This window comes from Janthinobacterium sp. DSP2-3-3 (genome assembly GCF_049897325.1).
Classification (GTDB): domain Bacteria; phylum Pseudomonadota; class Gammaproteobacteria; order Burkholderiales; family Burkholderiaceae_D; genus Janthinobacterium.
Genome location: NZ_JAFCWA010000008.1, coordinates 56364 through 113822, shown reverse-complemented (window position 1 = coordinate 113822; position 57459 = coordinate 56364). Strand labels below are relative to the sequence as shown.

General features: G+C 63.2%; 45 protein-coding genes (2 of these 45 running past the window's edge). 23 read left to right on the top strand and 22 right to left on the bottom strand.

What is annotated here, in order from left to right:
* The 5 genes in view from ACP7DE_RS17180 to ACP7DE_RS17160 are tightly spaced (at most 60 nt apart) and all read left to right on the top strand, a layout consistent with a single transcriptional unit that may run on beyond the window.
* A protein-coding gene (locus ACP7DE_RS17180; protein WP_070257725.1) for a hypothetical protein crosses the window boundary here: on the top strand, positions 1-302 show its end. The gene continues 445 nt to the left of window position 1, outside the view; only the last 302 of its 747 coding nucleotides appear in the window; its start codon lies off the left edge, out of view; its stop codon occupies positions 300-302.
* An 8-nt stretch (positions 303-310) separates the two neighbouring features.
* Positions 311-3142: an ATP-binding protein gene (locus tag ACP7DE_RS17175; protein ID WP_426073247.1), complete on the top strand. Its 2832-nt coding sequence runs from the start codon at positions 311-313 to the stop codon at positions 3140-3142.
* Positions 3142-4146, top strand: coding sequence for a DUF4424 family protein (locus ACP7DE_RS17170; RefSeq protein WP_426073246.1), 1005 nt, complete (start codon positions 3142-3144; stop codon positions 4144-4146). The genes ACP7DE_RS17175 and ACP7DE_RS17170 overlap by 1 nt, the downstream gene beginning before the upstream one ends.
* Positions 4147-4170: 24 nt before the next feature.
* A complete protein-coding gene (locus ACP7DE_RS17165; RefSeq protein WP_426073245.1) occupies positions 4171-4773 on the top strand; it encodes a nucleotidyltransferase family protein in 603 nt (200 codons plus the stop codon).
* A 60-nt stretch (positions 4774-4833) separates the two neighbouring features.
* Positions 4834-5643, top strand: coding sequence for a hypothetical protein (locus ACP7DE_RS17160; protein ID WP_426073244.1), 810 nt, complete (start codon positions 4834-4836; stop codon positions 5641-5643).
* A 9-nt stretch (positions 5644-5652) separates the two neighbouring features.
* Here ACP7DE_RS17160 and ACP7DE_RS17155 read toward each other — a convergent pair whose 3' ends face one another.
* Positions 5653-6171: a hypothetical protein gene (locus ACP7DE_RS17155; protein WP_426073243.1), complete on the bottom strand. Its 519-nt coding sequence runs from the start codon at positions 6169-6171 to the stop codon at positions 5653-5655.
* A gap of 189 nt (positions 6172-6360) precedes the next feature.
* On the opposite strand from ACP7DE_RS17155, the gene ACP7DE_RS17150 reads away from it, so the two are divergent.
* The 3 genes from ACP7DE_RS17150 to ACP7DE_RS17140 are packed head-to-tail and all read left to right on the top strand — an operon-like array spanning position 6361 to position 9329.
* A complete protein-coding gene (locus ACP7DE_RS17150; protein ID WP_426073241.1) occupies positions 6361-8856 on the top strand; it encodes a prolyl oligopeptidase family serine peptidase in 2496 nt (831 codons plus the stop codon).
* A gap of 56 nt (positions 8857-8912) precedes the next feature.
* Positions 8913-9065: a hypothetical protein gene (locus ACP7DE_RS17145; RefSeq protein WP_426073240.1), complete on the top strand. Its 153-nt coding sequence runs from the start codon at positions 8913-8915 to the stop codon at positions 9063-9065.
* 24 nt (positions 9066-9089) lie between these two features.
* A complete protein-coding gene (locus tag ACP7DE_RS17140) occupies positions 9090-9329 on the top strand; it encodes a hypothetical protein (RefSeq protein ID WP_426073239.1) in 240 nt (79 codons plus the stop codon).
* 105 nt (positions 9330-9434) lie between these two features.
* On the opposite strand, the gene ACP7DE_RS17135 is transcribed toward ACP7DE_RS17140, so the two are convergent.
* Positions 9435-13850 carry a translocation/assembly module TamB domain-containing protein gene (locus tag ACP7DE_RS17135; RefSeq protein ID WP_426073238.1) on the bottom strand — a complete coding sequence of 1472 codons (4416 nt, stop codon included), beginning with the start codon at positions 13848-13850 and terminating at the stop codon, positions 9435-9437.
* 8 nt (positions 13851-13858) lie between these two features.
* Positions 13859-15772 carry an autotransporter assembly complex protein TamA gene (locus ACP7DE_RS17130; RefSeq protein WP_426073237.1) on the bottom strand — a complete coding sequence of 638 codons (1914 nt, stop codon included), beginning with the start codon at positions 15770-15772 and terminating at the stop codon, positions 13859-13861.
* A 222-nt stretch (positions 15773-15994) separates the two neighbouring features.
* On the opposite strand from ACP7DE_RS17130, the gene queC reads away from it, so the two are divergent.
* Both queC and ACP7DE_RS17120 read left to right on the top strand, forming a co-directional pair.
* The gene (gene queC, locus ACP7DE_RS17125; protein ID WP_426073236.1) at positions 15995-16708 is read left to right on the top strand and encodes a 7-cyano-7-deazaguanine synthase QueC; all 714 of its coding nucleotides are present in this window, start codon (positions 15995-15997) and stop codon (positions 16706-16708) included.
* Between the two features lie 93 nt (positions 16709-16801).
* Positions 16802-17695, top strand: a complete 894-nt coding sequence (locus ACP7DE_RS17120) for a sterol desaturase family protein (RefSeq protein WP_426073235.1) — start codon at positions 16802-16804, stop codon at positions 17693-17695.
* Positions 17696-17703: 8 nt separating this feature from the next.
* Here ACP7DE_RS17120 and ACP7DE_RS17115 read toward each other — a convergent pair whose 3' ends face one another.
* Complete coding sequence (locus tag ACP7DE_RS17115) at positions 17704-18423, bottom strand: helix-turn-helix domain-containing protein (RefSeq protein WP_426073234.1); 720 nt, start codon at positions 18421-18423, stop codon at positions 17704-17706.
* 224 nt (positions 18424-18647) lie between these two features.
* On the opposite strand from ACP7DE_RS17115, the gene ACP7DE_RS17110 reads away from it, so the two are divergent.
* A complete protein-coding gene (locus ACP7DE_RS17110; protein ID WP_426073233.1) occupies positions 18648-21692 on the top strand; it encodes a sensor domain-containing diguanylate cyclase in 3045 nt (1014 codons plus the stop codon).
* Here ACP7DE_RS17110 and ACP7DE_RS17105 read toward each other — a convergent pair whose 3' ends face one another.
* Positions 21693-22067, bottom strand: a complete 375-nt coding sequence (locus ACP7DE_RS17105; protein ID WP_426073232.1) for a hypothetical protein — start codon at positions 22065-22067, stop codon at positions 21693-21695.
* A gap of 211 nt (positions 22068-22278) precedes the next feature.
* On the opposite strand from ACP7DE_RS17105, the gene ACP7DE_RS17100 reads away from it, so the two are divergent.
* Together ACP7DE_RS17100 and ACP7DE_RS17095 are read left to right on the top strand one after the other, a co-directional pair.
* On the top strand, positions 22279-22515 hold the full coding sequence (locus tag ACP7DE_RS17100) for a hypothetical protein (RefSeq protein WP_426073231.1): 237 nt from the start codon (positions 22279-22281) through the stop codon (positions 22513-22515).
* Positions 22516-22637: 122 nt separating this feature from the next.
* On the top strand, positions 22638-23150 hold the full coding sequence (locus tag ACP7DE_RS17095; protein WP_426073230.1) for a hypothetical protein: 513 nt from the start codon (positions 22638-22640) through the stop codon (positions 23148-23150).
* Positions 23151-23270: 120 nt separating this feature from the next.
* On the opposite strand, the gene ACP7DE_RS17090 is transcribed toward ACP7DE_RS17095, so the two are convergent.
* The 5 genes from ACP7DE_RS17090 to ACP7DE_RS17070 all read right to left on the bottom strand — a co-directional run bounded on the left by ACP7DE_RS17090 (position 23271) and on the right by ACP7DE_RS17070 (position 30981).
* Positions 23271-26447 carry an efflux RND transporter permease subunit gene (locus ACP7DE_RS17090; RefSeq protein ID WP_426073229.1) on the bottom strand — a complete coding sequence of 1059 codons (3177 nt, stop codon included), beginning with the start codon at positions 26445-26447 and terminating at the stop codon, positions 23271-23273.
* A 24-nt stretch (positions 26448-26471) separates the two neighbouring features.
* The gene (locus ACP7DE_RS17085; protein ID WP_426073228.1) at positions 26472-27677 is read right to left on the bottom strand and encodes an efflux RND transporter periplasmic adaptor subunit; all 1206 of its coding nucleotides are present in this window, start codon (positions 27675-27677) and stop codon (positions 26472-26474) included.
* 12 nt (positions 27678-27689) lie between these two features.
* On the bottom strand, positions 27690-28922 hold the full coding sequence (locus ACP7DE_RS17080; RefSeq protein WP_426073227.1) for a TolC family protein: 1233 nt from the start codon (positions 28920-28922) through the stop codon (positions 27690-27692).
* A 106-nt stretch (positions 28923-29028) separates the two neighbouring features.
* Positions 29029-29391: a cation efflux protein, CzcI family gene (gene czcI / locus ACP7DE_RS17075; protein ID WP_426073226.1), complete on the bottom strand. Its 363-nt coding sequence runs from the start codon at positions 29389-29391 to the stop codon at positions 29029-29031.
* 42 nt (positions 29392-29433) lie between these two features.
* Entirely contained in the window at positions 29434-30981 is a 1548-nt protein-coding gene (locus ACP7DE_RS17070) for a C13 family peptidase (RefSeq protein ID WP_426073225.1), read from the bottom strand.
* Positions 30982-31166: 185 nt separating this feature from the next.
* On the opposite strand from ACP7DE_RS17070, the gene ACP7DE_RS17065 reads away from it, so the two are divergent.
* Positions 31167-33110 carry a GAF domain-containing protein gene (locus tag ACP7DE_RS17065; RefSeq protein ID WP_426073224.1) on the top strand — a complete coding sequence of 648 codons (1944 nt, stop codon included), beginning with the start codon at positions 31167-31169 and terminating at the stop codon, positions 33108-33110.
* A 239-nt stretch (positions 33111-33349) separates the two neighbouring features.
* Here the strand turns inward: ACP7DE_RS17065 and ACP7DE_RS17060 are convergent, their stop codons facing one another.
* Positions 33350-34861, bottom strand: a complete 1512-nt coding sequence (locus ACP7DE_RS17060) for a DUF3369 domain-containing protein (RefSeq protein WP_426073223.1) — start codon at positions 34859-34861, stop codon at positions 33350-33352.
* Between the two features lie 434 nt (positions 34862-35295).
* On the opposite strand from ACP7DE_RS17060, the gene ACP7DE_RS17055 reads away from it, so the two are divergent.
* Positions 35296-35799, top strand: coding sequence for a DUF3016 domain-containing protein (locus ACP7DE_RS17055; protein WP_426073222.1), 504 nt, complete (start codon positions 35296-35298; stop codon positions 35797-35799).
* Between the two features lie 19 nt (positions 35800-35818).
* Here ACP7DE_RS17055 and ACP7DE_RS17050 read toward each other — a convergent pair whose 3' ends face one another.
* From ACP7DE_RS17050 to ACP7DE_RS17040, 3 genes are all read right to left on the bottom strand, one after another.
* Positions 35819-36604, bottom strand: a complete 786-nt coding sequence (locus ACP7DE_RS17050) for a substrate-binding periplasmic protein (protein WP_426073221.1) — start codon at positions 36602-36604, stop codon at positions 35819-35821.
* A gap of 71 nt (positions 36605-36675) precedes the next feature.
* On the bottom strand, positions 36676-37119 hold the full coding sequence (locus ACP7DE_RS17045) for a thioesterase family protein (protein ID WP_426073220.1): 444 nt from the start codon (positions 37117-37119) through the stop codon (positions 36676-36678).
* 130 nt (positions 37120-37249) lie between these two features.
* Positions 37250-38695 carry a PQQ-dependent sugar dehydrogenase gene (locus tag ACP7DE_RS17040; RefSeq protein WP_426073219.1) on the bottom strand — a complete coding sequence of 482 codons (1446 nt, stop codon included), beginning with the start codon at positions 38693-38695 and terminating at the stop codon, positions 37250-37252.
* Positions 38696-38977: 282 nt separating this feature from the next.
* Between ACP7DE_RS17040 and ACP7DE_RS17035 the strand changes: the two genes are divergently transcribed.
* The gene (locus ACP7DE_RS17035) at positions 38978-40084 is read left to right on the top strand and encodes an S-(hydroxymethyl)glutathione dehydrogenase/class III alcohol dehydrogenase (RefSeq protein WP_426073218.1); all 1107 of its coding nucleotides are present in this window, start codon (positions 38978-38980) and stop codon (positions 40082-40084) included.
* Between the two features lie 10 nt (positions 40085-40094).
* On the opposite strand, the gene ACP7DE_RS17030 is transcribed toward ACP7DE_RS17035, so the two are convergent.
* On the bottom strand, positions 40095-41099 hold the full coding sequence (locus tag ACP7DE_RS17030) for a GlxA family transcriptional regulator (RefSeq protein ID WP_426073217.1): 1005 nt from the start codon (positions 41097-41099) through the stop codon (positions 40095-40097).
* Between the two features lie 261 nt (positions 41100-41360).
* Here ACP7DE_RS17030 and ACP7DE_RS17025 point away from each other — a divergent pair, with 261 nt between their 5' ends.
* From ACP7DE_RS17025 to ACP7DE_RS17015, 3 genes are all read left to right on the top strand, one after another.
* A complete protein-coding gene (locus ACP7DE_RS17025) occupies positions 41361-44363 on the top strand; it encodes a DUF6701 domain-containing protein (RefSeq protein WP_426073216.1) in 3003 nt (1000 codons plus the stop codon).
* An 89-nt stretch (positions 44364-44452) separates the two neighbouring features.
* A complete protein-coding gene (locus ACP7DE_RS17020; RefSeq protein WP_426073215.1) occupies positions 44453-45151 on the top strand; it encodes a dienelactone hydrolase family protein in 699 nt (232 codons plus the stop codon).
* A gap of 152 nt (positions 45152-45303) precedes the next feature.
* Positions 45304-45720, top strand: coding sequence for an SRPBCC family protein (locus ACP7DE_RS17015; protein WP_426073214.1), 417 nt, complete (start codon positions 45304-45306; stop codon positions 45718-45720).
* A 41-nt stretch (positions 45721-45761) separates the two neighbouring features.
* Here ACP7DE_RS17015 and ACP7DE_RS17010 read toward each other — a convergent pair whose 3' ends face one another.
* Positions 45762-47387 (bottom strand): M28 family peptidase, encoded by a 1626-nt coding sequence (locus ACP7DE_RS17010; RefSeq protein ID WP_426073213.1) that lies wholly within the window; start codon positions 47385-47387, stop codon positions 45762-45764.
* A 134-nt stretch (positions 47388-47521) separates the two neighbouring features.
* On the opposite strand from ACP7DE_RS17010, the gene ACP7DE_RS17005 reads away from it, so the two are divergent.
* The 3 genes from ACP7DE_RS17005 to ACP7DE_RS16995 all read left to right on the top strand — a co-directional run bounded on the left by ACP7DE_RS17005 (position 47522) and on the right by ACP7DE_RS16995 (position 52920).
* Complete coding sequence (locus tag ACP7DE_RS17005; RefSeq protein WP_426073212.1) at positions 47522-48367, top strand: alpha/beta fold hydrolase; 846 nt, start codon at positions 47522-47524, stop codon at positions 48365-48367.
* A gap of 270 nt (positions 48368-48637) precedes the next feature.
* Entirely contained in the window at positions 48638-50812 is a 2175-nt protein-coding gene (locus ACP7DE_RS17000) for a DEAD/DEAH box helicase (protein ID WP_426073211.1), read from the top strand.
* 446 nt (positions 50813-51258) lie between these two features.
* Complete coding sequence (locus tag ACP7DE_RS16995) at positions 51259-52920, top strand: methyl-accepting chemotaxis protein (protein WP_426073210.1); 1662 nt, start codon at positions 51259-51261, stop codon at positions 52918-52920.
* A gap of 34 nt (positions 52921-52954) precedes the next feature.
* On the opposite strand, the gene bamE is transcribed toward ACP7DE_RS16995, so the two are convergent.
* From bamE to ACP7DE_RS16970, 5 genes are read right to left on the bottom strand one after another with little or no spacing between them, the layout of a single operon-like run.
* On the bottom strand, positions 52955-53263 hold the full coding sequence (gene bamE / locus ACP7DE_RS16990) for an outer membrane protein assembly factor BamE domain-containing protein (RefSeq protein ID WP_426073209.1): 309 nt from the start codon (positions 53261-53263) through the stop codon (positions 52955-52957).
* Entirely contained in the window at positions 53260-54060 is an 801-nt protein-coding gene (locus ACP7DE_RS16985; RefSeq protein WP_426073208.1) for a hypothetical protein, read from the bottom strand. The genes bamE and ACP7DE_RS16985 overlap by 4 nt, the downstream gene beginning before the upstream one ends.
* Positions 54061-54109: 49 nt before the next feature.
* A complete protein-coding gene (locus ACP7DE_RS16980) occupies positions 54110-54469 on the bottom strand; it encodes a nucleotide pyrophosphohydrolase (RefSeq protein WP_426073207.1) in 360 nt (119 codons plus the stop codon).
* Complete coding sequence (locus tag ACP7DE_RS16975; RefSeq protein ID WP_426073206.1) at positions 54466-54927, bottom strand: GNAT family N-acetyltransferase; 462 nt, start codon at positions 54925-54927, stop codon at positions 54466-54468. The genes ACP7DE_RS16980 and ACP7DE_RS16975 overlap by 4 nt, the downstream gene beginning before the upstream one ends.
* A gap of 35 nt (positions 54928-54962) precedes the next feature.
* Complete coding sequence (locus ACP7DE_RS16970; RefSeq protein WP_426073205.1) at positions 54963-56405, bottom strand: cytochrome P450; 1443 nt, start codon at positions 56403-56405, stop codon at positions 54963-54965.
* A 113-nt stretch (positions 56406-56518) separates the two neighbouring features.
* On the opposite strand from ACP7DE_RS16970, the gene ACP7DE_RS16965 reads away from it, so the two are divergent.
* Entirely contained in the window at positions 56519-57376 is an 858-nt protein-coding gene (locus ACP7DE_RS16965) for a helix-turn-helix domain-containing protein (protein ID WP_426073204.1), read from the top strand.
* A 9-nt stretch (positions 57377-57385) separates the two neighbouring features.
* On the opposite strand, the gene ilvB is transcribed toward ACP7DE_RS16965, so the two are convergent.
* On the bottom strand, positions 57386-57459 hold the final stretch of the coding sequence (gene ilvB / locus ACP7DE_RS16960; RefSeq protein ID WP_426073203.1) for a biosynthetic-type acetolactate synthase large subunit. 1687 nt of this gene lie beyond the right edge of the window; 74 of the gene's 1761 nt are visible here — the last part of the coding sequence; its start codon lies off the right edge, out of view; it ends in the stop codon at positions 57386-57388.

Here is a 57459-nt window from a genome sequence, read left to right as displayed (position 1 = left end):
AGCTGGGTAAGAAAACGCGCATGGACATGAATTTGGGCACGCTGGCCAAGCTGGGCTTCATCGAGCGGCGCGGCGATTTCATCCTGGAAGGTCCGCTGCTGGACTTGATGATGGATACGGACGTCTTGAAAGAGCGCATCATCAACGGCGCCCTGGCCGACGTCTTCAAGCGCGCGCCGGCACGCCTGGTGGCTGTCAGCGGTGATTCACTGCTCGATGCCGACCTGGCAGACGACTTGTCCGCCGACATCGGCGACTTGCCAGACGCCGGCGACGAGCCCGCGTCCGACCTCCCTCACTGAAAGCACCCATGTTTCATATCAAATCACTTGAACTGGTGCACTGGGATTACTGGCAGCGCATCAAGAATATTCCGCTCGACGCGAAGATCATCACCATCGCGGGGCAGAACGGTTCGGGCAAGACCACCTTGCTGGACGCCTTGCGCACCTTGTTCGGCCTCGATTGTTCGATGGGCCGCACGTATAAACACTATGCGCGCCACTCGGGACAGCAGACGGCTTGGCTGCGCGCCGTGGTCGACAACAAGAACGTGGGCAAGCAGTTGTCGAACCGCCCGTTCCGCAGTTCCGGCTTCTTCAGCGACGATGAAGTGACGCTGTTTTGCCAGATCCAGAAAAATGGCGGCGACTGGAAGCGCCAGTATCTGATGCGTCCTGGCAATGTGCAAATCGAGGACATCACGGATGCCAATGACTGGCTGGGCGTGGAAAACTACCGCAAGCGCCTGGCCAATGCCGGCTTGTCGCCCGCCATGTCGAAAGTGCTGGCGCTGGAGCAGGGCGAGACGGATAAATTGTGCGAATACGCGCCGCGCCAGTTGCTCGACCTGGTATTCCAAGTGTTTGGCGACAAGGAAGTGCTGGACGCCTACGACGAAGCCAAGCGCCACCAGCGCGACACGGAAGTGGAGCTGAAACGTTTCGAGACGGAACTCGAAGCGTCGAAGACCAATCTGGAAGGCTTGCGCCTGCGCGTGGCCAATTACCACCAGTGGGAAGGCTTGCATAAAGAACGCCGCAACCTGCTGGAAGAAGTACTGCCCAGCCTGCAGTACCACGAAGCGCGCGAAAAAGCCGCCATCGCCAGCCGGCAATTGCGCGATGCGCGCAAACCGATGGCGCAGGCGGACCAGCAGTTGACGGATAAACGCAATGCGCTGGCGGCGCAAGCCAAGGCCCTGTCCGACGCGCAGATGAATGAAACCCTGCTGGAGCAGGAGTCCATCGGTCTGCAGAGCCGTTTGTCGCTGATCAATGCCAAACTGAAACCGCTGGACAGCCTGCTGGAACAGAAAGACCGTTTGCACAAGCTGGCAGCGGACTCGGGCAGTGACATCGCCGAAGTGGCGGCCCAGCTGGAACAGAAGGAAGCGGAATTGCTGCGCCAGCGCCAGCAGCGCGACGCCTTGTCGGCGCGCATCGCGGGTGAGCAGGCCACCATTGCTGCGCTGCAAGGCAAGACGGCCATGCCGGAGCCGGACAATGTGCGCGCCATGCGCCGCGCGCTGCGCGACGCGGGCATTGCCCACGCGATGCTGTCGGATATCGTCGAAGTGACGGACAGCCGCTGGCAGGGCGCCGTCGAAGGCGTGCTGGGCGGTTACGCCTCGGTGGTCTTGCTGGACCAGGCCAAGGATGCGTCTAGCGCCTACCGTTTGGCGGAAAAAGAACGCTACCGCCACTTTATCGTGCCGGACTTGGTCACGGCGCCGGTGGCGAAAGACGAGAGCCTGCTGGCCGTGGTGAAATTTTCCGCGCCCGTGCCCAGCTGGCTGATCGAGCAGCTGTCGCGCATCGCCCGCGTCGATTCCGTGGAAGCGGGCTTCAAGCTGGGCAACCATGAAGAGTGGATCACGCCCGAGGCATATCACCGTGAACGCCGCGGCGGCCGATCCCTGTTCGTGGAAGCGTCGCGCTACCGCTTCGGCCAGGCAGGCCGCAGCGGCCGCCTGGAAGCGTTGCTGCGGTCCCTGCCGGGCCTGGAAGGCCAGGAAGATACCTTGACCCTGGCGATTTCGAAGCTGGCGGCCGAAGTGGGCGCGCTGAAGGCGCGCATCGCCGGCGTCGACGCGGCCAAGGAACTCAGTGCGCGTCAGGAAGAATTCGCCGAAGCGCTGCGCAATTCGAAGCCGCTCAAGGAAGAGCGCCTGGAAGTGGGCGGGCGCCTGGGTGAGTTGCAAAACCTCACCAAGAACGCCACCGTGGCGCGCACGCGTGCCGATACGGTGTGGCAAAACGCGCGCCTGGCTTTGTCGGAAGCGGAAGCCGGTTCGCGCCTCGGCTACAAGAAACAAATTGAACAGCGCGCCGAGCATGCACGCGCCTTGCTGGCCTTGCGCCATGCGTGGCGCCACTTGCCGAAAAGCTGGCGCAGGCCAGCAAGGCGCACGGCGCTTGTCGCTGAACACCAGAATGCGCACCAGGTCGACCTGCGCGTGGCCAGCCTGCAAAACAGCCTGGCGCGCGACGACTGGGAACTCGACGCCACCGTCATCGACCAGCATCACCGCCTGTCGGACCAGCTGCATGGCCGCCAGTCGGAAACGGACGAGCGCCGCTACCAGAACAACCGCGCCATCGAAGCGACGGGCAATGCCCGCGGCGCCTATATGGAACGTTTGCGCTATACCATCAAGACTTACAGCAAGAACATCAAAGAGCTGGGTGAACTGGCCGGCATCGAAGTGCATGCCGACCCCGTGCGCCTCGAAAACGACGACGTGCAACTGTCGCAGGCGGGTTTGCACGTGCGCTTCAAGTTCGATGGCAAGGGCGTCATCGGCATGAACGATGGCGAAGCGTCGGGCGGCCAGCAGGTGATGAAGTCGCTGGTGCTGCTGATCGGCTTGCTGAAATCGGAAGACGGTTCCGGCGGCTTCGTCTTCATCGACGAACCGTTTGCCCACCTCGACATCCGCAACATTCAATTGGTCGGCGAGTTCCTGAAAAACACGCAAGCGCAATACCTGATGACGACGCCGTTGACGCATAACACGGATGTCTACGATCCCTCGGAGCTGACTTTGATCACCAGCAAGAAGAAAAAGGATACGCAATGGGCGCAGCCGATTTTCGTGCTGCAGCGCCGGGTCGAGCCCGTGCCGGGCAAGGTGGCGTGATGCGCGTACGCACTTTGCTGGCCGCGACTGCGCTGGCGCTGGCGTGTTCGGCGCCGGCCATGGCCAACGATGGCATCGCTTCCGTCAGCGCCGGCGGCATCCTGTTCGGCAAGACCGACGCCGTGGCCATGAAAAAGGAAGTGCTCAGCGTGAGCACGGACTTGATCAAGGTCGAGTACGAATTTCTCAATGAATCGGCGAAGGATGTGGAAGAGACGATTTTCTTCCCTTTGCCCGAATACGCGGCCGGCTACCATGGCTCGCCCACGTATTATGGCCAGCCGCAGCAGTTTACTGTCGAGGTGGATGGCAAGCGCAAGGATTATCAAACCACTTTCGTTGCCAAGCTCGACACCGAGGACGTGACGGCCCGCTTGCGCCAGCTGGGCCTGTCGGACGCGCAAATTGCTTATTTCCCTTCGCATACGCCGTTCGACAAGAAGGTGGCGCCGCTGACGGCCGCGCAGAGCAAGATCATGATACGCGAAGGCTTGCTGGCCCAGCTGTATGACGAAGAATGGGTGCCGGCCTGGACTGTGAAAGTCATCTACTTGTGGCAGCAGAAATTCCCCACTGGCAAAGTCGTGCGCGTGCGCCATCAATATGCGCCATTCGTCGCGGCCGGCCCCGGAGCTTCTTACTTGGGCGATGGCAATGCATTTGAAAAGAGATACTGCGGCGACAAGGCCTTCTACAAGACGTGGAACCGCCTGGCGGCCAAGCAGGGCGAAAGCGGCTTCGTCAATGCTGTCTGGGTCTCGTACATTTTGACGACGGGCAACACCTGGAAGAATGGCATCGAAGACTTTACCTTGAACCTGATCAAGGGCAAGCCGGACGAGCTGGTCAGCTTGTGCTTCCCCGGCACGTTTACCAAAATCAACCCCACCACCTTGCAAGTCAAGCTGCGCAACTTCCATCCGAAGCAAGACCTGGACGTGTACTTCGGCAATGTCGAGATCAGTGGCGCCCACGATGGCGTGGCGCCGCAGATCCGGCCATAAGCACTTGAACCCGCGCATGAGAACATGAGTGAACAGCAGGCACTGGCGGCGCGCCTGCGCGCCATCGCCGGCGCCACGCCGTGGTGCATGCAGGCCCTGCACGCCGTGGCGCAGCTGGGCTTGCCGGACTGCTGCATCGGCGCCGGCGCCGTGCGCAAGCTCGTGTGGGATGCCTTGCACGGCTACGCGCAACCGTCGGCGCTGGGCGACGTCGACGTGGCGTATTTCGATGCGCACAATTTGCAACCCGGGCGCGAGGTGGAACTGCGCCAGCGCCTGGAAACCTTGCTGCCCGGCGTGCCGTGGGACGTGTGCAACCAGGCCCGGGTGCACCTGTGGTTCGAAGCTGAGTTTGGCTACGCCGTGCCGCCCCTGCGCTCGCTGGACGATGCCATCGCTTCCTGGCCCGAGTTTGCCACGGCCGTCGGCATCTATCTGCAGCCGGATGGAGAGATCGGCATCGTTGCGCCGCATGGTCTCGATGACCTGTTCGCCATGGTGGTGCGGCGCAACCCCGCGCGCATCAGCCTGGACGGCTATGCGCAGCGCCTGGCCAGCAAGGACTATGCGGCGCGCTGGCCGCGCGTCACCATCATCCTAGGCAAGCAATATGTAAAACACAATTAAATGCACTGTGGATACAAATTGCTATAATTGCCAATTATCCAATAGTGTTCTTCTGATCCCATGTCTCTATCGATTTCCCCGCCGCTGCGCCGCCTCGGCCGCCTGTTCTGCCTTTCCTCCGCCCTCGTGGCGCCCGCCGCCTGGGCTGATAGCTATACCGATTTCCAGCAAGCCAGCGGCCAGCTCGAAGCGCTGATGGCCAAGGCAACGCCACAAAGCGGCTTGCCGCGCCTGCCGGACCCTGCCGTGGCGCAGCTGTTTGCCCACATCGCCGACGGCCCGCGCCTGTTCCAGGCGCCTGTCGCCGCGCTGCAAGACGTGGACCAGAGCGTGGCCGTCTGCGAAAAGGCCATGCGTTTGGGAAAAACATACTATGTGTTTGGCCTTGAATGGCCCTTGCCGCTGTCCGGCGCCGAGCTGCAGCAGGCGCGCAAGGAACAAGTGACGCAGAACCTGGCCAATTATGGCGATGAAATGAGTACCTTGTTTGCTTTCAGCATGCACTGCCATGGCCATTTGATTGGGCTGATGGAGCAGGAATTCAGCGCCCAGCCGGCGGATGCCGTGAGCGGCCCCGAGCGTCTGCGTGCACGCGCTTTCAGCAAGAATGCGGCCGTTGTCTACACTGGTGTAGTGCAGTTCGTGCAAGTACCGTTCTGGAACGTGGCGCAAAAGAAACGGATGCTGGAAGCGGCCGCGCAGCACGCCACGGCGAATGCCAATTTGATGGAGCCGCCCTTGCGCGAGCGCCTGCTGACCAGTCTGGCCGGCGCGGACAAGGATATCGATCCCGTCCTGGCGCCGGCGCTGGCGACGATACGCCAGGCGCTGGCGGTGACGAGCTGTGAAGGTCTGTGCCAGTACTACTGACGGGATGATTTACTCGGGCGTTTGCAGTGGCTTGTTGCGCTGGCGCCAGCGCAGCAAGCCCCAGGCGTAGATGGCGTAGTAGCCGATGACCAGGCCGTAGGCGGCCATGGTCAGCGGGCTCTGGCCGAACGGTGGCGGCGGCACGGGCACGTCCAGGCGCGTGTTCAGGTAGATTTCCATGCCGCGGTACAGCAAGCGGGCGATGAACAGCATCGTGATGGCCAGGCCCAGGTAGCGGTGTTGGGTAAAGAAGAAATCCTTGCCGACTTGTTCGAAGCGGGTCAGTTTCAAGCCCAGCACGCCCAGCCAGCCACCGGCCAGCGCAGCCGCACCCAGGCAGGACAGGGGCAGGACGTCGAATTTCGTCGTCGTTGCCAGGAACAGCAGCAGCGCGGGCAAGGCGATCGCCACGCTCCAGTGCCGCCACGGCTGCGATTTCTGGCGCGCCACCAGTTTCTTCAGGCGCGAATAAATGCGCCAGACCAGCAGTGGGACCAGGAACAGCAGGGCGAGGGTGGTGGTTTCCATGTAGGCATTCGGGTACGGGTAAAACAGCGATTGTAAGCGAGATGAGGGCGGGCGGCGATGCTTGTTAAACGGTAAAAGTTGCTTGTTGACATATACTTGGCATGAACGCACTATGCTTTGTCACAAAGTGCCGCCACGAGCGGCGCGGTGCGCTCGCTGCTTGTCGCCACTTCCCTATACTGGAGTTTCATGTCTACTCGTTTGCCTTTGCTGCCCATCACTGTCGGCCTGATGGCCTCGTCCTCCCTGGCCATGGCGCAAGATGGCGGCTATCAAATGCCACCGGCGCCCCTGCAAGCCATCGTCGATGCGCCGCGCGCACCGACCCTGAGCCTGAGCCCGAAACGCAATCTGGCCGCCGTGCTGCCCACGCCATCCCTGCCCGGCATCAGCGAAGTGGCACAGCCGGAACTGAAGCTGGCCGGCTTGCGCATCAATCCGCGCACGTATGCGGCCAGCCGCTTCAGTTTCCACACGGGGCTGGGATTGCTCGACATCGATACGCAGAAGGAGATCAAGGTCAGCGGCTTGCCTGCCTCGCCCCGCATCGCCGACCTGGCCTGGTCGCCCGACCAGCGCTACCTGGCGTTTACGCACATCGCCTATGCCGATCCCGCCAGGGGCGTGAAGGAGTCCGGCGTGCAATTGTGGCTGCTCGACGTGCAGACGAAAGCGGCGCGCAAGCTGGCCAGCGCGCCCCTGTCGGCCGTGTATGGCCGTGGCTTTTCCTGGATGCCCGACAGCAAGACTTTGCTGGTGCAGCTGAAGCCGGCCAAGCTGGGCGCGGCGCCTGTGACCAGTGGCATCCCGACCGGCCCGTCCATCCAGGACAGCGTGCCGGGTGGCGGCGTCAAGCAATTGCGCACCTATCCCGACCTGCTGAAAAACGAACCGGATGCGCAACTGTTCGAACACTACATTACCGTGCAGCTGGCCTTGCTGGACGTTGCGGGCAAGCAGCGCCTGGTGGGCCAGCCCGGCCAGTTCTCGCGCGTGTCGGCTTCGCCCGATGGCAAGCATCTGCTGACAACCAGCATCGTGCGTCCGTATTCTTATATCGTGCCGGCGCATGACTTCGGCCACCAGATCGACGTGCGCGACCTGAATGGCAAGGTGCTGCATGCGGTGGCGGCCCTGCCGCTGGAAGAAGGGCTGCCGCCAGGCAATGATGCCGTGTCCGCCGGCGTGCGCTCCGTCAGCTGGCGCGTCGATGCGCCCGCCACCCTGGTGTGGGCCGAAGCGCAGGATGGCGGCGACCCGGCCAGGGTGGCCGAGATCCGCGACATCGTCTACACGCAGGCGGCGCCGTTTTCGGCCAAGCCAACCGTGCTGGCCAGGCTCGGTTCGCGCTATGCGGGCGTGGCCTGGGGCCGCGGCGACCTGGCCCTGCTCAGCGAGGCGTGGTACAAGACGCGCGCCGTCAAGCAATGGAAAATAGCCCCGGATCAGCCGGCCACGCCGGCCGACCTCGTGTATGCGGGTTCCTTCGAAGACCGCTACAACGATCCGGGCCAGCCCGTCATGCGCGCTGATGCAGCCGGCTTGCCGCGCTTGCTTATCGCCGCCGATGGCTCCATCCTGCTCGACGGCCAGGGCGCCTCGAAGGAAGGCGACCGCCCCTTCATCGACCGCCTGAACCTGGCGACGAAACACAAGGAACGCCTGTTCCAGAGCGCCGCACCCTACTATGAAAACGTGGTGGCCGTGCTGGACGAGGACGGCAGCCGTCTGCTGTCGACGCGCGAATCGCCGACCGAGCAGCCGAACTACTATGTGCGCAACCTCAAGCAGCAGGGCGCAGCGCAATTGACGGCCCTCACGCATTTCCCCCACCCGCTGCCGCAATTGAAGGACGTGCAGAAAGAGTTGATCCGCTACCAGCGCGCCGATGGCGTGGACTTGACGGCCACCCTGATGCTGCCACCCAACTATGACGCCAAGCGCGACGGCCCGCTGCCGACCCTGATGTGGGCTTACCCGCAGGAATTCAAGACGGCCAGCGCCGCCAGCCAGACCACTGGTTCGCCGTATAAATTCAATGCCGTCAGCTACTGGGGGCCGGCCGCCTTCCTGTCCATGGGCTATGCCGTGCTCGACAACCCATCCTTCCCCATCGTGGGAGCCGGCGAGCAGGAGCCAAACGATACCTATCTGCCGCAACTGGTGGCCGATGCCGAGGCGGCCGTCGACGAAGTGGTGCGCCGTGGCGTGTCCGACCGCAACCGCATCGCCATCGGCGGCCATTCGTATGGCGCCTTCATGACAGGCAATTTGCTGGCGCACACGCGCTTGTTCCGTGCCGGCATCGCCCGCAGCGGCGCCTACAACCGCACCCTGACGCCGTTCGGCTTCCAGTCGGAAGAGCGTTCGTTCTGGCAAGCGCCGACCGTCTACCAGGCCATGTCGCCATTTAACTATGCGGACAAGATCAAGGATGCGCTGCTGATGATCCACGGCGAGCAGGACAACAACTCGGGCACCTTCCCCATCCAGAGCGAGCGCATGTTCCAGGCCGTCAAGGGACTGGGCGGCACGGCCCGCCTAGTGATGCTGCCGAACGAGAGCCACGGCTACCGCGCGCGCGAATCAATCATGCAGATGCTGTATGAAAGCAACAACTGGCTGGAAAAATATGTGAAGAACGCCCCGCCGCCGGTAGCGGATGTTAAGCCGGCCGGCAAATAAGGGCAGCGGCGCGCATCTCGTGGTATGGTCTTCCTTTGTCTGCAGGGAGGCCAGCCATGCCCGTCATCCATGTCCACCGCGCGCCCGACCCGGCGCCTGTCGATGAACCCATGCCGGCGCCGGAGCCGCAAGAAGCCCCCGGGCGCCATCCTGGGCCCGTGCATCCGGTGCCGCAGGACGATCCGGTGCCGCACCCGCATCCCAGTTAATCTCGTCAAGAAAGGCTGTTTTAGATGGCAATTGTCAAGGAAGTCTACACACGCAAAGTCAGCGGAGAATCGTTCGACTATGAACTCGATTACACCCAGGGCGCGGACGTGGCTTGGATTGCGCGCGTGTCTCACGACGGCGTGCTGAAAGGCTCGCCGCACGGCGCGCTGACGGCCAACGTGCTGTCCGGCCCCGCGCTGGAGCAATATTTGCGCGCTTACGTCGAAGGCATGATCGAGCGGGGCCTCGACGTGGCCGAGTAAGCTGTTTGCTGCAGAGTAAAGCAAAGGGCGCCGAGGCGCCCTTTGCTGTTTCTGGTGGTGGTGTCGGATTACGCGGCTACGCCGCTAATCCAAGCTACGCTCAATCTAGTCAAACGCCCAGGTGTACAACACGTCGAGCGCATTGTTGGTGCCCGTCTGGAATTGCAGGGTGATGCGGCGATTCAGTTTGTAGCGCAGCTTGACCAGGCTGGTCGCCGTGCTGGTGCCTTGCTCGAACGTCAGGTAGGCGCGCGAGGACAGGCGCTTGCCGACGGTGACAACGGTGCTTTCCAGCCCTTGCGCCTGCGACAGGCCCACTTCATCGAGACCCAGCGAACTGGCCAGCTTGCCTTGCAAGCCGCCACCGGAGCCGCCGAAGAGGGCGCCTGCGGCTGTCGTCAGCAGGGCCATTTCATCGCCGGCCGCCGTTTCCGCGCCATGGCCGAGGATCAGCCAGGCCAGCTTGTCGCTGTCCGACACGCTCGGCGTGGAGACCAGCTTGGCTGTCGGCGCCTGGGCCGTGCCGCGCACTTCCACGCCCGCTTCCACGTTCGTTTCCGACAAGGCTTCGCCTTCGGGGCGCTTGCGCACGGCGAGGATGTTCAGGGATGGGTTGTCGTAGGCGCCCGTGAAGGCGATCAGGCCCCGCTCGATGGCCAGCTTCTGTCCATACGCCGCATACAGGCCGTTGACGACCCGGATGCTGCCCGTCACGCGCGGCGCGGCGCGGTTGATGACGCGCGCGCGCACATTGCCCGCCAGGTCGGCGTCGAGTCCCATGCCGCGCAGGTGGAAGGCATTGCCCAGATCGAACTCGAGGTCGATATTCAGAGGGAGCGAAGGCGCTTCCTTGCTGCCCTTGACTTCCTTGCCCAGCACCACCACGTCGCTGCTTTGCGTCGGCGTGTCCTGCGGCGCCAGTTCGATCAGCGCGCGGTTGGCCTTGAACTTGCCCTCGAAGCTGAAGCGCTTGTCGTTGCGCACCAGGGTGCTGTTGCCCGACAGGATCAATGTACGGTCGGGGCGCGACAGCGCCTGCAGGCGGTCGGCCAGCAGTTTCAGTTCCAGGCTCGCTTCGCCATTCGCAAAGCGCACCCAGCCATCTGCCTGTACCTTGCCATCGCCGCCGTCAAAGCTCAGGCGCTGCAGTTGCAATTGATCGCCGGCCAGCTTGGCTTGCAGCACGCCATTGCGCAATTTCAAGCCCTGGTCGGCCCAGTTCACCAGCAGCTTGCTGCCGTTGATGTCGCCATTCAATTGCGGTGCGCCGATGGTGCCGCTGCCGGACAGGGCCACCTTCAAGGCGCCGCCCAGTTCCAGGCCTGGCTGGCCCGTCAGCGGCGCCAGCCAGGCCAGCGAATCGATGCTGGTAGTGCCTGTCAGGGAGAGGGCGCTGTCGTTGCTGATGCGTCCGCCCAGCATTTGCACGGTGGCGTTGATGTCGCTCTGGCCCGCGCGCGCGCCATCGAGTTTCACGGCCAGGCGCAGTTGCTGGTTGGCCACGTCGATGCGCGCATCGAGGGTGCGCAAGCCCAGCGCCAGCGGCTGTTCCACGCCTACTGTCACGTCGCCTTTTTCGCGGTAGATGTGCAGCATGCCGGCCAAAGACGGGTCTTTCTGCTTGGCCGTCGGCACCTGCATGTCGAGCGACCATTGCGCGCCCAGGGTCAGGTCGCTGCGCGCATTCGCCTGCAGTGCGGGGATCACTTGCGCCAGATAGGTCAGTGCCACGCCGGCCGCCTGGCCGGAACTGGTCCAGCGGGGGCCGTTCTTGACCAGGCTTTGCATGGTGATGCTGCCTGCTGGTAATTTGATGACGGTGTTGCCCACGCTGATTTGTTCAGGCTGGCCCAGGCCCGCCACGCCGCTGCCGGCAGGACCCGCCACCTTGACGGGCACGGGCGCTTGCAGCACCAGGGCATAGCGTCCCTTGTTTTGCAGGCCGTCGATGGTGCCCGTCCAGCTGGCGCCGTTCTGGCTGCCCCGGATTTGCACGGTGGCATCGAAATCGTCGTTGCGCGCCGCCAGGTTCACCGTATGGCTGCCGCGCGTGCCCGTCGTCCCCAGGCGGGCGCTGGCCAGCTTGAAGGTGGGCGTGCTGTAGCCCGTGATGTCCAGGCTGCTGACCATGGGGTCGAGCGCGCCCTGGCCGGCGCCCACGCTGGCGCTGCCTTTCACGGCTTTCAATTGCTGGTCGCCAAAGAAGGTCAGGTCACGGCCATCGAGGCTCAGCTGGGCGGCGGGCGCATCCATCTTGCCCGAGACGGAGCCGGAGGCATGCAGCACGCCGGCAAAGCGGGGACCGAGCGTCGACAGTTGCGGCGCATCGAGTTTCCACGTCAGCTTGTCGGTGGCGCCGCCCAGCGCGCCCTTGGCCAGCAGGCTGTTCGGTCCCAGGCGCAGTTCCGCATCGACGCTGTCGACCCGTTTCGCGTTGGCCGACAGCTTGGCGTATCCAGCCAGCGGCGCGTTTTGCAGGGTCGATTCGCGCAAGGCCAGATTGAGGGCTACTTGCCAGTCGCCGCTCAAGCGGCCGCTGCCGGTGAAATCCGCATTCACGTTGCCGTTGGGCAGTGATGCGCCAAACGCGGCCGGGTTGATCTTTTGCAAGGACCCCGTCATTTTCAATTCCGCTTCCTTCTTCGGCCCCGTTAAGCCCACGTCGCCGCTGGCGTGGATGGCGCTGTCAGGCGCGGGGCGCTTGCCGCTGGTGAGGCCCAATCCCTTTGCATCGGCAACAAACGTCGTGCGCGGCTGCTGCAGGGTGCCCTGCACCACGCCGCTGGCTTGCACGGCGCCCAGCAAGTCGCCCTGCAGGGCCGAAAGCTGGCGCGCATCGATATTCCAGTTGAGTTTTTCGCCGGCGCCGCCAAAGTTTCCCTTGGCCGTCACGTTGTTCTTGCCCAACGCTAATTGCACGTCGATGTCGCTGAAGTGGGCGGCATCGGCCGTCAGCTTGCCCTTGCCCGACAACGGCTGGTCAAGCAGCTTGCTGGGGCGTACGGTGAAGTCCGCATTCGCCAGCCACTTGGGTGCCACGTGGCCGTTGGCGCGCACGTCCACGTTCAGGTCGGCCACGGGGAAGGCGCCGAAGTCGGCGGGATTGAGGCGGCTGGCGTTCGCCACGGCTTTGAATGGTTGCTCGTCTTGCAGGCTGATCTGGCCCGTCGCGTTGACGCTGCTTTTGCCTGCTTGCAAGGTTGCCTTGCGCAGCTGCACCAGGGAATCGGCCAGGGTGGCTTCCACGTTCAGGCGCAGATTGGCTTCACCCAGCTTGGCGCGCAGGGTTTGCGTCTTGCCGTCGCTGTCGAGCACGATGTCGCCCACGATCTTGGTGCTGTTGATGCTGCTGTAGATATGTTGCAAGTCGATCTTGTCGGTGTGCAAGGTCAGCTGCGCATTGCCGATGGGAGCATCGACGGCGTCGCGGTTGAGCTTGCCGCTACCCGTGAATTTGCCCGCGTTGCCGAAATCGATGATGGCCGATTCCAGCGTTGTGGCCGTCAGGGTGCCGCCCAGGCGCGCCTCGAACTGGCGCAGCGGCAGCTTTTGCTGATCGATGGGGCCGGGTGTGGCGTGGTTGAGGATGGCCAGCTTGCCCGACACCGTTTGCGCGTTGGGGCGCGTGTCGATGGCGGCATCGAGTTCCAGACTCAGGTCCGCCTGCGGCAAGGTGGCGTCGAACTTGCCCGGATTGATGTTGCGCCCGCGAATGCTGGCCGAGCGCAGGATGATGACGGGGTCGAACGGCGCCAGCGCCAACTGGGCGTCGGCCGTGGCTGCGCCCGCGTTGCCCTTGGCCGTCACGTTCAGCACATTCAGGTCGCCGCCCAGCCGTAGCGCCAGGGCGGCCGGTTTTTCACCTGCGGCAGCATGGAGCTGCGTCAAGCCCGCCTTGCCGCTGAGTTTGAACGGCTGCGTGGCTGCAATCGTCGCGCTGGCCGTGGCCTGGCCGAACGGCGTCAGCGCCGAGGCGTCTTCCAGCTGCCATTGCGTCTTGTCGCCCGACAAGGTGAAATGGATCTTTTCAAATACCGTATTGCCGCCCGCGCTGACCAAGGTCACCTTGTCCAGGCGCGCGTCGCTGATGCCGATTTTAAAAGGCGGGGCCAGGCTGGCAGGCATGATCGACGGCTCCTCGGAGGGTGCCGTGCTTTCCACGGACAGGCTGGCCACATGCAGTTCGCTGATGGCGATGCCTTCCGAGAAAAACTGGAACGGCGACCAGTTGATGTCGATATTGTCGGCCGTGATGTGCTGCGTCTTGCTGCGGTAGCTGACATGGCCCAGGTGCATGCGCTTGTACAGCGAGCCGGACACGCCCGTGACGGCGATCTCGCCGCCGCTGGCGCTGGCCACTTTTTGCACCAGCATCTGCAAGGTCGATTCGCGGCCCAGGAACCAGAAGGCGGCGCCCAGCAGCACGGCCAGGCTGGTGACGGCGATCAGCACATAGCGGGGCCAGCGGCGCGGTTTTTTCGCCGGAGGTGGAGGGGCGGCGTTATGGGACTCGGTAGTCATATCGGACATCAGAAAGTGAATCCCAGAGAGAAGTGCAAACGGTATTTGTGGACGGCATGGCCATACGCCACGTCGACATTGATGGGGCCGACGGGGCTCTTGTAGCGCCCGCCCAGGCCATAGCCCGATTTCGGCGTCATGGCCGCTTTTACCGTGTCGGCCGCGTTACCGGCGTCATAGAAGGCGGCGATCGCCCATTTCGGCTTGAACCAGTACTGGTATTCGGCGCTGCCGGTGAGCATGTAGCGCCCGCCGGTGGTGGCATCGCCTTCCTTCACGCCCAGTTCCTGGTAGCCATAGCCGCGCACCGACTGGTCGCCGCCCGCGCGGAACAGGTAGACGGCCGGCACGCCGCGTTTTTCCTTCGAACCGAGCGCGCCCATTTCACCGCGCACGATCAGTTCGCCTTTTTCGCCCAGCGGTCGGTAATACACGGCCTTGCTGGCCACGCGCACGAAGCGCTCGTCCGTCAGCACGGGCAGCAGGGCGCCGCCCACCTGGGCATTGATGACATAGCCCTTGGTGGGGAACAGCAGGCTGTCGAGGCTGCGCTTGGTGATGGCATAGGTCAGGGGCAAGCTCTTGCTGCGTGTCTGTTCCATGCCCACGATGGTCTTGTCTTCGCTGAGAAACTCGAACGTCAGGCTGCGCTCGAGGTTGGTACCGCCCCAGTTGCGCTTGGCCGAGATGGTGGTGACGGCCGTGATTTCGTTGGAAATGTCGCTGCGCTCGAACGAGGCGCCCGCGCTGTCGTTGTAGCCGCGCTCGGTGGTGGGGAAATAGAAGTTGGCGTGCGCCGCCTGTTTCTTCGTTTCCATGGTGATCGCGCTCTTGAAGCGCGTGCCCCACACATTCAGGTTGTCATAGTTGAGCTGGGCGCGATTCCCCGTATTCGTACTGAAACCGAGACCGGCGCTGACGTTCTGCTGCTTGTTTTCCGTCACGCGCACGACCAGCGGCAGCAGCGGCGCGGGGCCGCGATTGGCCGGCTTGGCTTCGGCGCCGGCGGCATCGGCTTGCTGGCTTTCCTGGCCTGCCTCGATCTGCTCGCCCAAGATGCTGCTCATGTCGGCGCTCACTTCCACGCTGGCAAAGTAGCCCGTGTCCTGCAGGCGCGCCTGCAGCGATTGCAGCGCCGATTCGCTGTAATAGTCGCCCGGGCGTATCTTGTCGAGGTTGCGGATGATGCTGGCATCGTAGCGTTTCAAGCCTTCGATGCGCAGTTCGCCGAAGCGCAGCTCGGGGCCGCTGTCGAGCACCACCAGCAAGGACACCTTGTGCGTTTCCGGGTCGACCACGGCTTGCGTATCGACCAGCTGGGCGCGCGGATAGCGCGTCTGCACCACTTCGCGCAGCAGCGCGCGCTTGGCTGATTCCCAGTCGGACTGGCGAAACACGCTGCCCGTCTTCAGCGGCCAGCTGCGCTTGAGCGCTTCCGTATCATACTGTTCGGAAGCGGCCAAGGGTGGCGTGGGATCGAAGCCGCGCAATTCCAGCTCGACCTTCTCGATGGTCACCGGTGCGCCCGGATCGACGTCGACGATGACGACGGGTTTGGCGCCCGTCGTATCGACGCGCACAGTGACGACGGGCGTATAGTAGCCGGCCGTCGCGACGAGGTTTTTGGCTTGCTCAGGCGTATCACGCACGAGGCGCTGCAATTGCTCGCGGTCCATGCGCGGGTTGCCGCGGAAGCGTTCCAGGTCCAGGTTTTTTTCGAGCAACTCATCGAGGTCGCCGGGCGCGTTGACCTTGACCTCGTACTGCAGCGGCGCGGGCGCCGCCTCCGTGGCGGGGTTGTCGCCGGGCGAGCTTTGCGTGTTCTCTTGCGTGCTCACTTGCGTGCCCTCTTGCGCGCGGGCTTGGGCGAGCGGGCATATCAAGATGACACTGCCGGCGGCCGCCAGTGTCAGTTGACCCATTGCTTTTGTCACTACTTGTGCCAAAATTCGTGGTCGTATCGCCTTGCCGGCAACTGTATGCCGTATGGGTCGTGCAGAAAACATGGTGCTCCAGATGAGTAAATGCTGACTGCATGTTACCGGAATAGGTAAACTGATGGCGGACGAATAAGTATTTTTTGCATGGGGAATCTCGTTTCCCCGCGCACTATTGCAACAGATAAAAACATGGAAAGAAAATTTATGCTAGCAACGGACTCCGCACTGGTGCTCTTTAGCGGTGGACAAGATTCCACCACCTGCCTGGCCTGGGCCCTCAAGCACTATAGCCGCGTGGAAACCATCGGCTTTGACTATGGACAGCGCCATGCCATCGAATTGACTGTGCGTCCCGGCGTGCTCGAGCAGATACGCCAGCAGTCGCCCGAGTGGGACAGCCGCCTGGGCCAGGATCACATGATAGACCTGTCTGTGATTTCCGCCATTTCCGATACGGCCATGACACAGAATGTCGAGATCGTCATGCAGGAAAACGGCTTGCCGAACACCTTCGTGCCTGGGCGCAACTTGCTGTTCATGACAGTGGCCGCCACCGTGGCGTACCGCCGCGGCCTGACGGTGCTGGTCGGCGGCATGTGCGAGACGGATTTTTCCGGCTACCCGGATTGCCGCGACGACACGATGAAGGCCCTGCAAGTGGCCCTGAACCTGGGCATGAACACGCGGTTGAAACTGGAAACGCCGCTGATGTGGCTGGACAAGGCGCAAAGCTGGGACCTGGCGGAAGACCTGGGCGGCCAGCCGCTGGTCGACCTGATCCGCAGCGGCACCCACACCTGTTATCTGGGCGAGCGGGGCGAGCTGCACGACTGGGGCTATGGCTGCGGCACCTGCCCCGCCTGTGCCCTGCGCGCGAACGGCTACCAGCAATACGCGGCGCGCAAGGCAGCCAAGTAAGCCGGGCTGCCAAATAAAGGTTGCGCCGTTTCTTCAAGCGGCGCCGCAGGGTTGCGGGCCATGCTGTGGTTTTTGCCACAGGAGCGCCTTGCCATGAAATCCCTCTTTGCCGCGTTGTACGGCCCCGTCTTCTGGGCTGGCTTCATCGGCGCCGCCAGCTCGCTGGTGGCGCTTCGCCAGCATTCCCTCTGGGTCTTGCCGCCGCTGTTGCTGCTGGCCCTGTTCACGTCCTTTCTTGCCGAACGTTATCTGCCGTATGACGCTGCCTGGAACCATGGACACGGCGATGGCTGGCGCGACAGCCTGCACGCGCTCGTCAACGAGGCGCTGTACTTGCTGGGTCTGGCTGCATTTCCCCTGCTGGCTGGCCATCTGGCGCTGGGACCGTTGTGGCCAGTCCAGTTGCCGTTCTGGGGGCAGTTGCTGTTGGCGATCCTCATCGCCGACTGCGGCATCACGCTCGTGCATTACCTGAGCCACCGTGCTTACTTTCTGTGGAAGCTGCACGCCGTGCACCACAGCGTGCAGCGCCTGTACGGTTTTAATGGCTGGATGAAACATCCCTTGCACTTGCTGCTAGAAGCGGCGGGCGGCATGCTGCCCTTGTTGCTGCTGGGTATCCCGGAGCCTGTCATGGCCGTGCTGGCGTTTGCCGTGGCGATCCAGCTATTGCTGCAGCACGCGAATGTCGACATGCGCATGGGGCCGCTGCGCCACGTGTTTGCCTGGGCGCCTCTGCACCGTTTCCACCACATGAAATACGGCACGGCCGGCGACGTGAATTTCGGCCTGTTTTTTACCTGCTGGGACCGCTTGCTGGGCACGGCCTTCGATGCCCCCGGCTACCGCCTGCGGGGCGAGGACCTGGGCATCGGCAGCCGTCCCAACTATCCGGTGGCCTACCTGCCGCAGTTGATCGAGCCGTTCCGCGCGGAAGAGGGCGTGCGCGCGCCCGAGCTGCCGGCGGGCTTGCGCCACGGGTCTTAGGCGACAAGTCAACCGATCAGTTTGACGTTGAGCTGGCGCAAGCTGCGGTCGGCGCGCACGCCGAACAGGCTGCGCATGGTGCGCGAAAAATGCGCGGCATCGGCAAAACCGGCGCCGTGGGCCGCCTCCGTCAGGGTGCTGCCGAGCAAAATACAACGGATGGCCAGGCGCAAGCGGCGCCACAGCACGAGGCGCCGCACAGGCAAACCCAGCTGGGCGTTGAACAGGCGTTCCAGCTGGCTCAGCGACAAATGCGCCGCCTCGGCTACGGCGGCCGCGCTGACCTTGCCGGACAGCAGCGCATCGACCTGGTCCAGCGCGCGCTGCACGCGTGCGTCGGCCAGGATTTCGCGCGGCTGTGCCTGCAGCGCGGCGGCCAGGCTGTCCAGGCTGGCCGCGCCTGCGCTGCCGGCGGCTGCCAGCAAGGCCCGCCCGCCCAGGCGCTGCGGTTCCGCATAGATGGTCAGCATGGGGGCCGGTGCCGCCAGGATGGCGTGCGGGCGCAGGCTCTCGACCAGCAAGTGCTGCGCGGTGTGGACGATGCCGTCGAGCTCTGCCGTGAAGGGCCCGCCTGTGCTCAGCATCAGTTGGTGCGCATAATGGGCGTGGCTGTCCGTGGCGCCCACTGCGCCATGCAGGATGGCAAAGTCCGGCGCCAGCCATAGTGTTCCCTGCCAGCTATTCTGCTGCAAACGCGACTCCTTGATGATGGATTGCGGGGCGATCATACCAGCCGGTGGAGATGGTTTTCACGGCATCGAATTTTCCTGGAGTACGCATCATTGCATTGACGAAATATGTGATTTTTTTAATACAATATTCAGCATTGCAAGGGCGCCCGCTGTAACGTACTATCGTTTTCATCGACTACCGATGGTAATCGTGCAGTCCGCTGCCAGCCATGTTGCTGGTCGTGTAGCGGTTTGATGTCCATCCTGCTTATTAGCCTGTCATGCCTACACGCACGTCCTCGTCGTGGTTTGCTCGGTCAGTGTCGCACTGGGTGGGGCCGCGCGTGCTGGCCGCGCTGGTGTTGGCGTTGTGCCTGGGACTGACGTATGGCGCCTGGCGCAATGCCCACGACGCCAGCGAACAGCAGGTGCAGGCCGATTTTGACTTCCGCGTGCGCCAACTGGTCAACAACATCGTCGTTCGCATGCAGACTTACATCCAGGTGCTGCACGGCGTGCAGGGACTGTATGCCAGTTCGCAGGGCGTCACGCGCAGCGAATTCCATGCCTATCTGGCGGTGCAGCAGGTGGATCGGCACTTCCCCGGCATCCACGGCATCGGTTACCTGCCGCTGTTGCCCGGTGCCGCCCTGGCGCGCCACGAAGCGAGCGTGCGCGCGGAAGGCTATCCCGGCTATGCCGTGCGTCCGCCGGGCCAGCGCGCCTGGCATGCGCCCATCACTTATCTGGAACCTTTAAGCGAAAGCAACCTGCTGGCGTTCGGCTATGACATCGGGTCCGAACCCGTGCGCCGCGCCGCGCTCGAACAGGCGCGCGATACGGGCCAGGCCGCCATGACGGGCAAGATCCACCTGGTGCAAGATGGTGGCAGCGCCCAGACGCATGGCTTTCTGGTCGTGCTGCCCGTATATGACAGTGGCTTGCCGCATGCCAGCGTGGAGCAGCGGCGCGCCGCCTTGCGCGCCTGGGTGTTTGCGCCATTCCGCATGGGTGACCTGATGGCGGGCGTGGGCGGCGAGGGGGCGCGCCAGTTGGACTTGAAAATCTATGATGGCGCACAACTGTCCGAGGCGGCCCTGATGTATGACCGCTTGCCGGGCGCGCAGTCGTCTGCCGCCTCGGACAGTCTGCTGTCGCAGCAGGCGATCAGCATCGCCGGCCATGCCTGGACCTTGCGCGTGCGCACCATGCCCGGTTTCGATGGCGAACTGCTGGCGCGGCCCCGCCTGGTGGCCTTGACCGGCTTGTTGGCCAGCATCGTGCTGGCGCTGGCGGCCTGGCTGCTGGCTGCGGGTCGCGCCCGCGCCCAGGCGGCGCTGGCGCGCTCGAGCGAGCTGACCGGCCAGCTGGAGCGGGGCCAGGCGAGCGTGCTGGCGATGGCCGAGGCAGCGCAGCGCAGCCAGGCCATGCTGCGCAGCATCCTCGATTCGACCATTGACGGCATTTTGGTCGATAACATCAATGGCCGCATCTTCACCTCGAACCGGCGCTTCCGCGACCTGTGGCAAGTGCCCGATGCGCTCGACTGGCAAGCCGATGGCGCGGTGTTGGTGCGCCATGTGGAAAGCCAGCTGTGGCAGGCGGCGCCTTTCCTTGGAGCACGCGCTCACGCGCCGCACGGCCACCGCGAACGGCGCGATGTGCTGCACCTGCGCGATGGACGGGTGGTCGAACAATATGTGCGCAGCATGCAGCTAGGCAACGAACAGGCGCGCTTGTGGACCTTCCGCGATATCAGCGAGCGTAGCCAGATGGAACGGCGCGAGCACACGCGGCGCCAGGTGCTGGAAATGCTGGCCACGGGCGCGCCGCTGGAACGCGTGCTGGAAAGCGTGGTGCTGAGCGTGCAAGCCGACCATCCCGCCATGCTGTGCAGCATCTTGCTGCTCGATGAAAACCGCCATCGCCTGGTGCTGGGCGCGGCGCCGAGCTTGCCCGCGTTCTTTAACCTGTCCAGCCATGGCCATGACCTCGACACCCTGCAGGGCGTGCATGGCATCGCCTCGCAAGCCCTGCGCGACGGCCAGCGCGTGATTGTGGGCGACTTGCATGCCGCTGCCAATGTGCAAGAGACGATGGAGCTGGCGTGGCGAGCCCAGCTGCAATCGTGCTGGGCCGAGCCCGTGCGTGGCGGCTCGGGCAAGCTGCTTGGCGTCCTGACGGCGTATCACCGCCAGCCCACCTTGCCGGGCGCGGCGCATCTGGCGCGGCTGAGCGAGGCGGCGCACCTGGCCGGCATGGCCATCGAACAGGCGCAGGTGGCATTGGCCCTGCGCGCCGGCGAAGCGCGTTTCCGCAGCCTGTACGACCATGCGCCGGTGGCCCTGTGGGAGCAGGATTGGTCGGCCGTGCGCGCCGCGCTCGACGCACTCGGGCAAGCGGGCGTGCGCGACCTGGGCGCCTACTTTCATGCCAATCCGGACGCGCTGCGGCGGCTGGCGGAGCTGGTGCGCATCATCGATGCGAACGGTGCCGCACTGGCGCAGGTGCGTGCCAACGAGGACGACCAGCGCCGCGGCGCGCTGAGCCTGGCACAGAATTTTGATGACAGCGCCTTGCCCCGTTTCGGCGATGCGCTGCTGGCGCTGGCTGGCGGCGCCCACCTGTACGAGTGCGAGAGCAGCTTCGTGCGTCTCGATGGTGCGGCGCGCCAAAATGAATTGAGCTTGCTGGTGATGCCCGGCCATGCGGACAGCCTGGACTTTGTCATGGTGTCTTCGCTCGATATCACCGAGCGCAAGCGCATGAATGCGGAATTGCTGCAGCTGGCCACCACCGATTTTTTGACTGGCTTGCCGAACCGGCGCCACTTCATGGCGGCGCTGGAAAACGAGCATGCACGGCTGCAGCGCGAACTGGCCAGCTGCGCCAGCGTGCTGATGCTCGACATCGATCACTTCAAGCGCGTCAACGACGAGTATGGCCACGCGGTGGGTGATACCGTGCTGCGCCACCTGGGCGCGCTGATGTGCCAGGCGCTGCGCAAGGTCGACGTGCCGGGCCGCGTGGGCGGCGAAGAATTTGCCATCTTGCTGCCCGGCACCGACCTGGCGGCGGCGGCCGTGTTTGCCGAACGGCTGCGCCGGCGTGTGGCGGAAAGTTCGCTGACCACCGATGGCGGCATCTTGATCACCATCACGGTGAGCATCGGCATGGCCGCCATGGCCGGTACCGATGCCGATTCCGACGCCGTGCTGGCACGCGCCGACGAGGCGCTGTACCGGGCCAAGCGGGGCGGGCGCAACCGCATCGAACAGAATGACGGCGGCAGCGACGGCGTGCTCAGCAAGTTCATGGCGCAGTGATTACAGGCTGTGCTGACGCGTTTGCGCTTGCTTGCGATTGCGGCTGACGATCAGCCAGACGATGGCGACGGGAATCAGCAGCGGCAGCAGCACGGGCGTGCTCAGCGCCAGCGCCAACACCACGCACAAGGCCACCACGGCGATCAGCACCACGCCCACGCCGGCCAGTACGACGCCTGTGACAACGGCGGCGCACACCAGCGCAATGGCGGCGATCAGCAAGCCGCCGCCGGCAAACACCAGGCCGAACAGCCACTCCAGCGGCCCATCGATATCGTCGCCGTGGAACTGCATGTGCATGTCGCTGCCGCCGATCTTGTCGAGGAACAGGCAGGCAAGCATGACGATGAGGACGAAGGTGAGTAATTTTTTCATGATGGGCCTCTGAGGATGGGTGACTGGATATTGCATGGTCACACTGTAGCGGCGCGCGGCTGGCGCTGCCAGCGGCGTGCGACAGGCGGTCAATATCACGGTATGGAAGGCGCTGGCGGGCAGAAAACGCTGATGTAGAACAAGATTTCTTTTCTTGTAATGTACGCAAGCCGTCCTATACTGAACACCTCAGTCTCGCAAGGAGGGCAACATGCTTTTGTTTGCAGATACAGGGGATCAATCGCTATCCCCTTCTGGTCATCACATCACGCGCCAGCGTAGCGCCCCGCAGTCCTGCGCCGAACCCGTCGGCGCGCCATCGGCGATACCGCCGATCATCATCAATCCCTTTAATTACCATGCGCCACTGCCAGCCATCGACCCGCGCTGGGTACCGCCCGGACCTCCGCTGACCTGGCCCAACCGGCCTGCCATGTCCATGTGCTGATCGCTGCCGCGGCGGCAGGCTGGCTCGTGCTGTGTGACGTGCCGTCGCGCTTGCGGCAAGGCGGCACGGGAGGGCGTTTTCGACTATCATGCTAGCCCCGACCTTCCATCACGAGCACCGCCATGAGTACCGATTTCCCCGATTTTTCCGACGCAGCAGCCGAGCAAGACAATGACGCCCCGATCCAGGAGCCGCGCCTGTGGGTAGGCAATGGCTGGACGGCGCGCGTGATCAAGAACGAGGAAGATGAAGGCTGGGCCGTGGCCATGATCAAGGATGGCGAACCGGAGCCGGCGCTGGTGGGTCCGTGGACCATGGGCCGCGACAAGAAAAACCCGAAGCCGCTCGACGTCAACGCGTTTAACACGCTGGTGAAGACGGCCTCGGAAGTGCTGCGCCGCCACGAGCAGCAACTGCATGCGCAGTTGCACAAGAACTTGTTTGTCGCCACCGACGAGGGACAAGTCAAGGTGATGTTTGACATCGTGCCCGACGAAGACCACCCGTACGCGGAACTGAGCGCCTATGACGCCGATGGCGAGCAGATCGCCAAGGTGCGCACCTCGGCCGCCTTCAAGTTCAACGCCACGTCCGCAGCGAATTGGATCGAAGGCGGCTACCGCAAGCCGGGCTAGCAAAATCTACTGCGCGGCACGCTTTGCGGCCTCCGATGCTCGCTGTACTTGAGTACAGCTCCGCTTCTCAGCCACAAATCGAAGCCGCTCGCTACGATTTTGCTACGCCTGGTTCCCGTCCTACAGCTGTACCGCCGCGCCTTCGGGCGCGGCCTGCATTTCCACCTCCTCTTCCTTGCGGTACGCGAGCCGGTACAGCAGCGGCAGCACCAGCAAGGTCAGGGCTGTCGATGACAGGATGCCGCCGATCACCACGGTAGCGAGCGGGCGCTGCACTTCGGCGCCCGTGCCCGTGGCAATGGCCATCGGCACGAAGCCCAGCGAGGCCACCAGCGCCGTCATCAGCACGGGACGCAGGCGGGTAATGGCGCCTACACGTATCGCCTCCTGCAAGGGCATGCCCTGTTCACGCAGCTGGCGGATGTAGGCGATCATCACCAGGCCGTTCAGTACAGCCACGCCGGACAGGGCGATGAAGCCCACCGCTGCCGAGATCGACATGGGAATGTCGCGCAGCCACAGGGCGACGATGCCGCCCGTCAAGGCGAATGGGATGCCGCTGAACACCAACAAACCATCTTTCACGTTGCCGAACATGGCAAACAGCAAGACGAAGACGAGGGCCAGCGCCACGGGCACCACCAGCTCCAGGCGTTTCGTGGCCGACTGCAATTGCTCGAACTGGCCGCCCCAGCTGGTCCAGTAACCGGGGGGAATGGCCACTTGCGATTGCAACTGCTGCGTGGCGTCGGCCACGAAGGAGCCGATATCGCGCCCGCGCACGTTGGCGCTGACGACGATGCGGCGCTTGCCGTCTTCGCGGCTGATCTGGTTCGGCCCCGGCGCCAGGTGCAGGCTGGCCACTTCACCGAGCGGGATGAAGCGGGCGCGGCCTTCCGCCGCCGCCCCCAGGGGCAGGGCGATGGGCAGGCGTTTCAACTGCTCCAGGTCGCTGCGCAGGCTGTCGGGCAGGCGCACGACGATGTCGAAGCGGCGGTCGCCCTGGAACAGGGTGCCTGCCTCTTGCCCGCCGATGGCCGTGGCGATTGCCGCTTGCACGTCAGCAATGTTGAGGCCGTAGCGGGCCGTCTGCTCGCGGTCGATCTGCACCGTCAGCATGGGCAAGCCCGTCGTCTGTTCCACTTTCACTTCCGTGGCTCCGGGAATCTTGCCCAGCACGCCGGCGATATTCGCTGCCGTGCTGTCGAGCACGCTCATGTCGTCGCCGAACAGTTTCACGGCCACGTCGCTGCGCACGCCGGAAATCAGTTCATTGAAGCGCAGCTGGATCGGTTGCGAAAACTCGTAGTTGTTGCCCGGCAAGCTGGTGGCCGTCACTTCGATTTCCGCCAGCAATCGCTCGCGTGACTTTGTCGGTTGCGGCCACTGATCGCGGGGCTTGAGCATGATGTAGCCGTCAGAAATATTCGGCGGCATGGGATCCGACGCGATCTCGGCGGTTCCCGTGCGGGCGAACACGCGCGCGATTTCCTTGTGGTTTGCCATGAGCTTGCTTTCCAGCTGCTGCTGCATGGCCAGCGATTGGCTCAAGCTGGTGCCGGGGATGCGCAGGGCCTGGATGGCGATGTCGCCCTCGTTCAGGCTGGGCACGAATTCGCTGCCCATGCGCGTGGCCAGCAAGCCCGACAGCACTACAGCTACCGCCGCGCTCGTCAAGACGACGGGCGTGTTGCGCATCACCTTGTCCAACAGCGGCGCATACCAGCGCTTGGCCGCGCGCATGATGGCGTTTTCTTTCTCCGCCACCTTGTCGCCGATAAACAGCGCCACGGCGGCCGGGATGAAGGTGATCGACAGCAGCATGGCGCCCAGCAAGGCGATCACCACCGTCAGGGCCATCGGTGTAAACATGCGACCTTCCACGCCCGTCAGCGCGAAGATGGGCAGGTACACGACCATGATGATCAGCTGACCGTACAGCAGGGGGCGGCGCGCCTCTTGCGATGCCGCAAACACTTCATGAAAGCGTTCCTGCAAGGTCAAGGGCCGTCCCAGTTTTTGCTGCGCATGGGCCAGGCGGCGCACGCAGTTTTCCACGATCACCACGGCGCCATCGATGATGATGCCGAAATCGAGCGCGCCCAGACTCATCAGGTTCGCGCTCACATGGTATTGCACCATGCCCGTAAACGTGAACAGCATGGCCAGCGGAATCACCGTGGCCGTGATGACGGCCGCGCGGATATTGCCGAGAAACAGGAACAGGATGGCGATCACCAGGACGGCGCCTTCCAGCAGGTTTTTCTTCACCGTATTGATGGCCTTGTCGACCAGTACCGTGCGGTCATACACGGTGACGGCGTGCACGCCTTTTGGCAGGCTGCGGTTGATTTCCAGCATCTTCTTGTCGACGGCTTGCGAGACGGCGCGGCTGTTTTGTCCGATCAGCATGAAGACCGTGCCCAGCACCACTTCACGGCCGTTTTCCGTGGCAGCGCCCGTGCGCAACTCGCGCCCCAGTACCACGTCGGCCACGTCGCGGATGCGAATCGCCACGCTCTGCACATTGTCGACGACGATGTTGGCGATGTCGTCTTTCGATGCCACCTGACCCGGCGCGCGTATCAGCAATTGTTCGCCCTGCCTTTCGATGTAACCGGCGCCCACGTTGCTGTTGTTGCGTTCGAGCGCCGTCACCACGTTTTGCAGGCTGATGCCGTAGGCGGCCAGTTTTTCCGGATACGGTGCCACCTGGTACTGCTTGGCGTAGCCGCCGATGGCATTGATTTCCGTGACGCCCGTGACATTGCGCAATTGCGGCTTGATGATCCAGTCCTGGATTTCGCGCAAGTCCGTCGGCGTGTAGGGCGTGCCGTCCGGCTTCTTCGCGCCGTCTTGCGTTTCCACCGTCCATAGATAGATTTCACCGAGGCCCGTGGAGACGGGGCCCATCTTTGGCGCGATGCCTGCCGGCAAGCTTTCCTTGGCTTCCTGCAAGCGCTCGTTGATCATCTGGCGGGCAAAATAAATGTCCGTGCCATCCTTGAAGATCACCGTCACTTGCGACAGGCCATAGCGCGACAGCGAGCGCGTCTGTTCCAGGTTCGGCAAGCCGGCCATGGCCGTCTCGATGGGGAAGGTGACGCGCTGCTCGGTTTCCAGCGGCGAATAGCCGGCGGACTGGGTATTGATTTGCACCTGCACATTGGTGATGTCGGGCACGGCGTCGATGGGCAGCTTTTGATAGCTGTAGATGCCCAGGCCAGCCATGGCGGCGACGGCCAGCATCACCAGCCAGCGCTGCTCGATGGCAAAGCGGATCAAGCGTTCAAACATGATGGTTTCCTTTGTTTAACGTGATCAATGTTCATGGCCGGCAGCATCTTTGCCCAGCTCGGACTTCAGCACGAAGCTGCCTTGCGCCGCGTACGGCGTGCCGACGGCCAGGCCCTGCTTGATCTGCGTCAGCTTGCCATCGCTGCGCCCCAGCACCACGGGCGTGGCCTGATAGCCATCCTTGACTTGCACGAAGACGACGGGCTTGTCTTCCACCGTCTGGATGGCCGTGCTTTGCACGGTGACGGGTGCGTCCGCTTCGCCGGACACCACTTCCACGCTGACGAACAGGCCCGGACGCCAGGCCATGTCCGGGTTCAGCAAGCTGATGCGTGCCTTGGCCGTGCGCGTCTGCTCGCCCAGCAGCGCGCCCACATAGGTGATCGTGCCTTGCGCGCTGGCGTCGAAGGCACTGGCTTTCACCTCCGCCTTGCCTCCCATGCGCACGGTGGCAAGGTCTTTCGCCGGCACGGCGATTTCCGCCCACACGGTCGACAGGTCGGAAATGACGAAGATGTTCGCGTCCTCCTTGACGGCTTCGCCCAGGGTGATATGTTTTTCCAGCACCATGCCGTCGAACGGCGCGCGGATGTCGTAGCGGTTCAGCGGCCCCTTGCTGACGCCACTGGCACCCAGCGCGCTGAGCTTTTGCTGCGCGTTCTGCACGGCGATTTCCGCCTCGCGCCACGTTTGCTGCGCCTGCAGATAATCTTGCTCGGCCGAGATTTTTTCGCGCCACAGTTTTTCTTCGCGCTCATACGTGGAGCGGGCCAGCGACAAACGCCGCTGCGCCGACAGCAGTGCGCTGCGCTGTTCCGACAGTTCCGTGCTGGCGATGACAGCCAATACTTGTCCCTTTTTTACCAGCTGGCCCAGGTCCGCTTGCACGGCCTCGACTACGCCGGCCAGGCGCGGCACGACGTGCGCCGTGCGGTCTTCGTTAAAACGGATTTCACCGGGTAGGGCCACCGTGGTTTGGATGCGGCCAGGCGCGGTCGTGGCGATGACGACGCCGGCCGCGCGGCTTTGCGCGGCGCTCAATTCCAGCTTGCCTTCCACTGCCTCGTGGCCGTGTTCGTCTTTCTTTTCAGCATGTGCTTCCGTCTTGACGGCGGCGGGCGGCGCAGTCATGGACTTGCCCGTGCCGAGGATCAGGGTAGCGAGCACGATGCCGGCGGCCGCGATGGCGCCGATGGCGATCGATTGTTTCTTGTCGAGTTTGATATGCATGTCGGGTCTTCCTTACAGGGGAGCGGGGGCGCCGAGCAGGCGCTCGATCTCGGCGGCGGCGTGCTGCGCTTCGGTCAGCGCGCGCAGGTATTGGTTTTTGGCTTGCAGCAAGGTGCGCTGGGCATCGAGCACGTCGAGGAAGGCGAACTTGCCGAACTCGAAACCCTTGCTGGCCGCGTCGTAGGCGCTTTGGGCACCGGGCAAGATGTCCTGGCGCAAGCTTTCCACATCGAGCCGGGCCGTGGCCAGCCGTTCGCTGGCGGCCGCCACGGCCGTCTGCACGGCGATGCGGGCGGCAGCCAGCTCGTCGCTGGCCTTGTCGCTGCGGCGCAGGGCATCGAGTTTGTTGCCGGCATTGCGGTCGAACAGCGGCAGCGGCAAGGCCAGGCCGATTATGGCCTGGTTGCGGCCCAGCTCTTCCGAGCGCTTCATGCCGATGCTTAGCGTGACGTCGGGTGTGGCGCGCCGCTGTTCCACGTCCAGCATGGCTTGCCGTTGCGCCAGCGTACTGCGCGCCTGGCGCACGGCCGGCGCCTGGGCCAGGCGCGCCGCCAGTTCGCTGGCCGGTGGCAGCTCGGGCAGGGTTTCCAGGCGGCCCTCGGCCAGGGAAAAACGGGGCGTGGCATTGCCCCACAGGGCGGCCAGGCGCTTGCGGGCGCTGGCCAGGGTGCTGCGAGCCAGGTTCAGCTCCAGCCGCACGCTCGCTTCGGCGACCCTGGCGCGGGTTTCCTCGACGGGCGAGGCCTTGCCGGCCGTCACCCGGCGCGCCGTGATGCCGCTGGCGCGCGCGGCCAGCGCCTGCGCGCTGTCGGCCAGGCGCAAGCCTTCCTGCGCCGCCAGCACGTCGACAAAGGCGGTGGTCACTAGCGCGCGCGTGTCCGCTTGCTGCAGTGACAGGCCCGCTTGCGCCAGCTCTTCGCCGCGCTGGGCGACAGCCGCGCGGGCACCGCGCTTGCCGCCCAGCTCGATCAACTGATTGAGCTGCACGGTGGTGCTGCGCGTGGCGCGCCGCGTGTCTTCCAGCACCGTTTGCAGTTCCGGGTTGGGCAGGGCGCGCGCCTGTTGCAGGACGCCGCCCTGCGCCGCCAGTTCATGGCGGGCGGCCGACAGGGTGGCGTTGCCGCCTTCGGCCAAGGCCAGCGCGGCGGGCAGAGTCAGGGAGCCGGCAGGTTCCCCAGGTGCTTGTGCATGGGCAAGATTGCCAGCCAGCAGGCCGGCGGAAAGTAACAAGATGGTTCGGTACATCGAATTCTCCAAAAGCATGGAAAAGAATTCGACGGGACGCGCAGGCTGGCGCCCAAGTCAATCAGGCGCGTGTATTGCGATCAGTGGAATGAAACGTCCCGTCGGCCTAGGCGGCCGACGACCAGTCAGGGCGCTTGGGAGCGTCCGGGATGTGGGAAGCGTAAAAGAAGGGGGCGGTGTCCGCGTTCACGGACGCCGTGTCGCCGATGGGCAGGCTGGAGCCGGCCGGCAGCCACGCATGGCCGATGCCATGGCAGACGTTGCAATCGCTGTGCGGCTGGCCCTTGGATTGCTTGTCAGCCTTGTCGGCCACGGGTTTCTTGTCCGCATCAGCCTTGTGCTGGTGGCTGTGGTGGCCCAGGTGCTGCGCCGCCTTGCCTTCCTCGTGCAGACAATACGCGCTCGCCGCTGCCCAGGACATCTGGAGCGGAAGCACGAACAGCAGCAAAATGAGGAAAAATCGTCGCATGGTGACAGCTATTGTACAGAAAGAAGGAAGTCCGCGCCGCGCTTAGCGCGGCTGGGTGCGCCATGCTTTCAACTGCGCGGCGATGGCCTTACCCTGGAATAGCTGCGGCTCGGAATGCTCTTCCGTTTCCATGCCTCCCTCGCGGAAATCGGCCGCCTCGCGCGCCTGCACCAGCACTTTGGCCTGGTCGAACGCTTCCGTGAAGCTGCTGCTCTTCGGCAAGGCTTCCTTGAAATACGCTTCGCTGAAATAGGTAAAATCGTTCTGGTCGTCGCAGCCGAACGAGGTGCGGTCGCTGCGCGCGGCCGTGATGATGAGGGTGTTGTCATCTTTTAAGGGCGCAATGAAGCCGCCCGCATAGCAGGCCGAGATCACGATGACTTTCCAGCGGATGCCGCTGTGCTTGAGCATGGACGCCAGCTCCTGCGCGGGCAAGCCGTGCAAGTCCATGCCGTTTTGCGCCAACGCCAGTTCGTGCTCGGGCGAGCCGTGGCTGGTGAGGAACAAAAACAGGATGTCGTTCTGCTTGTCCATCTTTGCGCCCAGCGCATCGAGGCTGGCGGCTATGCTGGTGCGCGTGGCCATCGGCTGCTGCGCCACCGTGTTGCGGCTGTTGACGAGCATCAGGGAGCGCCCCACGGTACCGAAATCGCGGTCGAACTGGCGCTGCACGAAGGCTGTTTCGCGGTGAAACACTTCCTGCGCGCCGTCGCCGGCCACGCCCAGCAGGTAGAGATTGATTTTTTTTGCCGCATCGCGCGGCGCGATGCGCGCCAGGGCGCCATCGAGCACGGTGCGCTGGTTATACAGGGCCAGTTCGATATTGTCGCGCGTGAGTTTGTCGGCGGCCGGGTCGTCCAGCTGGCCTTCCGTCCAGTGGCCGCTGTCTTCGCGCCGGCCATCCGCCTGCGCGACGGCGTAGCGCAGCACGCCCTTGCCGTCGAACTGGCCATTCTTGAAGCCGCCCCGGTATTCGTCACCCTCGGCCGTGCGCAGCACGCCTACACCCTCGAATTTCCAGTCTTTCAGCTCGCCTTCGTAGTGGATGCCGTCGCTGGTGCTGACTGTGGCCTTACCCTGTACCTGTCCCTGGACGAATTCGCCTTCAAAGACGGTGCCGTCCGTGTCGGTCAGCTTGCCGGCGCCATGCGGGCGCCAGTGTTTAAAATGGCCTTCGAAGGTGGCGCCGTCGGCACCCTGGAAGCGGCCTTGCCCCTCGAAGCTGCCCTTGATGAAGCTGCCCGCATAGATCTCGCCCTTGGGCGAGGTGTAGCGGCCGATGCCATCGAAGGCGCCCTGGCGAAAGGCGCCTGTGTATTCGACGCCGGAAGCCTGGCGCAGCGTGCCCTGGCCGGAAAACACGCCGCGCGCGAAGCCCCCTTCATAAAACGCGCCACTCGCGTACTCGAGCCGGCCCTGGCCATGCATCTTGCCCGCGACGAGAGGGCCGAAATAGCGTCCGCCATCGGCCGTTTCCGCCGCCGGCGCCTTGGCTGGCGCGGCGCACAGCGGCGGCATGCCCAGCGCGGCAAAGGCCAGCAGGCCGGCGAGGGTGTAGGGGCGAAGCGAGGCGCGTAGCGTGGCAGTCATGAGGACGGTCTGGTCTGTAGGAAGGGGCCTAGTCTGCCACTGTATTGCCAGCGTGGCAAATGCGCACGTGGCGTGTGTCGCGCTGTCTCAAGGCAAGATTCTGCGTTTTATGCCGTGCCAAGGCTGGGCTGAACTGATAATATTGATTTTCAGAACATATACTTGCGCAAGGTACATAGTCACCCATGGAAAGCCGTCTCAGCCGCCTGGAAGCCGTTCAAACCGTGTTGCTGGAAATCGGGCAGCGCTCGAGCACCTGCAGCGATATCAGCGAATTCCTGCAGGCGGTGCATGCGGCGCTGGGGCGCATCATGTATGCGGCCAATTTTTATGTGGCGCTGAGCGACCGCGACGACGGCCTGGTCCACTTTCCCTATTTTGTCGATGAATTCGACGCCGCGCCCGATCCGGACGTGGGCGTGCGCCTGGCCAGCGCCGCGCAGTCGCCCACGGCGTGGGTCATCGTCAACCGCAAGCAACTGGTGATGACGGCCGACGACGACGCCATGCGCGCCATCGGTGGTGGTGCCTGGGGCGGCGGCACGGCGGCCGAGCACTGGATCGGCTGCCCGCTGCTGGATCAGCAGCACCAGGTGCTGGGCGCCATCGTCATCCAGAGCTATGACGCGCAGCACCGCTTCAGCCTGGAAGACCAGGCCCTGTTCGCGCTGATCGCCACGCACGTGTCGAGCGCCCTGCAGGGCATGCAAAGCATGGACCGCCTGGAAAAGGCGGTGCAGGAGCGCACGGCCCTGCTGGCGCACGAGGTGGCCGAGCGGCGCCGCGCGGAAAACCTGCAGCATGCGCTGTATGAAATCGCCAACCTGTCGGCGCAAGCGGCCGATGCCACCACCCTGTATGTGCGCCTGCATGCCATCATCAGCGAGCTGGTGACGGCGAAGAACTTCCTCATCGCCCTGTACCATCCGGACAACAAGGACATCACGATCCCGTATTTTGTCGATGAAAAGGATGCGCAAGCGCCCGTGAAGCGCTTTCATTACGGCATCGGCATGAGTTCCTACGTGCTGGCGCGGCGCCAGGCTTGCCTGCTGGATGCGGACAGCTACGCGGCACTGGTGGCCAGTGGCGAGATGGACGAGCCGCTGGGCAATGTGGGCATCGCCAGCTGGATGGGCGCGCCCATGCTGCTGGGCGAGCGCAAATATGGCGTGATCATCGTGCAAAGCTACGACACTTCCGTCGTGTATGGCCAAGCGGAACTGGACGTGCTGGCCTTCATGGCCAGCCATGTCGCCGTGGCGATGGCCCGCATCCAGGCCGACAGCGCCATGCGCCAGGCCAAGGAAGCGCTGGAAGAGCAGAACGCGGCCCTGAACAGCGCCCTCAGCGCCTTGCAGGAAGCGCAGTCGGAACTGGTGCGCCAGGAAAAGCTGGCGTCCTTGGGGCGCCTGGTGGCCGGCGTGGCGCATGAAATCAATACGCCGCTGGGCATTTGCGTGACGGCCACCAGCCACCTGGTGCAGGAATTGAAACTCACGCGCGAAGACCTGGAAGGCGGCCAGCTCGATGAAGATGGTTTGCGGCAGTTTTTCGACATCATCGACCAGACCCTGCGCATCATGACGACGAATACGCAGCGTGCGGCGGCGCTGGTGCGCAGCTTCAAGCAGGTGGCCGTGGACCAGTCCTCGGACGAGCTGCGCAGCTTTAACTTGCGCAAATACCTCGATGAAATCCTGCTCTCCCTGCAGCCCAAGCTGAAGGGCAAGCCGATCAAGGTGGAGATCGATTGCGCGCCTGAGGTGCAACTGCGCAGCTATCCGGGCGCCGTCTCGCAGATCGTCACGAACATGGTGGTCAATTCACTGGTGCACGGCTTTGTCGAAGGCGAGCCGGGCAAGATCAGAATCAGCGTGCGGACGGCCGGCGAGATGCTGGAACTCGACTACAGTGACGATGGCATGGGCATGGACAGCGCCACCTTGGGCCAGCTGTTCGACCCCTTCTTCACGACCAAACGGGGTTCCGGCGGCAGCGGCCTGGGCGCGCACATCCTGTACAACCTGGTGACGGGGCCGCTGGCCGGCACGGTGAAGGTGGTCAGCGCGCCGGGCATGGGATTGCATTACAAGATACGCTTCCCGCTAGAGCCGAAAAGCGCTTGAAAGCTTGAAAACGGCGGGCCGGAGACGCGGGCCTGAGAAAATGCCGATGGCGGCGTTGCAGCTCCTTGCCGTACATGCGTACTGTCTGCGTCGCTGCGCCTTGCCTTCGACATTTTTCAGGTCCGCTTGGCCCGGGACGCCCGTGTTGGGGGCTGGGGCCGAAGCGTGTTTTGCCGGTGTGCGGGGGGCAGACCCTCAGGGTCTGACCCCGGTATTTGTACTTGGGTTAAATCTGGAGCTTAATCAGGGAAGCGCTTGTTCAGGGCCAGAGCATCATCCAGATTCGCAATCAGCAACTCCACATACTGCGGGTCCAGGTGGCTGCCGCTCACCTCGCGCAAATAGCTGACCACGCGCTCCAGGGGCCAGGCGTCCTTGTAGCAGCGTTTGTGCATCAGGGCGTCGAAAACGTCGGCGACGGCGGCGATGCGCGCGTATTTGTGGATGTTTTCGCCTGCCAGCCCTTGCGGGTAGCCGCTGCCATCGTACTTTTCATGGTGCTGGTGGGCGATCACGGCGGCCGCCTTTAGCAGCGGGCGCTGCGAGCCGTCGAGGATGGACATGCCCACCGTCGGATGCTGCTTCATGATTTCCCACTCGGCCGCGTCGAGCTTGCCTGGTTTCAGCAGCACGGCGTCAGGCGTGGAAATCTTGCCGATGTCATGCATGGGTGCCGCGTGACGCAGCACCATGGTTTCTTCTTCCGACATGCCGGAGGCCTGCGCCAGCAGCTGGCACACTTCGGCCATGCGCCGCACGTGGTTGCCGCCCTCGTGCGAGCGCGATTCGACCACGTCGCCCAGGCGCAGGATCAGTTCGGCCTGGGTATCGGTGATTTCCTGCGTCAGCAGGATATTGTCGAAGGCAATCGCCACGCCGGAGCAGAATACTTCCAGCAATTGCGCATCGAGGTCGGAAATCTCTTCCACCCCTTTGAGTACCAGCAAGGACGCCTTGCCGCTGCTGTTGGGAAAGTAGCCGACATAGGTGTCGCCGTGCAGGCGCGAGATCTTGTTGCTCTTGGCATCGTCCAGCTGCGACAGCAGGGATGGGCTGAGGATGCCGCCATCGGCTTCATGGTCGCCGATTTGCGCGAGGATTTCATAATCCTGTTCGCCTGAGATGGCGCTGGCGCCGCGCAGGCGCAGCAGCATACTCGTTTCCAGGCGCAGCAAGGCGACGACTTGCTGCAGCAGGCCACTGGCAAAGTCGCGCAGGTTGCGCTGCTTGAAAATATGCGCCGAGGCCGCGATGACCCGTTCCAGGCCTTCGCGGTAGTGCAGCTGGGCCAGGCGCGCTTCCTCGACCTTCATGATGTCGCGGTAGGCGCGCAGGGCGGCAAAGGTGGTGGTGAACAGCTTGGTGCGGTCGAGTTCCGTCTTTTCCTTGTAGTCGTTGATGTCGTAGTTGACGATCACCCGTTCTTCCGGCGCCTGTCCCGGCTGTCCCGTGCGCAGCACGATACGCGTAAACTGGTTGCCCAGGTCTTCGCGCATCCAGCGCGCCACTTCCAGGCCGCTGTCTTCGCGCTCCATCACCACGTCCAGGAAGACCAGCGCGATGCCTTCTTCGCGCGCCAGCACCTGCTTGGCCTCGGCGCCGCTGTAGGCGTGCACGAAGCTCAGGGCGCGGCCCTCGAGGCGAAAACGGTTCAGTGTCAGTTTGGTGATGTCGTGAATGTCGGGTTCATCATCGACGAGCAGGACTTTCCAGGGAGGTAACTTGGGCGAAGCTGAAGACAAAAATGACATAGGGGCGAGTTCCGCTAAAAGGCATAACTGACGCAATGCTGAGACGCCTGCGCCAGGAATTCCTGTGCGCCATTACCGGCGTTGCGCGTTTTTCGGGCGCATTTTATCGATTGTAGACTGACAGCTAAGTATTAACAATGAGCAAGAACAATTGACTAAAGTCATGCAACACACGTGCTAAAAAGGCACTTTAAATCCATGCCGCTCACACTATCTACACTTTATCGCTTAGGCAACTATATTTTCAAGACAATACTTTGTTTTAATTAATATTGCCAATAAATCTGTAAAAAAAAGTCGGCGCCTTGCCTTCCTGGCGGAAATCAGAAAAGTAACAAGGTATGAATTGCGCGCCAGAATGGGATGCAGCGCGCTATATTGAGTAGGCATAAGAAGTGGCCCCATGCCATTCACATTTCCTGAAAGGGTAGATCATGCAAAAACAAACGACGCGCGCCCTGGTCGCCGCCCTGGCCTTGCTTGCCAGCAGCGCGGCCTGGGCAGGAATGGAAGTGCAGTTCAGCAAACCGGATCAATACACGGATGTCCCGTTCAACCCGCAGGAACGGGAAGAGGTATTGAAGGAACTGAGCCGGCATTTCGAGAAACTGGGCGCATCGCTGCCGCCCGGGCAGACCTTGAAAATCGACGTCACGGATGTGGACCTGGCGGGCCGTGAAAATCCCGCGCTGCGTGCCGGCCAGGATATCCGCGTCATGAATGGCCGGGTCGATTGGCCGCGCATGCGCTTGCACTATGTGCTGGAACAGGATGGCAAAGTCATTCGCAGTGGCGATGCTGCTCTGTCCGACATGTCTTACCTGAGCCGCATCAATCATTACTTCAGCAATGAAAAGCTGCGCTATGAAAAGCTGATGATCGATGACTGGTTTGCCGATACTTTCGGCATCAAGGTGAAGCGCCAGACGCGCAAGTAAGCGAGCATGCGTCGCTATTTCAGCGCAGGTAGGCTCCTTCGATGCGTGCCAGCTGGCCGTTCTGCCGCATGGCAAGCAAGGCCGTATTCATCTTTTCGATGAAATCGGCCTTGTAGGCCGGCGTATTGCGTGCGCTGTAGGCGATATACGTGGCTTCGGACGACAGTTCCAGCACCTCGTGCAATTGCAAGCCGTAACTGGTCAGTTCGCCTTGCAGCCGGCGCGCCGTGTGGCGGGCTGCGGCGCGGTCGCTGGCGTAGCAATCGATGCGCCTCAGGGCCAGTTTTCTCAGATTGGCTTCATTGCCCTTGGCCGCTTCCAGGTGCAGCAATCCCTGGCGGGCCGGCGCCATCAATTTTTCCGACAGTAAAAACCCCGTGTTGACGCCGATGCTCAGGCCGGCAAAGTCGGTCGGGAAGTGCGTGCGCGGCGTGCGCATGACGGCGTCATGGCAGAACAACACCACCGATTCGCGGTACAGCATGGCCGAATACGCTTGCACGTACGACCGTTCCGTCTTGCGTCCGGGCGGGAACAGGCCGAATACCTGGCCTTTTTCCAGCGCATCGAGTCCCCGTTTCCAGGGGCGCGGCTGCAGGTCCAGCCGATACTCCGGCATTCTTGTGGCGGCGGCGCGCAGCATATCGACGTACATGCCCTTGAACACGCCATTTTCCACGTAGCTGTATGGCGCATAGTCGTCGTCGCCGTACAGGATGACGGTGTGCGGCGCGGCCAGGGCGGTTGGCCACACGCCCGGCAACGCCAGGGCCAGGCACAGTCTTGCCGTTATCGCTGCTTGCATGCCGCTCCAGTTTTAATGTCTTCCTAGCAAGCATACAGCATGGCGGCATGACGACCCGCGTAATCTATCGCTTAATCGATCCAGTTTACCTGTGGGAACTTGCTGCCGAACTCTTCCGGCATGGGCACGACCTGGCTGCGCTTGTAGTTGAAAAACACAAAGCCGGACTTGGCCATCGCGATCAGGGCGTTGTCGCGCGGACGCGTGATGCGGAAAGTGATGTCGCCGCCATATTTATTGAAATCCATGACGCCCACTTCGAACAGCAGCTGGTCGCGCGCATGGGCTTCGGCGCGATAGGTGGTGGCCAGGTCGGTGACGATGATGCCGGTGCCGTCCGCTTCAATGTCGCGCACGCCGAATTCGAACAGGAAGCGCGCGCGGGCCTCGGAAATCATGGAAATCATGGAATCGTTGCCGAGATGGTTGCCGGCATTGATGTCCGTGGTGCGCACCGTCAGTTGCGAGGAATAGCAGTACTGGTCTTCGGGAAATTCAAGTTTCAAACGGGCCATGGTGGTCTCTTGGGCTGGTGCGCAGGGCGCGGCGGAAAAAAACCATTTTAGCCGGTTCCCCGCGCCCCGTCGAAAAATGCCCTCTGCCGCGCGCGCTCCGCTTCACTGGCGCACGCTCATTTGCATACGCTTATTTGTGTACGATGCGGTAGACCTTGCCCGTGCCGCTCAGCATGTACAGCTCGTTTTGCGCATCCTGGCCAAAAGACAGGATGTTGCCCACGTTGGTGATGCCCCAGTCTGTCACGGTGGAGGCCGTGCCATTGCTGTAGCTGAAGCTTTTCAGCCAGCCGCTGCAGTAGTCCGAATACAGGTACTGCCCCGCCAGTTCCGGCAAGGCCGTGCCCCGGTACACATAGCCGCCCGTGATCGAGCAACCGCCGGCCGTATCGTGGCCGTATTCGACGGCAGGCAGGACCAGCCCCGCCTGGCTGCAGCTGCTGCTGTAGCAGTGCGCGCCTTCCATGATATTCCAGCCATAGTTGTTGTCCGCTTGGCCCACGGGGCGCACATCGACTTCTTCCCAATTGGCCTGGCCCACGTCGGCGAGGTACAGCAGTTGTGCCGGCACGTCGAAGGCGTAGCGCCATGGGTTGCGCAAGCCGTAGGCCCAGATTTCAGCGCGTCCGCCTGCTGTGGCAAATGGATTGCCTGGTGGAATGGCGTATGGCTGGGCCACCGTGCTGGCGTTGACGTCCAGGCGCAGCAGTTTTCCCAGCAGCACATTCGTGTTTTGCGCATTGCCGGACGGGTCGCCCGCGCTGCCGCCGTCGCCCGTGCCTGCGTACAGATAGCCATCCGGGCCAAAGCTGAGCAAGCCGCCATAGTGGTTGCTGAACGTCGGGTGGGGAATCGTGAGGATGGCCAGCGCAGACAGGGGATCGGCCACATTGGCGTTGCCAGCCGACACTTGCCGCCGCTCGATGACGATATCGCCGGCCAGGTTGGTGTAATACAGGAAGAAATAGCCATTGCTGGCGTACTGCGGATGGAAGGCCAGCGACAGTAAGCCCCGTTCGCCGCTGGTGGTGGTGAGCGCGCTGATGTCGAGGAAGGGCGTGGCCAGCAGATTGCCGTTTTGCACCACGCGGATGCGTCCGGGGCGCTCGAGGATGAACAAACGGCTGTCGCCGGGTGGCGCCGTGAGGAAGATGGGCGCGCTCAAGCCGCTGGCCACCTCTTGCAGGGCCAGGGCCAGCGGCGCGGTGGCCGCATAGGCGACGCTGGCGCTGGCCGTCGCGCCCGCATTGACTTGCACCTGCTGCGTGACGGGCGTGGGCGCCAGCGTTCCCGTGCCTTGCGCCACGCTGGTGGCGCTGAGCGTATAGGCGCCGGGCGCCAGGTCGGTGAGACTGGTGCTCGCCGTCAGCAGCTTGCTGTAGGACGCGGGTCCGCTGAGCGTGACGGCGCCCGCCACGCCGGCCTGCAAGCCGCCGATGGTGACTGCCAGGCTGCCGGTGGTGGCGGCGGGCGGGTGGTGGCCGCCCCCGCCGCCGCAGGCGGCCAGCAGGGCCAGGCAGCCTGCCAGCAGCAGGGCCAGCCAGGCGGGGAACAGTCGGGATAGCGAGGTGCGCATGTCAGTCTCCTGCGGGAACGATGAAATGGCGAGTTGGTGAGGACGAGTCAGTGCGATGCATCAAGGGAATGCTGTTGCGTCAAGAATGCGCGTTTTTGTGCCCGCAAGATTGAGCTTACGCAAGCATACGCCTGACACACGCCGCGCTTCCGTGCACTGCTGCACCGTGCGGCGGCATCGGACAAATGCGCCGCGTTTTCAGACAAGCGCGCCGCCACTGGCCCCGCCACGCCCGCAAGCGTCCGATAATGGCGCATCTGAAACCGAACAGGAAGTATCCCCATGAAAACCAAAGCCGCGATTGCCTGGAAGGCGGGCGCCCCGTTGACCATCGAAGAAGTCGACCTGGCCGGCCCGCGCGCCGGCGAAGTGCTGGTCGAGCTGAAAGCCACCGGCATTTGCCATACCGATTACTACACCCTGTCGGGCGCCGACCCGGAAGGCATCTTCCCCGCCATCCTCGGCCATGAGGGCGCTGGCGTCGTCGTCGACGTGGGCCCGGGCGTGACAAGCCTGAAAAAGGATGATCACGTCATTCCCCTGTACACACCGGAATGCCGCCAGTGCAAGTTCTGCCTGTCGCAAAAGACGAATTTGTGCCAGGCCATCCGCTCCACGCAGGGCCGCGGCCTGATGCCGGACGCCACCAGCCGCTTTTCCCTGAATGGCCAGCCCTTGTTCCACTACATGGGCACCTCGACTTTTTCCAACTATATCGTGGTGCCGGAAATCGCTCTTGCCAAGATCCGCGAAGATGCGCCGTTCGACAAGGTTTGCTACATCGGCTGCGGCGTGACGACGGGCGTGGGTGCGGTATTGTTTTCGGCCAAGGTGGAAGCGGGCGCGAATGTGGCCGTATTTGGCCTGGGCGGCATCGGCCTGAACGTGATCCAGGCGGCGAAAATGGTCGGCGCCGATAAAATCATCGGCATCGACATCAATCCGGCGCGCCAGGCCATCGCGCGCAAGTTCGGCATGACGCATTTCATCAACCCGAACGAAGTGGAAAACGTCGTCGATGCCATCGTGCAACTGACCGATGGCGGCGCCGATTACAGTTTTGAATGCGTCGGCAACACGACCCTGATGCGCCAGGCGCTCGAATGCACGCACAAGGGCTGGGGCAAATCGTTCATCATCGGTGTGGCGGCAGCGGGCCAGGAAATTTCCACGCGCCCGTTCCAATTGGTGACGGGGCGCGAATGGCGCGGTTCGGCTTTCGGCGGGGCGCGCGGGCGCACCGACGTGCCGAAGATCGTCGACTGGTATATGGAAGGCAAGCTCAACATTGACGACTTGATCACGCACAGGCTGAAGCTCGAAGACATCAATCAAGGTTTTGAGTTGATGAAGAGCGGCGAGTCGATTCGTTCCGTCGTCCTGTACTAATATCGGCTTGTCATCTTGATGTGCTGGAAAAGCGTTCGCGGTAGTCGCGCGGCGTGATGGCAAGTTTCTTTTGAAACAGGCGGCGCAGCCTTTCCTCGCTGTGCAAACCCGCTTGCACAGCCACCTGTTTTAAGGAAGACACATTGTCTTCCAGCAAGCGGCGCGCCACCTCAAAGCGGGCCGTCTCGATGAATTCCGTGGGGCTGCTGCCCGTTTCGCGCTGGAATACGCGCGTAAAATTGCGTTCGCTCATGGCCAGCCTGGCCGCCAGCAGTGGCACCGTGAGTTCTTCGGCCAGGTGTTCCATGATCCAGCCCTGCAACTGGCGGATGGTCGGATGCGTGGTCATCTGGCTCGACAGGTGTACGGAAAACTGCGACTGACCACCGGGCCGCTTCAAATACACCACCAGGTCGCGCGCCACTTCCAGCGCGATATCGCGGCTGAAATCGTCTTCCACCAGGGCCAGCGCCAAATCGATGCCGGCCGTCACGCCGGCCGACGTCCAGAATTTTCCTTCCCGCACGAAAATCGCATCGGCATTGACCTGTATCAATGGATAGCGCTGGCGCAGGCTATCCACGGCGCTCCAGTGCGTGGCGGCGGTCTTGCCGTCGAGCACGCCCGCTTCGGCCAGGAAGAAGCAGCCCGTGCACAGCGCCGCCAGGGTAGCGATGCGCGGCGCCGCTGCTGCCACCCAGGCGGCCAGGGCGGGGATGTCTTGCAATACTTGCTCGACGTGGTGGCAGCCGACGATGACGGCCAAATCGGGCAGGCGGTTGGCATCGAGCGCCTTGCTCGCGTGCAGCGACATCAGGGTGTCCGACTCGACGGGGCCGATGGACGTCGACACGATGCGCACGTCGTAGCCGCCAGGCAAATTGCGCAGGCGCAAATGGGTGTTGGCGTAGTCAAACACTTTCATGGCGCCGATGGCTTCCAGTGCCTTGAAGCCGGGGTAGACGATGATGTCGACGGTCCGCAGGGGAAATTCTTTGGGGCTTTGCTTGATCATGCGATATGCGTGAGGGTGGAAAACACTGCCATAATGCAAGAGCGGCGACGGTGTAGCTTAGCATGAGATAGTTAATATACCGCCGGCCACCTTCCACTTATCCGATTTCTGAACATCGTGCGCATACACATTTTTTTCCTTGGTTTGTTTTTCTTGTTATCGACCGGCATGGCCCAGGCGGTCACTTTTAATTTCAACGGCGGCGACGTCAGCAATTGCACCCGGTCGGGCGCACAATATACCTGCGGTAACCTCCAGTTTGTGGGTAGTAGCGACGCTATCGTGATCGCCAGCGGCTACGGCGTCACGGTCAACAGCGACGTGACCATGGGCTATAACCAGGGACTGAGCATGAGCGGCACGGCGGCCCTGACCGTCAACAGGAATCTCGACTTGAGCAACGTCAATACGTCCAACCTGAAGATCTCGGGTGGCAGCCTGACGGCCAAGGGCGGCAGTTTCAAACTGGGCTCGCAGAACGGCCAGGCCATCGTGGCCGATATTTCGGCCGCCTCCGTGATCCTCGGTGGTTCTGCCGTCAAAGTCACGGGAAACATTACGGCCACGGGCATGATCGATATTTCAGCCAGCTCGACTTTGGTTGGCGCTATCGATGGCGGCAAGGTCGTCACCAACGCGAATGTGGCTATCAGCGGCAGCGTGACGGCTAGCGGCGAGATCAATATCGCGTCAAATTCTTCCATTGCCGGTCCCCTCAAGGGCAACACCATCATCACCAACTCCAAGGTCACGATCACGGGTGACGTGACGGCTGCCATGTCGTTCAGCCTGGGCTCGGGCAGCACCTTGAAAGGCCAGACCAAGGCGCCCGTGGTCAGCATCGAGGCCGCACAAAGTCAAGTGCAAGGCGACATCAACGCCAGCACCTCGTTGACCGTCGGTACCGGTAGCCAAGTCACGGGCAACCTGGTCTCGCCGACCATCGACCTGCAGGCGTCCGGTGTGCTCGTCACGGGCGATGTGGCAGCGTCGAATACGCTGACCATTGCTTCTGGCAATGGCATCAAAGGTAATGTGGATGGCGGCGACGTGACCTTGAAATCGGCGAATGCGTATATCACTGGCAATGCCAAGGTCGATCACATTACCCTGGGCTCGCGCGGCCGGGTGCATCAGACGATCACCTGCAAGGCCTATACCCCGGCCAACCCCTGCAGCTGCGTGACGAATAACAGCGGCTATGCCTTCAACGAGCCGCTGGGTCCGAAGTGCGTCCCCGGCACCCCGACCGGACCCCACCATTTCCAGATCGACCATCCAGGCACTGCCCTGACGTGCGCGCCGCAAACGGTGACGGTGACGGCTTGCGCGGATGCCGCCTGCGGCAGCACGTACGCGGGTGGCGCCACTGTCACGTTGAGTCCGGGGGGCGACGCGACGCAGATAAGCAGCAGTGGCATGGTCACGGCCACCGTGCGCCAGTACGCCGTCGGCAGTGCCACGCTGAGCCTGACGAGCGTGCCCGGCGCTACGGACGCGCTGGTGTGCAAACGCAGCTCGGACAAGAGCGCCAGTTGCGTTATGGATTTCGCGGAAACAGGCTTGATTGTCACCCCCGTCAACCATGTCTCGGCCACGCAGCCGTCGTTTGGCATCAGCGCCGTGCAGGCCAGCCCCAATCAGCAAGCCTGCGTGCCCCTGTTTGCCAATAAAAACAAGGACTTGTCGCTCGCTTGCAGCTACAGCAATCCCGCCACTGGCAGCTTGCCCGTCTTCATCAAAGGCACTGGCGGCTTCATCGCCCTGGCGGCGGATAACAGCAGTGCTTGCAGTATCTTGGGGAAGACGGTCAACCTGGCGTTCGATAACCAGGGCGTCGCCAAGGCCACCATGTCCTACGCGGATGTGGGGAAGGTGAATTTGAAGGCCACTTATACGGGGTCGGCCACTTCCGGCGACGCCGGCTTGAGCATGACGGGCAACGGCGATGTCATTGTCGTGCCGGCCGCGTTCAGCATCCCTATCATTGCCAGCCCTCAGCGCGCGGGTGCGCCAGTGACTGTCAGCATGAGCGCGCTCAATAACGAGGGTGCCGTGACGCCGAACTTTGGCAATGAAAAATTGCCAGAGACGGTGCTGCCTACGCTGGCCAGCCTGGTCAGGCCGACGAAGGACGAGATTGCCGAGCCAAACAAGCCAGCCATGCAGGGTGGCGTGGTCTTCAAGAATGGCAGCGTTGCCAGCAGCGACATGAACTGGCCAGAGGTGGGAACGATCACCATCGCCTTCAAATTGGCCAATCGCGACGGCTACCTGGATGCCAATACTCCGGTGCTGGACTTGCCCAAGCCCTCACGCGTGAGCGGGGAGGTGCAGTTCATCCCGCACCACTTCATCACGGAGTTGATCAAGGACAAGGAAGCTGACCAGCCCAAGGCTAGCAACGGGATCGCCGTGCCGTGCGCGCCGCCGCTTACCTGCGCCAACGATGGGGCGACAGGCCGCTACGCATACTCGGGGCAGGCCATAGGCGTGCGCGTGACGGCGCGCGCCCAGGGGGTGGCGACGACCCAAAATTATGACGACCGCGTCCCGAGCGTCCTGGCGCCCGTGTTGCTCGAAGGCCTGGATGCGGCCAAGGGCACGATTTCCTTTCCGCCGAGCACTTCCGATGGCCGCAGCCGGCTCACCGATGGCAGCAGGGCGCAAACCACCGTCACCGGCGTGGCGCCCGTGATATTTATACTGGGCGTTGCCTCGCCCATGGTCGCCTACCGTTTTCCGGGCAAGGCGGGCGTGCCGGTAAAGGTGGCGCCCACCGACGTGCGGCTGCGCGCCAGCAGCACGTATCCCGGCGGCGCCGTCGTCAGTTCAACTTCCGCATTGATACAGAACGAGGCAAGGCTGACCGTGCTGTCGGGGCAATGGCAAGTAGCCCACGGCTATGGCTCCGAGTTGCTGCCCGTCCGGCTGGCCGTGCAAGTGCAGTACTGGAATGGGACGAAATGGACGACGAATTTGCTTGACAGCATCAGTGCGTTCAACAAGTCGGAAGTGGTGCTGGCCAATTGCAAGAAAACGCTGGACTGCAGCAAACTGGCAGCTGATGATCGGACCTATACCGTCGTGCAAGGCGCACTACCTCAGGCCAATCGCCTGACTTTGCTGGCGCCCGGCGCCGGCAAGGCCGGCAGCGTGGACGTATCCGTGGGCAACCATCCCTACCTGGGCAGCACGGTCGGTACCGTCGTCTTTGGCATCCTCAAGTCCGGCCCCGTGATTTACCTGCGCGAGCTGTATTGAGCCTGGGCAAAGGGGGCGGACGCAGGCAGAGCGAAAAACCAGTAACATGCCTGGCTGTGGCATTCCCCCAACCTCAGACTGGAGTTTCTATGAGCACAACTTCGCAGTGGATCGATATCGCCGGCCCGGACGGCAGCTTTCAGGCTTACCTGGCCGTGCCGCACGTAGGCAAGGGCCCCGCCATCCTCTTGTTGCAGGAAATTTTCGGCGTCAACGAGCACATCCGCGCCGTGGCCGACCAGTATGCGGCCGATGGCTACGTGGTGCTGGTGCCTGACCTGTTCTGGCGCGCGGGCGCGCACATTGAACTGGGCTATGACGCTGACGGCTGGACGCGCGCCGTGGAGCTGATGCAAGCCACCGATAACGCCCACGCCGACAGCGATATCGCCGCCACCGTCGCCGTCTTGCGCGCGCGCCCGGAAGTGACGGGCAAGCTGGCCTCGGTCGGCTACTGCTTCGGTGGCCGTCTGTCGTTTCAAACGGCTGCGGCCGGTCTGGTCGACGCCGCCATCGCCTATTACGGCGGCGGCATCCAGAACAAGCTGGACCTGGCCGACCAAATCACGGTGCCGCTGCTCATGCATTTCGGCGGCCAGGACAGCCATATCCCGCCGGACGCCGTGCAAAAGATCGCCGAGCGCTTCGAAGACCGGCAAGACGTGGAAATCCATATCTACCCGGGCGCCGAACACGGTTTCAATTGCACCCACCGCGACAGCTACCAGCAGCGCGCCGCAGCCCACGCGCATGGCAATTCTTTAATTTTCCTGGCAGAAAATCTGTAAAACCTCATCGCCAGGCTGACCAGCCGCGATTGTCCAGGCCGATATGCGCCCAGCAGCAAAGCCGCATGGGCGCTAAAATAGCGGCTGTGCCGGGCAACTCCGGCCGGCCGGGCGCCGCGCCCGGCAAACCTGGATGAGGAACCGAATTAAAGATGGCCCAAGTAATTGTTTCTGTAACATTGGCGGCAAGCGCCGAACGCGTGTGGGATTTTATCGGCGGCTTCCAGTCGCTGGCTGAATGGTCGAGCGCCATCAAGACCAGCCTGTCCGAGCATGGCGGTCGCGTGCGCCGCCTGAAAACCACGGACGGCGCCGTCATCGCCGAACGCCTGCAAAGCTACAGCGAAGCGGACAAGAGCTACAGCTACACCATCGTCTCTGGCCCGATCCCCGTCAAGAACTACCGTTCCACCCTGCGCGTCACGGGCGAACCGGGCGTCGCTTCCTGCGTGGCAGAATGGTCGAGCGAGTTCGACGCGGCCGAAGGCGTGGAAGAGGTCATGATCGGCGCGTTTCAGCATTTGTACGAAACCGCGTTTGTGGATCTGAAACGCATCATGGCGATTTAAATGAAAACACCGCCGGCCAAGGCCGGTGTTTTTCATGGCGCTTAGCGTTTTACCTTGCCAAACGCTTCGCCCTTGTTCCAAGTAGGCAAGTGCTTGTCGTTCGCCACTGCATAGCCGAGGTTCAGGGTGAACTGCGCCTGCTGCACCATGCCCGACAGATCCCACGACGGCTTGTATTCGTCGGTGACTTGATGGTAATCCTTCTTGAAGGCCACCAGGCGCTCGCTGGACGCTGTCGGCTCCTTGACGAAGTCGAACGCGCCGTCGCCGGAGAATACTGCCGAGCCCACGTTGAAGGCGGGCACGCCGGCCTTGGCGAAGGCAAAATGGTCAGCCCGGTAAAAGGCGCCGGATAGGTCGGGAATGGTGGGCGCCAGGCGCAGGCCCATGCGCTTGGCCACCTTGGCGGCGCTCGCGTACAGGCTGCTGCGCTCGGCGCCGGCCACGCCGATGTCGTGCGTCTTGCCGACAAAGTTCATGCTGTCGAGGTTCAGGTCGGCAGCGGTTTTCGCCAGCGGCCACAGGGGAGCGCGCGTGTAGGCCGTGCTGCCCAGCATGCCCGTTTCCTCGCCGGCCGGCCACAGGAAGATCTGCGTGCGGCGCGCCGGTTTTTTCACGGCAACCTGCGCCATGGCCAGCAGTGCTGCCGCACCCGAGGCGTTGTCGATGGCGCCGTTGTAGATAGGGTCGCTCTGGCCCTGTTTGACACCTTGGCTGCTGCCTTCGTCATCCTTGCCCAGGTGGTCCCAGTGGGCCGAGTAAATGACAGCCTCGTCCTTCAGTTTCGGGTCCGTGCCCGGCACGATGCCGGCCACATTGAATTGCTCGATGCTGCGGATCTGGCTATCCAGTGCCACCTTGACCGTGGCGTTGAGGGCGACGGGGCGGAAATCGCGCGTTTCAGCCTGCGCGCGCAAGGCGTCCAGGTCCTGTCCTGCTTGCTGGAACAGGGCGCGCGCCATGTCTTCCTGCAGCCAGCCTTCCATGGCGTTGCCCGCGCCAGCCAGGCTGAAGCGCTCGTGGCCGAAGCCGTTGGCGGGCACCGACCACGGATACGACGCCGATGCTGTCGTGTGGATCAGCAAGACGCCGGCGGCGCCCTGGCGCAGCGCTTCCTCGTACTTGTAGACCCAGCGGCCGTAATAGGTGAGGGACTTGCCGGCAAAACGGCTCGGCTCGGCAGCTGTCGGCTGCGGGTCGTTGACCATCATGATGAGCAATTTCCCTTTTAAATCAATACCCTTGAAATCGTCCCAATTTTCCTCGGGGGCGCGGATGCCGTAGCCGGCAAACACGACGGGCGCGTCAAACGCCACTGTCTGCTGGCCATTGGAAGCGCCGAAGACGATGTCCTTGCCGAAGGCGGGAGCGAGCGTCTTGCCGCCCGCGCTGAACGTGACCTTGCTCGATGGCAAGGCCTTGCTGCCGACGATGGTCAGCGCCTGGCGGTACGTGCCATCTTTTAAAGGCTGCAAGCCGGCCACGGCCGCCTGCGTTTCCAGGTAGCGCACGGCCAGGTCGCCGCCGCGCTGGCCCGTGCCACGTCCTTCCAGCAAATCGTCGGCCAGGAAGGACAGATGGGCGCGCAGGGGCGCTTCGGCAACGAGCGGTTGGGCGAGGGCGGCCGTGCTGAACAGGCTGGCGGCGAGGACGATGGGAAAACGCATGACAACTCCAAAAGTGAATACGGGAAAGCAAAGCAGCGGCAATCTTACTCTACCGCAATGCTCCAGCGTAGCGCGCGGCGTGCGCGCGCCATTGCGGCCACAATGGCCGCTGGCCCACCGACAAGGAGCGTCCCATGACTGCCACCGACTTGCAATCGAGCAATACCCTGCGTACCGCCGACGGCACCCTGATCTACTACAAGGACTGGGGCAGCGGCCCGCCCGTCGTCTTCAGCCACGGCTGGCCGCTGTCGTCCGACGCCTGGGAAGACCAGATGTTTTATCTGGCCTCGCACGGCTACCGCGTCATCGCGCACGACCGTCGCGGCCATGGCCGCTCCAGCCAGCCTTTCGACGGCAACGACATGGATACCTATGCCGATGACCTGGCCGCGTTGATCGAGGCGCTGGACTTGACGGGCGCCACCCTGGTGGGCCACTCGACGGGCGGCGGCGAGGTGGCGCGCTACATCGGCCGCCATGGCACGCAGCGCCTGGCCGGCGCCGTGCTGGTGGGCGCCGTGCCGCCGCTGATGCTGCAAACGGCCGACAATCCGCTGGGCTTGCCGCTGTCCGCCTTTGACGCCATCCGCGCCGGCGTGCAGGCCGACCGCAGCCAATTCTTCCGCGACTTGAGCGAGGCGTTCTATGGCTACAACCGGCCCGGCGCCAAGCCGTCGCAGGGCGTGCGCGACAGTTTCTGGCGACAAGGCATGCAGGCGGGCATGCCGGCAGCCTATTTGTGCATCAAGCAATTTTCCGAAACGGACTTCACCAGCGACCTGGGCAAATTCGACGTGCCGACCCTGGTGATCCATGGCGACGATGATCAGATCGTGCCGATCGCCGCCTCGGCGCGGCGCACGGCTGAGCTCATCATCGGCAGCAAGCTGCTCGTGTATGCGGGCGCGCCGCACGGCTTGGCGACGACGCACAAAGACCGTCTGAACGAGGACTTGCTGGAGTTCTTGCGTACCTGAGGGGGGCGGGCGCCGCAGTGCTTCCGCGCCCGCCGTTGCCGTTGCCGCGCAGAACAGGCGCAGGCGGCACATTGTTGTGTATCGTTTAATGTTGGCAAAATCACGCGCCAATTGCGTGCGGATCACCGATTTTTCTGCCTTTTTTCGGTAGATATGGCGCAAAAAACGGCGTTCTGCGGCATGCAGCCACCCGGTAAGGTCCAGTAAAGAGTAAACTAGCAGATACACTCTTTCGCATTGGGCGATTCGAGCGAACTTGTGAGTGATTTCATGTCTGATACACCAATTTCCTTATTTTCCGACCTTAACCTGAGCGAGCCGCTGATTCGCGCGCTCAAGGATGTCGGTTACGAAACACCGTCGCCTATCCAGGCGGCCACGATTCCATTATTGCTCGCTAACCGCGACGTGCTGGGCCAGGCGCAAACAGGCACGGGTAAGACCGCCGCCTTCGCCTTGCCTATCCTGTCGCGCATTGATCTGAAACAAAGCTCACCCCAAGCCCTGGTCCTGGCACCGACACGCGAACTGGCCATCCAGGTCGCCGAAGCGTTCCAGGTGTACGCCGCCCACATTCCCGGCTTCCACGTGTTGCCGATCTACGGCGGCCAAAGCTACGGCCCGCAGTTGTCGGCCCTGCGCCGCGGCGTGCATGTCATCGTCGGCACCCCTGGCCGCGTCATCGATCACCTGGACAAGGGTTCGCTCGACCTGTCCAAGCTGAAGACGCTGGTGCTGGACGAAGCCGATGAAATGCTGCGTATGGGCTTTATCGACGATGTCGAACGCATCTTGAAGGAAACGCCGGATGGCCATCAAACGGCCCTGTTCTCGGCCACCATGCCTTCCGTCATCAAGCGCATTGCCACGACCTACCTGGTCAATCCGGCCGAAGTGACGGTCGCCGCCAAGACGGGCACGGCTGACAACATTCGCCAGCGCTACTGGCTGGTGTCGGGCATGCACAAGCTGGACGCATTGACCCGCATCCTGGAAGCGGAAGTGTTTGATGGCATGATCATCTTTGCCCGCACCAAGCTGGGCACGGAAGAGCTGGCCGGCAAGCTGCAAGCACGCGGCTTCTCGGCTGCCGCCATCAATGGCGACATCCAGCAAGCCCAGCGCGAGCGCACGATCCAGCAATTGAAAGACGGCAAGATCGACATCCTCGTGGCAACCGACGTGGCCGCCCGCGGCCTGGATGTCGAGCGCATCAGCCACGTCGTCAACTACGACGTGCCGCACGATCCGGAAAGCTATACCCACCGCATTGGCCGCACGGGCCGTGCCGGCCGCAGCGGCGAAGCGATTCTGTTCATCACCCCGCGTGAAAAGAACTTGTTGAAAGCCATCGAACGTTCGACCCGCCAGCCGATCGGCATGCTGGAACTGCCGACGATTCAGGCCGTCAACGACGTGCGTATCGCCAAGTTCAAGGAACAGATCAGCGACACCCTGGCCCTGGGCGAACTGGAACAGTTCCAGTCGCTGATCGAGGATTTCGAACGCGAGAAAAACATTCCCGCCATCGAGATCGCCGCCGCATTGGCGAAGATGGCGCGTGGCAATGTGCCTCTGTTGCTGGACAAGAATAAGGCGCGCGAGCAAGCCACGTGGCAAGACGACCGTCCTGTGCGCCAAGACCGCTTCGAACGCAACGACCGTCCGGAACGGGGCGACCGCTTCGAGCGTAACGAGCGCAGCGAGCGTGGCGAACGTCCGGCCTTCCCGAAAAAGGAACGCATCCAGCGCCCAGCCGACGCCGGCATGCAAACCTTCCGCATTGAGGTAGGTCATCAGCATGGCGTGAAACCGGGCAATATCGTGGGTGCCATCGCCAACGAAGCGGGCATCGATTCGAAAAACATCGGCCGCATCGAAATCTATGACGATTACAGCGTCCTGGACTTGCCGGACAGCATGCCGAAAGAATTGCTGGACCAGCTGAAAACCGTGTGGGTGGCGGGCCAGCAGCTGCGCATCAGCCGCGATGGCGATGCACCGGACCTGGCGCCGCCAGCCGCGCCACGCAAGCCGTTTGCCGCCAAGTCCGCGCCAGCGTTCAAGGATGCGCCGGCCGACGCGGGCGACGCAGCACTTGCACCAGCACCAGCGCCGCGCGCGCCGAAGAAGGAACGTCCACGTCCAGGCGTGACGGCCTACCGCATCGAAGTGGGCCGTGAGCACGCTGTGACGCCAAGCAACATCGTCGGCGCCATCGCCAACGAAGCGAACCTGGAAGCCAAGCATATCGGCCGCATCGATATCTTTGACAACTACAGCGTGCTGGACTTGCCGGAAGGCATGCCGCCAGAAATCCTCGACCACCTGAAATCGGTCGTGGTCTCGGGCCAGAAACTGCGCATCAGCCTGGATGATGGCACGACGGAGCGCAAGCCTGCGGCACCGCGTCCGAAGTCGCCGCCGCGTAAGTCATTTAAGTAAGCCATCCCCACAGGCGCTCCGGCGCCTGTGTCGCGGATTGGAGACATATCCCCCACTGGCGCGTTCGCGCCAGTTTTTATTCCCCCCGTCAAGAAATGAACCTTATTGCTCCGTTACTAACGCGGATGGCTGCGCCATGTATTTTTCCTATTGGCCTGGTGTTGCCATCTTTTAATCGGCGTAGGCGGCTTGTTTATCGCACCGGATAACAATAAATAATATTTAATTAATTATCCGTCCTGCCTGCTATTGAAATTTTTAATTTCAATAAAGTCAATAAAGTCAATCAAGTTGAATTAAAGTAAATTCTAAAATATAAAAAAATTGACTTTTATTAAATTGTTTGACGAGTGTCACTGTCGCCGTGGCGATATCTCGCTGGTGCTTGATGTGGTATATTGTTTTTATGTTTTTGTTATGCTAGTTGAAAAAATAGAGGAGCGACGATGCGGGTCAATACGCCTATCACGCAAAATGAATACGTATTAAATGAAGGCATGACGATTGTTTCCACCACGGATTTACAGGGGAACATTAATTACGCCAATCAGTATTTCATTGAAGTCAGCGGTTTTTCAGAAATGGAACTGCTGGGTGCGCCACAGAATATTCTGCGTCATCCCGATATGCCGGCCGAAGCGTTTGCCGACCTGTGGGATACCATCAAGACGGGCATGCCATGGACCGGCATGGTCAAGAACCGCTGCAAGAATGGCGATTTTTATTGGGTCTTTGCGAATATCACGCCCGTCATCGAGAACGGCCGCCCGATCGGCTACATGTCCGTGCGTACCAAGCCCACGCGCGAGCAGATCAACGAAGCAGCAGCCCTGTATAAAAGTTTTAAAGATGGCAACGCCGCCAGGCTGGCATTCCGCAATGGCCGCGTCGTGCGCCAGGGCTGGGCCGCCAAGCTGGCCGAATGGCGCAAGCTGAGCCTGTCGCAAGACCTGGCCCTGCATTGCATCGTCTTTGGCGTGGTGCTGGCCATCCTCGGCTGCGCCGTATGGAATATCGATGGCGATACGAGCACGGCCACGCGCAGCTGGCTCAGCGGCACTGCCGCCGTGGCCGTCGCACTGATGCTGTATTTCTGGGCCCATCTGCACAATTCGCTGGTCGCGCCCCTGGGCGACGCCATCACGGTGGCGCGCAAGATGGCCGGTGGCGACTTGACGGGCGTCATCGACAAGGTGCGTGATGATGATATGGGGCAATTAATGGCGGCCTTGCGCCAGACCAACATCAACCTGCACAGCATCATCGGCGACGTGCGCGCCAACTTTGAGGATATCCGCGTCACGACGGCGGAAATTGCGACTGGCAATATGGACTTGTCCAGCCGCACGGAATCGCAGGCTTCCAGCCTGGAGCAGACGGCGGCCAGCATGGAAGAACTGACGTCCACGGTGCAGAACAGCGCCGACCACGTGGCCACGGCCAACGACCTGGCGGCGCAGGCATCCACCGTCGCCGCCAAGGGCGGTACCATCGTCAGCGAAGTGGTCACCACGATGAATGAAATCAGTACGTCGTCGCGCAAGATTCTCGACATCATCGGCCTGATTGACGGCATTGCCTTCCAGACCAACATTCTTGCCTTGAACGCGGCCGTGGAAGCGGCGCGTGCGGGCGAGCATGGCCGCGGCTTCGCCGTCGTGGCCGGTGAAGTGCGCAGCCTGGCGCAGCGCTCGGCGACGGCGGCCAAGGAAGTCAAGAATTTGATCGACCATTCGATCGCCACCGTGAATGCGGGCAGCGTGCTGACCAGCAATGCCGGCGCCACCATGACGGAAGTGATCGCCTCGGTGGCCCGCGTGACGGAAGTGATGGACGAGATTTCCTCCACCACGCGCGAGCAAAACCAGGGCATCGGGCAAGTCAACCAGGCCGTCATCCAGATGGATGGCATCACGCAGCAGAATGCGGCGCTGGTGGAGCAGGCCGCTGCGGCTGCCACCAGCCTGGCGCAGCGCACCGACAGCGTAGCCCAGTCGATCGGCATTTTCAAACTGAAGGCGTCGCCCAAGCGCAAGGCTGCCGGCGTAGGCCGCAACCCCAGCGTGGGCGCGGGCATGGCCACACGGGCCTTGCTGAAGGCGCGCTAAGACAATCACCCCGCCAGTGTAGCGCTGGCGGGGTTCATTTCCGTATCTGGTAGACTTCCCCGCTGCGTACCTTGCGTACCACCCCATCCCCGCCAAACATGATCACATACTCACCCTGCGCGCCCCCAGCGACCGGGTAGGTGTACATCCACACTTCATTGCCGCTGTCGAAGCGGATGGACGTGCTGTCTCCCAGCGCCGCGCGCACCTGCTCGCGGGTGCTGCTGCCCGGCTGCGCCGTCTGTTCCAGGGTGGCGTAAGGCACATTCTTGCTTGCCTGCAAGGCGCGCGTGCCGGAGCAGGCGGCGAGCAGCATCAGCGCGAAGACACTCAGCCACTTCATGGGGCCACCTCGTCCATGTAAGTAAATTCCAGCAAGGTATCGTCGGGCCAGCTGGCGTCCCACAGGGGCGCGTAATACGTGCGGTCGAGCAAGACCTGGCAATCGCAATAGGGCAGCGAGGCGGGAGTTTGCTCGCCGCCCGCATACAGCATGGTGAATGGCAGCGTGACCCTGCGCTCGCCATGCACAAGGGTCACGCCGAACAGGGGGCGGTCCGTGAAAAACAGATAATTGCCGTCCGGCTCGGAACACACCTTGTCGGTGCTGTAGAGCATGCTGGATAGCCAGGCGATGATTTGCGGGTCGTTCGAGATCAGCCCGGAATCCATGCCGGCGCGGCATTCCAGGCGCAAGTCGCCCAGGCGCCGCGTGCCGGGCGGCAAGCCGGGCGTGATGACTTGCGCGCGCCAGCTCATGGTGGTGGCCTTGCGGTTGGCGATCAGCACGGCGTCTTCGCGCGCGGCTTGCGCATGGCGCACGGGGGCAAAGCTGTTGTCTTCCGCCAAGGGCAAGGGGATGCTGACCGTATCGCCGGCGATGCGCAGCTGCACGCCCGTCATGTCCACGCCGGGCTGGCGCGGCAGCAAGCGAAAGCGCAACACCGCCTGCGGCGCCAGCGCATGGTCGCGCTCGAAGCGGTCCACGCCCTGCAGCATCTTGCGGTAGGATTTATCCACAGGGTCGCGCGTGGCATCGACTTTCACTTGCGGCACGGGCGCGGTTTGCGCCAGCGCAATAGCGCTGTACGGTGGGGCAGCGAGCAAGCCGGCGAGCAGCAGGGATAGAGGGATACGCATGCCTGGATGCTACGCCTTTTTAGGCTGCAGCCACGCACGGATGGGGTTATCAGTACTCGCTATACTTGCGCGCGTCGCCGCGCACCTGCTGCGCCGGGTATTTTTGCGCGTTCAGTTCCATCTTTTCCAGCACGGCCGCATGCAGGTCGACGCCGCTCTTGTCGGCCAGGCGCACCAGATACATCAGCACGTCGGCCAGCTCGTGGCGGATGCCCGTGCGCTTGGCGTCGTCCAGCTCGGCGTCCGCGCCCGTGGGCAGCCACTGGTAGTGCTCGGCCAGTTCCGCCACTTCCACGGACAGGGCCATGGCCAGGTTTTTCGGCGTGTGGAACTGGTCCCAGTCGCGTTCGTCGGCAAAGGAGCGCAGGCGCGCGCGGATGTCCGTCAGGCTGTCGGCGGGCGCGCTCATGCCGCCACCTGCAGCGGTTTTTCCATGAAGACACTGAACGGATCGTCGGGATAGTCGCCGTAGGGGCCGCGCTGTTGATAGCCGTGGCGCGCATACAGGGCGATGGCTGCGGGCTGGTGGATGCCCGTCTCTAACGTCAGCAAGCGGCAGCCGCGCGCCAGCGCCTGCTCTTCCAGCAGAGCCAGCAGGCGCTTGGCCAGGCCCAGGCCGCGGCTTTCCGGGTGCACATACATGCGTTTGACCTCGCCAAAATCGGGTGTGACGACGATGGCGCCGCAGGCGCGCGCCGTGCCCGCTGTATCGCGGGCGACGGCAAACAGCAGGCTGTCCGGCGGCACGGACGCCAGGTCCAGCGAATACACGCATTCGGCCGGATACAGGGTTTGTTGATAGGCATCAAGCTCGGCAATCAGGGTTTGCACGTCGGCTTGCTGCGGCGATTCCAGGCGGATAGTCATGGGGAGATCGAATGAATAGGATGTCCCCCATGGTATCACTGCGGCCGCGCCAGGCGCATCGTCAGGCCGATGGGCGACATCACGAAACCCATCAGTTCCTGCGCCTCGCCGCCATCGGGCGTATCGACGCCGGCGATGTCGAAGCTGCCCAGCAGCATGGCCAAGGCGATCTTGATTTCCAGCAAGGCCAGATAGCGGCCGGGGCAGGTGCGTACACCGGCGCCAAACGGCATGGCGGCGCGCTTGTTGTTGGCCTCGCTGCTGTCCTCCAACCAGCGCTCGGGCTGGAAGGCTTGCGCATCGGGAAAGTGCGCATCGGAGACGCTGTCATGGCGCATCACGCACCACAGCAAACTGCCTGCGGGGACGGCCACGTCCCCCACCACCGTGTCGCGCAGCGCTTCGAGCGGGATGTAGGGCGCCACCGGTTTCAAACGCATGGCTTCGCTGGCGCAGGCGCCAAGGTAGTCGAGGCTGTCCATTTGCGCCAGGGTGAAGTGCGCCACGTCGGGTGCCATGCGCCGCACTTCCTCGCGCGCCTTCGCCAGGGCGTGCGGATGGCGTTGCAGCAGGTAAATCATCCAGGACAGCGTGTTGGCCGTTGTGTCTTCGCCGGCCAGCAGCATGGTCATTACATTGCCGGCCACGGCGCGGTCGTCCACGCCGCTGTCGGCTTCGTCGGCGGCGGCGATCATGGCTTCGAGCAGGTTGGGCGGGCGTACGCGCCGCGCGGGATCGCGCTCCAGGCGGGTACGCGCTTGCCGCACCAGGTCGGCCACGGCCACGTCCAGCGCGGCCACGTCGCGGTCCAGGCGCCGATCGACGGGCAGTTTGAAGTAGCGCCAGTACGGCAGCATCGACAGGCTGCGCCGCGCCACGGCGGGCAGGATCGCGTCCAGGTGGCGCTGGATCACGTCTTCGCCCGATTCGAGCGTATTGACTGCCGTGCCGAAGGCCAGGCCGGCGATGATGTCGACCGTGTAGCGTTTCAGGTCGCCATCGAGGCCGATTGCCTGGCCTTGCGTGGCGGCAAGATGCCAGCGTCGCTGCAGACGCTGCGCCACCGTCACCAGCGCGGGGAAATACGCCTTGATGGCGCCCGGCGCCATGCCGGCCATCACCATGCGGCGCTGGTTGCGCCATTGCGTGCCCTCGGCCAGGAACAGGCCGGGGTTGCCGCCCATTTCCTCGGACACGATATAGCTCGACAGCGGACGCCGGAAGCCGTCCGGGCGGTCGCGCAGCACGGCTGCCACGGCTTCGCTGTCGGCCACCACCAGCACCAGGGTGCGGCCGAACCAGGCGCGCACGTAGGGGCCATAGTGGCGCACCCAGCCTTCCACGTCGCGGTGGATACGCGGCAGTTTCACTTGCAGCGCGTTGCCGATGATGGGCAGGGCGAAAGGCCCCGGCAACTGGCGGATCTGGCGCAGGGTCGGGGTGGCGGCGGGCGCGATGGCGTGGTCGAGTGGGGGCATGGCGTACTCCTGGTGGATGGCGACAATGGCATCACTGTAGCGCGCTTGCGTGCCCGCGTCTTGAACGAATACGACATCGCGCGGCGCCGGAAATTGCCGGTACAATCGTCGCCATGCCTGCCGCCCCTACACCCCTGACCCGCTTGATCGCGCCACGCGCCGCGCTCGCTTCCTGTGTGCGCGCCTTCCTCGTGCGCGACACCACGCGCTGCGCGCCGTTGCCGCCAGCGCAGCGCCTGAACCGCTTTCCCGCCACGCCCATGTGCTGTCTGCTGTGGACCGTCGCGGGCGAGGTTGAGGCGGCGGCGCCCGGCCTGTCGCTGCCGGACGTGCGCATGCCGCCCGCTCTGTTCAGCGGTCCGCGCGGCTATCCGCTGGTCAGCTACAACCCCGGCCCCGTGCACTCATTCATGGTGATGCTGTATCCGGCCGCCCTGCATGCGTTGACGGGCATTGACATGGCAGTCCTGTTCGACCAGGTGCGCCCGCTAGCCCCCCTGTTTGACGCCGACTGGCTGGCGCTGTCCGATGCCGTGCTGGCCGCACCCGACGACGCGGCGCGCATCGCGCTGGTGGAAGCGTTCCTGGCGCCACGCTGGGCGGTGGCGCGCAAAAGCGGCGACCATCCGGCCGGCGCCATACAGGACTGGGTGCGCCGCCTGGGCGTGCAAGCGGCATCGACGGGCCTGGCCAGTGGCGCGCGCAATATCGAGCGCCGCATCAAGGCTTGGGCCGGCCAGCCCATGCGCACCTTGCGCCGCATGCGCCGCGCGGAACAGTCGTTTCTCGACGCGCGCGAGGCCATGCTGCAAGGCAATGCCTCATGGAGCGATATCGCCGCCGAGGGCGGTTACGCCGACCAGGCCCACCTGTGCCGCGAGGTGCGCGCCATCACGGGCTTGAGCCCCACCGAACTGGCGCGTGCCAGTCGCGATGATGAAAGTTACTGGGTTTATCGAGTGTGGAGTTAAACGGGTTTTTTACTCGGTATAGACGACGCCTTTCGTCAACGTGACTTCATGGTGGCCCGCGCCGGGGGCCATCATGGGGAAGC

Bases quoted from the DNA above. Each gene is read 5' to 3' on its own strand.
- ACP7DE_RS17010 (WP_426073213.1), bottom strand. From the start codon at position 47,387: ATGCGTTTTCCCATCGTCCTCGCCGCCAGCCTGTTCAGCACGGCCGCC.
- ACP7DE_RS17035 (WP_426073218.1), top strand. From the start codon at position 38,978: ATGAAAACCAAAGCCGCGATTGCCTGGAAGGCGGGCGCCCCGTTGACC.
- ACP7DE_RS16980 (WP_426073207.1), bottom strand. From the start codon at position 54,469: ATGAGCGCGCCCGCCGACAGCCTGACGGACATCCGCGCGCGCCTGCGC.
- ACP7DE_RS17105 (WP_426073232.1), bottom strand. From the start codon at position 22,067: ATGAAAAAATTACTCACCTTCGTCCTCATCGTCATGCTTGCCTGCCTG.
- ACP7DE_RS16985 (WP_426073208.1), bottom strand. From the start codon at position 54,060: ATGCGTATCCCTCTATCCCTGCTGCTCGCCGGCTTGCTCGCTGCCCCA.
- ACP7DE_RS17140 (WP_426073239.1), top strand. From the start codon at position 9,090: ATGGCAATTGTCAAGGAAGTCTACACACGCAAAGTCAGCGGAGAATCG.
- ACP7DE_RS17120 (WP_426073235.1), top strand. From the start codon at position 16,802: ATGAAATCCCTCTTTGCCGCGTTGTACGGCCCCGTCTTCTGGGCTGGC.
- ACP7DE_RS17155 (WP_426073243.1), bottom strand. From the start codon at position 6,171: ATGGAAACCACCACCCTCGCCCTGCTGTTCCTGGTCCCACTGCTGGTC.
- ACP7DE_RS17170 (WP_426073246.1), top strand. From the start codon at position 3,142: ATGCGCGTACGCACTTTGCTGGCCGCGACTGCGCTGGCGCTGGCGTGT.
- queC (WP_426073236.1), top strand. From the start codon at position 15,995: ATGCTAGCAACGGACTCCGCACTGGTGCTCTTTAGCGGTGGACAAGAT.
- ACP7DE_RS17045 (WP_426073220.1), bottom strand. From the start codon at position 37,119: ATGGCCCGTTTGAAACTTGAATTTCCCGAAGACCAGTACTGCTATTCC.
- ACP7DE_RS17005 (WP_426073212.1), top strand. From the start codon at position 47,522: ATGACTGCCACCGACTTGCAATCGAGCAATACCCTGCGTACCGCCGAC.
- ACP7DE_RS17135 (WP_426073238.1), bottom strand. From the start codon at position 13,850: ATGACTACCGAGTCCCATAACGCCGCCCCTCCACCTCCGGCGAAAAAA.
- bamE (WP_426073209.1), bottom strand. From the start codon at position 53,263: ATGAAGTGGCTGAGTGTCTTCGCGCTGATGCTGCTCGCCGCCTGCTCC.
- ACP7DE_RS17100 (WP_426073231.1), top strand. From the start codon at position 22,279: ATGCTTTTGTTTGCAGATACAGGGGATCAATCGCTATCCCCTTCTGGT.
- ACP7DE_RS17110 (WP_426073233.1), top strand. From the start codon at position 18,648: ATGCCTACACGCACGTCCTCGTCGTGGTTTGCTCGGTCAGTGTCGCAC.
- ACP7DE_RS17055 (WP_426073222.1), top strand. From the start codon at position 35,296: ATGCAAAAACAAACGACGCGCGCCCTGGTCGCCGCCCTGGCCTTGCTT.
- ACP7DE_RS17070 (WP_426073225.1), bottom strand. From the start codon at position 30,981: ATGACTGCCACGCTACGCGCCTCGCTTCGCCCCTACACCCTCGCCGGC.
- ACP7DE_RS16970 (WP_426073205.1), bottom strand. From the start codon at position 56,405: ATGCCCCCACTCGACCACGCCATCGCGCCCGCCGCCACCCCGACCCTG.
- ACP7DE_RS17015 (WP_426073214.1), top strand. From the start codon at position 45,304: ATGGCCCAAGTAATTGTTTCTGTAACATTGGCGGCAAGCGCCGAACGC.
- ACP7DE_RS17065 (WP_426073224.1), top strand. From the start codon at position 31,167: ATGGAAAGCCGTCTCAGCCGCCTGGAAGCCGTTCAAACCGTGTTGCTG.
- ACP7DE_RS16975 (WP_426073206.1), bottom strand. From the start codon at position 54,927: ATGACTATCCGCCTGGAATCGCCGCAGCAAGCCGACGTGCAAACCCTG.
- ACP7DE_RS17000 (WP_426073211.1), top strand. From the start codon at position 48,638: ATGTCTGATACACCAATTTCCTTATTTTCCGACCTTAACCTGAGCGAG.
- ACP7DE_RS16995 (WP_426073210.1), top strand. From the start codon at position 51,259: ATGCGGGTCAATACGCCTATCACGCAAAATGAATACGTATTAAATGAA.
- ACP7DE_RS17115 (WP_426073234.1), bottom strand. From the start codon at position 18,423: ATGATCGCCCCGCAATCCATCATCAAGGAGTCGCGTTTGCAGCAGAAT.
- ACP7DE_RS17060 (WP_426073223.1), bottom strand. From the start codon at position 34,861: ATGTCATTTTTGTCTTCAGCTTCGCCCAAGTTACCTCCCTGGAAAGTC.
- ACP7DE_RS17020 (WP_426073215.1), top strand. From the start codon at position 44,453: ATGAGCACAACTTCGCAGTGGATCGATATCGCCGGCCCGGACGGCAGC.
- czcI (WP_426073226.1), bottom strand. From the start codon at position 29,391: ATGCGACGATTTTTCCTCATTTTGCTGCTGTTCGTGCTTCCGCTCCAG.
- ACP7DE_RS17165 (WP_426073245.1), top strand. From the start codon at position 4,171: ATGAGTGAACAGCAGGCACTGGCGGCGCGCCTGCGCGCCATCGCCGGC.
- ACP7DE_RS17050 (WP_426073221.1), bottom strand. From the start codon at position 36,604: ATGCAAGCAGCGATAACGGCAAGACTGTGCCTGGCCCTGGCGTTGCCG.
- ACP7DE_RS16965 (WP_426073204.1), top strand. From the start codon at position 56,519: ATGCCTGCCGCCCCTACACCCCTGACCCGCTTGATCGCGCCACGCGCC.
- ACP7DE_RS17150 (WP_426073241.1), top strand. From the start codon at position 6,361: ATGTCTACTCGTTTGCCTTTGCTGCCCATCACTGTCGGCCTGATGGCC.
- ACP7DE_RS17160 (WP_426073244.1), top strand. From the start codon at position 4,834: ATGTCTCTATCGATTTCCCCGCCGCTGCGCCGCCTCGGCCGCCTGTTC.
- ACP7DE_RS17085 (WP_426073228.1), bottom strand. From the start codon at position 27,677: ATGCATATCAAACTCGACAAGAAACAATCGATCGCCATCGGCGCCATC.
- ACP7DE_RS17145 (WP_426073240.1), top strand. From the start codon at position 8,913: ATGCCCGTCATCCATGTCCACCGCGCGCCCGACCCGGCGCCTGTCGAT.
- ACP7DE_RS17175 (WP_426073247.1), top strand. From the start codon at position 311: ATGTTTCATATCAAATCACTTGAACTGGTGCACTGGGATTACTGGCAG.
- ACP7DE_RS17040 (WP_426073219.1), bottom strand. From the start codon at position 38,695: ATGCGCACCTCGCTATCCCGACTGTTCCCCGCCTGGCTGGCCCTGCTG.
- ACP7DE_RS17080 (WP_426073227.1), bottom strand. From the start codon at position 28,922: ATGTACCGAACCATCTTGTTACTTTCCGCCGGCCTGCTGGCTGGCAAT.
- ACP7DE_RS17090 (WP_426073229.1), bottom strand. From the start codon at position 26,447: ATGTTTGAACGCTTGATCCGCTTTGCCATCGAGCAGCGCTGGCTGGTG.
- ACP7DE_RS17095 (WP_426073230.1), top strand. From the start codon at position 22,638: ATGAGTACCGATTTCCCCGATTTTTCCGACGCAGCAGCCGAGCAAGAC.
- ACP7DE_RS17130 (WP_426073237.1), bottom strand. From the start codon at position 15,772: ATGGGTCAACTGACACTGGCGGCCGCCGGCAGTGTCATCTTGATATGC.
- ACP7DE_RS17030 (WP_426073217.1), bottom strand. From the start codon at position 41,099: ATGATCAAGCAAAGCCCCAAAGAATTTCCCCTGCGGACCGTCGACATC.